The following is a 57,671-nucleotide window of genomic DNA, read 5'->3' as shown; positions in this document are numbered from 1 at the left end:
TCATTTGCAGCCTGGTTTGCTCCTTATGCATTTAAAGATCTTGAGGCGGCACACGCGGCAAGAGAATCAGAACCGGCCAAAAAAATCCTGGCAACTCTTGATGAACAGGGAATCACAGGGTTGGATTATTTGTTTGCAGGACAGCGTGTAATGCTATTTAAGGACAAACATGTAAAGAAGCCTGAAGATATGAAAGGCTTGAAACTTCGTGTAACACCAAGTCCGCCGATGCAGGATTTCTATAAATCTACAGGAGCATCAACAGAAGGTCTCCCGCTTCCTGAAGTTTATTCTGCTGTTCAGACAGGTGTAATCGATGGCATGGATATGGACTTAGATGCAGCAATTACAAACAAATATTATGAAGTGGCTAAATACGGAGCAGTAACGAACCACATGGTGTGGCCAGCGGTTGCCATGGTTAATAAAAGTACGTTTGAAGGCATGTCAGAAGCAGATCAAAAGATCGTCCGCGAATCCTTAAAAGCAGCAGCCGATTATGCAGTTGAAACACGTGCAGGACAAGAAGAAGAGTTCAGAAAAGAATTAGCTGACAACGGAATGGAAATCTATGATATTGATCCTGAACTTTTCAAACCATATATAGAAGAGTTTGATAAAAAATATGGACCTACTGATCCGCTGATTCAAGAATTTATAGATTCTGTAAGAAAGTAAGCTTTATAGATTGGGGTGTTTTTAATGAAGCTTAATTACGGCGGGAAAATGAACGAAAACATAAAACGCCCGATTACAGGAGAAACCGGCATCATCCAAAGTATAAGCAATGGGGTTTCAAGAATTGAGAAATTCCTTGCTGCTATCCTCATGCTCGCACTAGCAATAATCGTAGCCCTGTCAGTAGCATTTCGATACTTCCTAAATTCACCCTTATCTTGGTCAGGTGAAGTTGCTGTGTTTCTATTGATTTGGATCAGCTTTATAGGTGGGAGTCTGGGACTTAAAACTAAGTCTCAGGCTGCTGTTACACTGCTGCTTGATTATTGTCCACGCAGAGTAAAGATGTGGATCGCCGTTTTCAGTCAGGTGTTTATCATCGTGTTTCTCGTATTAATCTTGTTATACACGTATACATGGATATTGTCAGATGGGGTGGCTTTCCAAAAGTCGACCGCAATTTTGCTGCCCATGTGGATACCGTACAGTGCAGTACCGATCGGCTTAACGTTTGCATGCATACATGTACTTGCCCAATTAGTTCACATTATTAAAACAAAGGGGGCAGAACTATGACAGCTGCTCTCATCATTGGGATTTTTATTCTGTTTTTATTGATGGGAATACCCATTTCCCTTGTACTAGGGATGATTACAGTCGTTTATTTTTTCCTGAATGGGAACACTGCATTGTTAGATTCAACACCAATGAGACTTTATTCTGGATTAGATAATTTTGGTTTGCTGGCTATTCCTTTGTTCATGCTCGCAGGTGAGCTCATGAATGGCGGAGGAATTACTACGCGTCTTGTTAAATTTGCAAAAGTTTTTGTTGGTCATGTTCGCGGCGGACTGGCTTATGTGACGGTAGTTGCGAACATGTTCTTGGCGTCGATCTTAGGGTCAGCGAATGCACAGGCCGCAATGATGAGCAAAATTATGGTGCCAGAGATGGAAAGGGAAGGATATAACAAAGAATTTTCTTCTTCCTTAACACTTGCGTCATCCATCATCGCACCGATTATTCCACCAAGTATGATCTTTATCATCTATGGAACGCTTTCGGGAACCTCCATCGGTGGTTTGTTTATGGCAGGGATCGTTCCAGGACTGATCTACGGAGCAGCATTTGTAAGTGTCATCGCTTATATGGGCTACAAATACAATTTTCCGAAGAGCAAAAGAGCAACGGGAAAAGAAATGTGGGAAAGCACAGTAAAAGTAATGCCCGCTCTTCTTGTACCTTTTGTTATCATCTTTGGAATCTTAAGCGGTGCCTTTACAGCTACTGAATCAGCAGCTGTAGCATGTGTGATTGCTTTCTTGGTAGGATTGTTTTTTTACAAGGAATTAAAATGGACGTCCATACCTCAGATTATGATCAACACGGTTATTAGCACGGCGACCGTTACATTTTTAATTGCGATGGCAAATATCTTCGGCTGGCTGATTGCTTTCGAACAAATTCCGCAAGTATTTGCCGACAACATGTTATCGATCTCAGAAAATCCGTTTGTGTTTTTATTGCTCGTTAACATCATGCTTCTGATTGTCGGGATGCTGTTGGATGGGATTGCAGCGCTGATCATATTAGTTCCGGTATTTATGCCTTTAGTTACATCCTTTGATATTGATCCGATTCATTTTGGTGTCATTATCTGCATCAACTTAACAATCGGTCTTTTAACACCGCCAGTAGGAACAGGGTTGTTTATCGTTTCATCGATCGCTGAAGTGCGCTTTGAAAAACTAGTCAAATCTTCAGCGCCATTTTTAGTCGTAGCGATCGCTATTTTATTTTTAATCACATATTTAGAAGATGCGGTTCTTTGGATTCCAAGAATGATCGGTCTTTAAAAATGAAAAGAGCCATTCTGTTTAAGGGCTCTTTTCTTATAATGTTTTACGTTTTAAATGAATGTTGCTTTTTCCTCATTGGTAAATTGATTGGAGCGGAAGGTGCGAGACTCCTGCGGGACGAGTGGGACAGGTGAGACTCCTAAAGGCGCAAAGCGGCAGGAGGCTCACCGCCCGCCCCGCGGAAAGCGAGCACCTGGAGCGCAAATCAACTCTTTCAAAAGCACCTTTGAATTCTCATAATATTAAATTAATTTTCTGATAATTTCATAATATGAAATTTCATTATTGAGAACTGAAAGCGCTTTCTTATATAGTGGTTACAAATTCAAACATCTATTATTCATAGAGGAGGCAGATGGTATGGGAATTAGAACTGGTGCTCAATATATTCAAGCTTTAAAATCTCGTTCACCAGAAATTTGGTTAGAGGGCAGGAGAGTTACAGATGTTGTGAACGAACCGGTTTTTAAACAGCCGATTCAAGAGATTGCTAAACTGTACGACATGCAGCATGATCCGCAATATCAAGATTCCATTACACATATTTGCAAAGAAACGGGTGAAAGGGTAAACAACGCGTTCTTGCACCCGACGAGCTATGAAGAAATGATGGCAAGAAGCCAGCTGTTTGAAATCTATGCAAAATCTACGTTTGGACTCATGGGACGCACGCCTGACTTCTTAAATGTTGTTGTAACAGGCATGGCGCATAATGGATGGTTCTTAGATCAGTACAATCCGGAATGGTCTGTAAATATCAAAAACTACTATAACTACATAAGAGACAACGATCTGTTCTTAACTCACGCGATCATCAATCCGCAGAACGACCGCAGCAAGAACTCTCATGGGCAAAAGGATATGTTCACACATCTTGGAGCTGTTGAAGAAACGCCGGATGGACTCGTTGTCCGCGGAGCAAAAATGCTTGCGACACTTGCACCAATAACGGACGAGGTAATCATCTATTCGTTCCCTGGGTTCGCACCTGGAGACGAACGCTATGCTCTTGCATTTGCGGTGCCTGTGGACACTCCAGGACTTAAACTCATTTGCCGTGAGCCGATGCAGGACGGCAAGCGCTCGCAGTTTGATCATCCACTCGCATCACGCTTTGAAGAGATGGACGCACTGCTTGTCTTTAATGACGTACTTGTTCCTTGGGATCGTGTATTCCTCTATAACAATGTGGAAGCTGCTAATCTTCTATATCCGAAAACAGGGATCGCCCAGCAGCCTGCTCACCAGTCTGGTGTTAGAGGCTATGTGAAGCTGGCGTTTGCAACAGAAGTAGCTTGTAAACTAGCAGACTCTATCGGTGTAGATGGATACCTGAACGTGCAGAATGACTTGGGTGAACTCGTACAAAACGTAGAAGTAATCCGCTCATTATTGCGTGTAGCAGAGTATGAGTATGAAACGACTGCTTCTGGTGAAGTAATGCCGAATGCCGCAGCTCTTGAGACGATTCGCGGTATGCTCCCTAAAATGTATCCAAGAGCGATTGAAGTCATCCAGATCATCGGTGCTGGCGGCTTGCTCATGTCACCGACAGGAAATGATTTTAACGCACCAGAAATCCGAAGTGAGATTGATAAATATTACTTAGGCCGCGAAGGTGTAGATTCACTTGAACGTGTGAAACTGTTCAAGCTTGCATGGGATCTATGCGGAGAAGCTTTCGGGCAGCGTCTTGTTCAATATGAGCGCTATTACACAGGGGACCCGATCCGTAAGAGAGCGATCTTCTATAACGGTTATAAAAGAAAAGCTAAGTTTTCGATGGTTGATGAAGCGCTTGCTGTAACACATGATTTTGTAGCAGACCAGCCTAAGCTGGCTAAATAAAAGGAGGCAATAAAGATGAGTACAACAGCAACTTTAAAATCTTTTAACCTATTAAAATGGATCGAAGAGAACAAGGATCTTCTTAAGCCGCCGGTAAATAACAAGGTGATCTGGCAGGACTCCGAATTCATCGCGATGATTTTAGGAGGACCCAACAAAAGACGTGATTTCCATGTGGATCCATCAGATGAGTTCTTTTATCAGATCAAAGGCAGCTGTTATGTAGAGGTCATCAATAAACAAGGAAAGCGTGAAGTAGTGGAAGTAAAAGAAGGAGACGTGTTCATGCTGCCGGCAATGGTTCCCCATTCTCCGCACCGAGTGGCAGATTCATATGGATTGGTTATCGAAAGAAAACGTGCACAAGGTGAGCTTGAAGATTTCGTCTGGTTCTGTGACCGCTGTGACTCTGAGATGCACCGTGTGACCGTACAGTTAAGTGATATTGAAAAGCAAGTAAAAGAAGCGATTCACAGCTTCAATTCCAATGAACGTGTCCGTTTGTGCAAGGACTGCGGCTATCAGATGCCTGAGAACGTGGAGGAATGGAAGTGCTAAGAATCGACTTTCACACACATATCATTCCAGAGTCGTTTCCTGACTTTGCTGAAAAGTATGGTGGGGAAAGGTGGCCAGTTCTAAACAGAACGTGTGCATGTGGAGCTGCCATTATGGTAGGCGGCAAAAACTTCAGGGACGTAACCGATCAAGTTTGGGATCCGAAAAAAAGAATCGATGACATGGATCGTGAAGGGGTAGACATTCAAGTTCTATCCCCGATCCCTGTAACGTTCTCTTACTGGGCGCCGCCAGAACAAGCGGAAGCGATGGCACGAATCCAGAACGATTTTATCGCAGAAACCGTGAATGAATATCCGGACCGCTTTGCTGGACTTGGTACTGTGCCGATGCAGGACGCTGAGACTGCTATCCGTGAGATGGACCGCTGCATGAACGAACTTGGTCTTCATGGAATTGAGATCGGAACGAACGTGAACGGTCAGAACCTGGATCATCCTTCATTTATTGAGTTCTTTAGAAAAGCGGAGGAATGGGAAGTTCCTTTGTTCATACATCCATGGGAGACGCTGGGGAAAGAACGTATGCCTAACCATAATTTTATGTACACGATCGGTATGCCGAGTGAAACGGCACTAGCAGCAGCATCATTGATCTGGAGCGGTATGATGGAGAAGTTCCCAAAGCTGAAGATCTGTTTTGCTCATGGCGGAGGATCTTTTCCATACTTGATTCCGCGCCTTGATCAAGGCTGGCATGTGTGGCCGCACCTGAGGCTTACCACTCATCCTCCGAGCCATTATGCGAAGCAATTTTATTTTGACTCACTGAATTATGATCCGATGAACATCCGATATATGATGGAGCGTTTCGGGTCTGACAAGATCTTTATGGGATCTGATTATCCGTTTTTATTGCGTGAAGTCAATCCAGGAAAAGTGCTGGATGAAACAGTGGACCTTACAAATGAACAACGCAAGGCGATGCTTGGCGGTAACGCAGCAGCCTTTTTAAATCTTGAAAAACGAAAGCGGGGTGCAGCCGTTGCAAGTCATTCAAACACCGGAGGATAAGCTTGAGAGTTTAGGGCTTGTTTTACCAGAAGTGCGCCCGTCTGTCGGTAATTATGTGAGCTGTGTACGAGTCGGAAATCTCCTTTTTACAGCAGGGCAGGGGGTTGATCAGTATCACGGAAAGCTTGGGGAAAACCTGACGCTCGAAGATGGATACGCCGCCTCTAGGCAGTCGATGCTGAACCTGCTGGCTGTTGTTGGGCACGAGCTTGGAAGTTTAAACAAGGTTAAGCGAATCGTAAAGCTTCTTGGGTTTGTGAACTGTACAGAAGATTTTACAGACCAGCCGAAAGTCATCAACGGTGCGTCTGACCTTTTGGTTAATATTTTTGGTGAAAAAGGAAAACACGCCAGATCCGCAGTTGGCATGGCACAGCTTCCAGGTGGAACGGCAATAGAAATTGAGATGATTGTTGAGATCGAAGAAGAGAAGGGGGACTAGAAAGTGAAATCAGAAACCCTTGCACAGAAGGTAAACGTTAAAAATGCGAAACTGTTTATTGATGGAGAATATGTTGACGCACTTTCTGGTGAAACTTTTGAATCGATTAACCCAGCAACGAATGAAAAACTAGCGCTTGTAGCAAACGGCAGTGAGCAAGATGCAAAGCGTGCGATCCAATCTGCTAAAACAGCTTATGACAGCGGAGTCTGGAGTAAGATGCCTGTCGAAGAGCGGTCAGATATTCTATGCAAGATGGCGGATCTCATCATGGAGAACGTGAACGAGCTTGCGATGGTTGAGACGCTTGATGTCGGTAAGCCGATTAAAGAAAGCCGAGGATTCGATATTCCCCGTGCGGCCTCTAATTTCCGGTTTTTTGCCGAGATGTCAAAATACATGGTAAGCGAGCATTATGACATGCACAACATCATGTCCTATGCCAAGTATAGTCCTGCAGGAGTTACGAGTCTGATCATCCCGTGGAATCTTCCTTTTATGCAGATGACATGGAAAGCTTCAGCGGCCCTTGCCGCTGGGAATACGGTCGTTGTAAAACCAGCTTCGTACACACCGCTCTCTGCCGTTATGTTTGGAGACATAGCGAATGAAGCGGGACTCCCTCCAGGTGTGCTGAACATCATTACAGGCCCTGGCAGCACAATGGGAGCAGCGATGACCACTGATCCAAACGTCCGCCGCATCTCATTTGTGGGAGAGTCGAACACAGGAAAAACGATCATGAAAAACGCTGCTGAAAACCTGATCCCGGTTTCCTTGGAGTTAGGCGGAAAATCAGCGAACATCGTTTTTGAAGATGCCGATTTAGATGAAGCCGTTAAAGGATCCATTGATGCCATCTACCGGAATCAAGGAGAAATATGTTTGGCAGGGTCCAGATTGCTTCTGCAAGAAAGCATCTATGACGAGTTTTTGGACAAGTTTGTTGCAGCTGTTAAGAAGATCAAGGTTGGAGATCCAACCCAGGAAGATACCGATATGGGAGCACTTGTATCGAAGAGTCATCTTGAAACGGTTGAAACCTATGTAGATATTGGGTTAAAAGAAGGTGCAAAACTGGCTTGCGGAGGTAAGCGGGTTAAAGGACTCGAAGCAGGAAACTTCTATGAGCCTACTGTTCTGTATGATGTGAACAATAAGTGGCGTGTGGCACAGGAGGAAATCTTCGGACCGGTTCTTGTCGTCATTCCTTTTAAAACAGAGGAAGATGCGATTCAGATCGCAAACGATTCACAATATGGGCTAGCAGGAGTTGTCTGGACAAACGATATCCGTAGAGCACAGCGGGTTTCAGCCGCCGTTGATTCTGGATTGCTCTGGGTGAACTGCTGGTACATACGAGATCTTCGTACACCGTTTGGCGGTTCAAAAGCAAGCGGAATCGGACGAGAAGGCGGCAGACACAGCTTCGAGTTTTATTCAGAAGCGAAGACGATAACGATGAAATTATAGGGGGAGAATCGTTGTTGTAGCCAAATGTGAGTGGTTGATCTCCGCTCCAGGTTGCTCGCTTTCCGCGGGGCGTGCGGTGAGCCCACTCGTCGCTTTGCGACATTGAATGGTCTCACCTGTCCCGCTAATCCCGCAGGAGTCTCGCACCTTGCGCTCCAATCAACTGCATAGATGGTTTTCAAGACCATTGAAGAACAATTCGTACCATCTGTTAATTTCGATTATATATTTTTTTAAAACGTGATTGGATTCCAGTCGCGTTTTGCTCTTTGAATAGAGAAGGGAGGATTTACTAAGATGCAACAGCAAATCATTTCTAAGTTAACAGCAGAACTAATAGAGGCAGAAGAGAAACTCGTTCCTGTTACGCCTTTATCTGAACGCTATCCCGAACTGTCTGTTAAAGACTCTTATGGCATACAGCTCGAATGGGTTCAAAAGAAACTGGATGAAGGACGAGTCGTAATCGGGAAAAAGGTAGGACTGACGAGCAAGGCCATGCAGAACATGCTTGGTGTCAACGAACCAGATTATGGTCACCTTCTGGATCACATGAAAGTTACGAATGGCAGTGTGCTTTCCAGAAAAGATTTTATCAAACCAAAAGTGGAAGCAGAGATCGGTTTTATTTTGAAAGAAGATTTGTGCGGTCCGAATGTTACGTATGTAGATGTGCTGATGGCTACTGAAGCGTTCGTTCCTGCATTAGAGATCATAGACAGCAGAATAGAAGATTGGAAGATTCAGCTTGTCGATACGGTTGCTGATAATGGTTCATCAGCAAGAGCCGTAATCGGTGAACCCTTTTATGAAATTGAGCAACTCGATCTGCGTACATTAAGTATGGCACTCTTGAAAAATGGAGAAGTGACCGCGACAGGTGCAGGTGCTGCTGCTCTTGGACACCCGGCACATGCGATCGCATGGCTCGCTAACAAACTAGCAGACTACAATATTTCGTTAAAGGCAGGAGAGCTCATTCTTCCAGGTGCCCTGTCAGCAGCGATCGATGCAGATGCTGGTGATGAAATAACCGCAGCTTTCGGAAAGCTCGGTACGGTATCTATCTCGTTTCGTGACTAAACTTTGTGCAGAAAGGACTAAAATCAGTGAAAAAGATTAAAGCCGCTATACTTGGTTCAGGCAACATTGGCACTGATCTGATGTATAAGCTTCAAAAAAGTGATTGTCTTGAACTTACAGCAATGATCGGGATCGATCCGGAATCTGATGGTCTGCGACGTGCGAACTCTGCAGGTTACCGTGTTTTTACGAACGGTATCGATGATTTTATAGAAAGACCGGACCTCGCTGACATCGTATTTGATGCGACTTCTGCTAAAGCGCATATGAGACATGCTGAGATCTTAAAAGACATGGGAAAGACAGTGATCGACCTAACGCCTGCAGCAATAGGTCCGTTCGTTTGTCCGCCAGTAAACTTAGGAGATCATATGGAATCATGCAATATCAATATGATCACGTGCGGGGGACAAGCTACGATTCCAGTGATGCATGCGATAAATGAAGTCGCTGATGTCACATACGGTGAAATTGTGGCGACGATCTCATCATTAAGTGCTGGCCCTGGAACACGTGCAAACATCGATGAATTCACGATTACAACACGAAGGGGGATTGAAGAGGTCGGAGGAGCAGATCAAGGAAAAGCGATCATTATCCTAAATCCTGCAGACCCTCCAATTTTGATGAGAGCGACCATCTATTGTGAAGTGAAGAACCTGGACGAAGAGAAGGTCAGACAGTCGATTGCTGAAATGGAGAAAAAAGTTAGGAGCTATGTACCGGGTTACCGCCTAAAACAAGAACCTTTATTTGATGGCAGCCGTGTCACGGTTTTTGTTGAGGTAGAAGGAGCTGGAGATTATTTTCCGAAATACGCAGGCAACCTCGATATCATGACAGCTGCGGCAAAACAAGCTGGAGAAACGGTAGCAAAACACCTGCTCGGCCAAGAAAAACATTCGAACAAGGCGGTGACATTTCATGAAACGAAATAGTTCTTTGCCGCTGAAATTTACAGAAGTATGTCTTCGGGACGGGAGTCATGTGATGGCGCATCAGTTCACGGAAAAACAAGTGTTTGATGCAGCTAAAGCACTTGATGAAGCAGGCATGCATTATATCGAAGTGAGCCACGGTGACGGGTTGGGCGGATCTACGCTTCAATACGGCAGGTCGCTTACCAATGAGATGAAGCTGATTGAAACCGCAGTTGGCGCATGCAAACAGGCGAAAATTGCCGTTCTTTTGCTGCCAGGTATCGGGACTGTTTCAGAGTTGAAACAAGCACATAAGTTAGGTGCAAGTCTCGTCAGAGTTGCCACTCATGTTACGGAAGCTGATGTGTCCGCTCAGCACATCCATATGGCACGTGAACTTGGAATGGAAGTAATGGGCTTTTTGATGATGGCACACTCTGCTCCGGTAGAAAAGCTGGTGGAACAAGCGAAACTCATGGAGTCTTATGGCGCACAAGGCGTGTATGTAACAGACTCTGCCGGAGCTCTTCTGCCTAATGAAGTGAAGGAGCGGATCTCTGCATTAAGAAACTCGCTTGATATTGAAGTCGGGTTTCACGCACATAACAATCTATCTGTTGCTGTGGCTAACACATTAGTGGCGATTGAAGAAGGTGCGACACATATCGATGGAAGTGTTCGCTGTCTTGGAGCAGGTGCAGGGAATACACAAACGGAAGTTCTCCTTGCCGTGCTGGACCGGATGGGAATTGAAACAGGAATCGATCTTTATAAGATGATGGATTTAGCTGAAGACGTGATCGGTCCGATGCTTCCTGGATCGCAGGAAATTCGTAAAGGAAGTCTCGCGATGGGCTACGCTGGGGTTTACTCCAGCTTTCTCCTTCATGCGGAACGCGCGGGTAAACGGTTTGGTTTAGACCCAAGAGATATTTTAATAGAATTAGGAAAACGAAAAGCAGTCGGCGGACAAGAAGATCTCATTATTGAAGTAGCTGCTGAACTGGCACAGAAAACGAAACTGGAGGTGTAAAGCATGGCAGTAACGAACAGGTCTGATATTGAAGTCATCGATTATCTTTTGCGTGCGGAAAGTGATGTAAAGGAAGTAGTGAAAATAACCGATCAGTACCCTGATCTGTCAATTGATGAAGCGTATGATCTGCAAAAAAAGCTGATTGAAAGACGAATGGAGAAAACGAAAACAAAACGCCTAGGAATCAAACTTGGTCTGACGAGTAAGGCGAAGCAGGAAATGATGGGCGTTCATGAAGCGATCTATGGATATCTTTTGAGTGACATGCTTGCTTTCGAGTGGGAGCCGCTTCAGCAGCACAGATTGATTCATCCAAAGGCAGAACCAGAGATTGCTTTTATTATGGGAGAAGACTTGATGGGCGAAAAGGTTACAGCTGACGATGTCATGAAAGCTGCAAAATATGTTGTAGCAGCCATCGAAGTGATCGACAGCCGCTACAAGGATTTCCGATTTACCCTTCCAGACGTTGTTGCAGATAACTGTTCTTCAGCAAAATTAATATTGGGAAGCAAGATGATGAAGCCAGACGAGCTGGATTTAGCAGGCATAGGGATGGTTATGAGTAAAAATGGAGAGATGGTCGCAACAGGTGCAGGTTCAGCTGTTCTTGGCCACCCGGCAGAAGCAGTTGCATGGGCTGTTCAAAAGCTGGCAAGACGTGGCGAAGGATTGAAAAAAGGGGATATCGTACTTAGCGGAGCCTTATCAGAAGCCATTGCATTCGATATGGATGACACGATCATCGCTCAGTTTGACGGATTAGGTTCTGTCACGCTTTCGTCCAGATATGTGAAATAGGAGAAGTTTGCACATGCCGATTATTCAGGTTCAAGTGATTGAAGGCAGAACAGATGAACAGCTGAGTAAGCTGATGGAAAGCTTAACAAATGCAGCTGCTGAAAGTTTAGATGTAAAAAAAGAACAAGTACGTGTACTGATCCAGGAGGTTCCGAACAAACACTGGGGAGTAGGCGGGAAACCGAAGCAAGGTTGAGACTGTTTGATGACAGAAGACGCTGAAATCTTTATTTCGGCGACTTTCAATGATAACCTTTTAAATTTGGATGTCCCTCCTGATCATAATCAGGAGGGATTTTTCAATTTTTAGCGGGAATTGAGGTTACAATAGCAAAAAACTACGCAGTTCTTTGTTGAACCATCTTCAAACGATCAATTCAGGTGCAGTTTCGGGTGCCGAAACTGTTTCCGAGTGATACCTAAAGGGGTATTCAGCCATGTTTGAAAGTCGGAATCCAGAAAAAAGAGGCATCAATCCAAAAATTTGGATAGTTTATCCACGAGTTTTAGCGCTCAATCCAAAAATTTAAAGTGTTTATCCGCGAGTTTACAATCCTCGACAATTTTCGCATACGCGAATACCCCGTCACCAACAAATACAGGAATAGTACAATCGCCGAATCTCATACCTTTAAACGATCTGCAATCGTGAGGAGGGAGCTTGATGATCAAGCGTTTTAACCGACTGGCCATCGAACTGCCGACGCCGACGAACCCAGATGCGAATGCAGCAGCTGCTGTTCAGGAGCTTTTAGGCGGACGGTTCGGTGAGATGTCAACGCTCAATAACTATATGTATCAATCCTTTAATTTTAGAAAAAGAGGAAAGCTTAAGCCGTTCTTTGATCTCGTTTCTAGCATTACTGCAGAAGAGTTTGGTCATGTGGAACTCGTTTCCCATACGATCAATCTGATGATTTACGGGACTACGCAGCCGGGTGATGTGAATTCAGCACCGATGGCGGCAGCTACCGACAAAAGAAACACTCAGCATTTTATTGCAACCGCACAAACTTCTTTTCCTTTTGATTCGATGGGGAAAGCATGGAATGGAGATTATGTGTTCAGCAGCGGGAACTTACTGCTCGATCTGCTTCATAACTTTTTCTTGGAATGCGGGGCGAGAACTCACAAAATGAGAGTATACGAAATGACCAGTAACCCAGTAGCGCGTGAGATGATAGGTTATCTGCTCGTTCGAGGCGGCGTTCACGTTCTTGCCTATGCCAAAGCGATTGAAATGGTAACAGGTGTAGATATTAAGAAAATGCTCCCGGTGCCTGATCTCGAAAACGCAGCATTTGAAACCACAAGAAAGTTTGAGGCGGAAGGAGTCCACCGTAAGCTTTATACGTTTAGTGATACAGATTATCGGGATATTGCTTTAATATGGGCAGGTGAGCATCCACTAGGCGGAAAGCTTGAAACTGTAATCGGTGCCCCAGAAGGTGCTCCGATGCCTGAATTAAGATCGATATCAGAGGAGTTTGCACCAGGCATCTCGCAAGAAGACTTTTATCAAATTTATGAACGATTAAAGAAGAATGCAGGAATTACCTGAACCGGCGCCATATGCGTCCGGTTTTTTTTATAGTTTATAGAAAATGACCTCCATTTGTTCACACAATAGTTAGGGTTGGGAAGTCTATCTTTATATGATTTATGATAAAACTATAGATAGAATTGCAATATTGGAGGTAATTATTTTATGAACCCAATTAAAATGCTGAAAACAATTGGATTTTTAGAAGGCTGGTCATTCCTGATCCTTCTATTTATCGCAATGCCTTTAAAGTATTTTATGGATCAGCCGATGGCGGTAACGATTGTAGGCGGACTGCACGGTTTGCTGTTCGTCCTTTATGCCTTAGCTATTCTTTATGTGTGGAACGTTAAAAAGTGGCCGTTTATGAGAGCTTTTCTAGCAGGGCTGTCATCAGTCGTGCCGTTTGGTCCATTTATTTTTGACCGGAAGTTTTTAAGAGATTGAGTTAGGAAGGGATATCTGCTAGGTGCGGATATCCTTTTTTTCTTTTTTGTTCGGTCAGTCCCAATTTTTGTCCGGTGAAGTTTGTTTTTTGTTCGGTGCAGCCTGTTTTTTGTCCGGTCAGTCCGCATTTTTGTACAGTTGCACACCTCTCAATTGACCACACTTTTTTAAATCACCTGCACGCCTTCTCTTGCAGCATCTCAATTGTTAAGAATTCATGTGGTTTGTTTGAATTTACCTTTTTTCGGCTATTTATACTTTAATATGGTTGTATTACAACTGAGTGGAATGCGAAATCAACAACATCAATATATATATCAAGATGCAATGTCCTGAAATGATAATTAAGGGAGGATATTTATGGCGATTGAGCATGCTGCAGCTGAAAAGTTAAGCGAACAATATCAACAGGTAAGGTCCTTATCAGAAAAACTAGCATCAAAACTTCAGAATGAAGATACGATCATTCAGGCTATGCCTGATGTCAGTCCTCCAAAGTGGCACCTCGCTCATACAACCTGGTTTTTTGAACGGTTTATTTTAAAAGAAAACGATTCTTCTTATGTTCCTTATAACCCGCAGTTTGATTATCTATTTAACTCCTATTATGAAACAATTGGTTCGTATCACCCCCGTCATTCAAGAGGTGTGCTTTCGAGACCTTCAATGGATGAAGTCTATGAATACCGCAAACATGTTGATGAAGCCATCATTCAGCTCGTGGATCACTACGAAAATAACATCCCTCAGGAGATACACGACCTGATTGAGATCGGTCTTCAGCATGAACAGCAGCATCAAGAACTTCTTTTAACCGATGTGAAATATAATTTTTCATGCAATCCCTTATTGCCGCAATTTGCGGAATCTAAGTCGATCCAGCTTCCTCAATCAAGCACGGAAAACACCTATATTAATATTGAAGGCGGTCTTGTCGAGATCGGATACTCCGGCACAAACTTTTCTTTTGATAATGAACGGCCGCGTCATAAAGTATGGCTTGAGCCTTACCGGCTGGCTTCTCATCCCGTAACGAATGGGGAATACATCTCATTTATAGAAGCGGGAGGATATGAACAGCCTGAGCATTGGCTGTCTGATGGCTGGGCAACTGTAAAAAAGGAAAAGTGGAAGCATCCACTTTATTGGAGAAAAGCAGATGACGGCTGGTACACCTTTACGTTAACAGGTGAGAAGAAGCTTAACTTGGATGAGCCGGTATGCCATGTTAGTTTTTATGAAGCAGATGCGTTTGCAAGATGGAGCGGAAAAAGACTCCCGACTGAAGCTGAATGGGAACATGCGATGGCGTCGATCCCGATCGAGGGAAACTTTGCGGAAAGTGAGTACTATCATCCTGTTGTGGATGGTTCAGAAACTCTTGCTCCATTTAAACAAGCTTATGGAGATGTATGGGAATGGACGAGCAGCCCGTACACCTCATATCCAAGAAGCAAACCGCTCGAGGGAGCACTCGGCGAGTACAACGCAAAGTTCATGTGCAACCAGATGGTTTTAAGAGGCGGCTCTTGTGCAACCTCCCAATCCCATATCCGTCCAACATACCGTAACTTTTTCCAAGCGGATAAAAGGTGGCAGTTCAGCGGATTGCGTTTAGCGGAGGACCAATCATGAAAACCGTCAAACAGAACGTGCATTATCATATCGGAAATGAAAACGAAACAGATATGTACAGTGAAATTTTGAATGGTCTAAAGTCAATGCCAAAATCGATCTCTCCGAAATATTTCTATGATAAAAAAGGTTCGGAGCTATTCGAAGCAATCACGATGCTGCGGGAATATTATCCGACCCGCACAGAGTTGTTTATCTTAAATACGTATAAATACGAAATGGCAGATGCCGTTGGAACAGACAGCGCACTCATTGAGTTCGGAAGCGGCAGCAGCGAAAAGGTAAGGACTCTTTTAGAGGCGATGCCAGATTTGAAAGAATATGTACCGATCGATATCTCGAAAGATTTTCTCTATCAATCTGCAAGAGCATTATCCATAGAATATCCAGACCTAAACGTACATGCTGTTTCTGCAGATTATACAGCAGAATTTGAGATGCCAAAACTGGACTCGAAACGAAAAGTTGTATTCTTTCCTGGTTCAACGATCGGAAACTTTGAGCCGCATGAAATGGGGAAATTCCTAAAACAAACGGCAGAACTTTTAAGACCAGGCGGAGGTCTGTTGATTGGTGTGGATCTGAAAAAAGATCATGCTGTTTTAAATGCGGCCTACAATGATAAAAAAGGGATTACACGTGATTTTAATAAGAATTTGCTCAATCGATTGAACCGTGAATTGCTCGCAAACTTTAAGCTCGAAGAATTCAGCCATCATGCCTTTTATCACGCGGAAAAAGGCAGGGTTGAGATGCATCTTGTAAGCTTGAAGGATCAAGTGATCACGATTGGTAATGAAGAGATCGCCTTCCAGGAAGGTGAGACCATTCATACAGAAAACTCCTATAAATTTACGATTGAAGAGTTCCATGAGATCGCCAGCTTTTGCGGATTTACACCAAAAAAAGTATGGTGTGATGAAAAACGATGGTTCAGCATGCATTTTCTTGAAGTAAGGTAAGAGACCGAATTTTGTTTTCGGTCTTTTTTCTTTTACAATGAAAGAAGATTGTTTTAACAGGAGGTTTTAAGGTGTTTGCTGCCATTTTTTTATTCATAATTGCTGGAATTGCCGAGATTGGCGGAGGTTATCTCGTATGGCTCTGGCTGCGTGAATCTAAGCCTCTTACATATGGAATAGCCGGAAGCCTAATCTTAATCGCATACGGTGTAATTCCGACCTTGCAGAATTTCTCGACGTTCGGAAGGGTCTATGCCGCATATGGCGGTGTCTTTGTCATATTAGCGGTACTATGGGGCTGGCTTGTAGACAAGAAAACACCGGATATGTATGACTGGCTTGGAGCAGGAATCTGTCTCATCGGTGTATCTGTCATGCTTTGGGCACCGAGGAGTTAAATCGTTTTATTGGGCATTTTTCACAAAAAAGCAGATAATATAAAAAAAGTATGAAGGAAGGTTTTGTAGATGGAACTTAAAGGAATTCATCACGTTTCTGCTCTTACCGCAAAAGCTCCTGAGAATTTTACGTTTTATACAGAAGTGATGGGGCTCAGATTGATCAAGAAAACCGTGAACCAGGATGACACGAGCGTGTACCATTTGTTTTATGGAGATGAAAAAGGAAATCCGGGAACAGAGCTCACGTTTTTTGAGATCCCGATGGCTGGCCGCAACCATGACGGAAATAATTCAATTTCTGCGATCTCTCTTCGTGTAAAAGATGATGCCGCATTAAATTACTGGGAAGACCGATTAAAAGACCATGGAATAGAAACTGAAGGAATTAAGGACCGTGCAGGACGGCAGACTCTCGCGTTCCGTGATTTCGAAGGACAGCGTATGATCTTAGTTTCGGATGAAAAGAACAAAGGAGTAGCAGGCGGAAAACCTTGGAGTAAAAGTACGACTCCAGAAGAAACGGCGATCATCGGACTTGGCCCTGTCCGATTAACAGTCCCAGCAGCTGAGCCAACTATACAAGTGCTAACGGAGCTTTTAGGGTTCCGAAAAAGCGGCACATACCCAGCAGAAGTTACAGGGCAGCCTGATATTATCGTTTTGGAAACAGGAGAAGGCGGCTCAGGCGCTGAGATTCATATTGAAGAACGTACAGACCTGCCACAGGAACGCCTTGGCCGCGGTGGGGTCCATCATGTTGCATTCCGGGTAGATAATGAGGAAGAACTGCGTGAATGGATTGAAAAAGTTAAAACATCCAGATTTCCAAACTCCGGGTTCGTAGATCGTTTTTATTTTAAATCACTTTATTTCCGTGAGCCTAACCGCATTCTGTTCGAGCTTGCGACCGATGGGCCAGGTTTTGATACTGACGAGGAATTGGAGCATCTTGGAGAATCATTGGCACTGCCTCCTTTCCTAGAACCGCAGCGAGAAGAAATTGAAGCACGGCTGAAGCCGCTGAATACAAAAGCATAACGATTATGACGTGTGGATCAAAGTGGATTCACGCGTTTTTTATTGAGATTCTGTAATAAAAACAGCAAATTAGGAAAAAGTAAAAAACGCTAGGTATGACTATGTAATTTATGGAGGGGTACAAAATGTTCCTAAAATGGTTAACTGGATTGTTATTAATCGCACAGCCCGTCAATCTTCCTGATAGCTTTACTGTGAACCAGCAAGGGAAAACGATCGCGGAGATAAATCGGACTCAACTTGCTTCCCAGATCCCAGGCATACCTATGGTCGATGATGAAAAATACGACCTATTTGTTAATCAGCTTGAAAAACAAACCTACAAAGCCCCCGTCAACGCCAAGATCAATGATCATGGTGGAATCATTCCTGGTGAAGTAGGTTACAAATTAAACCGTCAGATGTTTAAAGAAAGTTTCTATTCGTATTTCTTTGGAAAAGGTCCCGTTAAATTGGATGTACCTGAAGTTAATCTGTATCCACGGGTGGATACAGAACTTCTTGCACATATAAAAACGCAGCAGATCGGACAATACATAACGTATTTTAATTCTAATAACAAAAGCCGTTCCAATAATATTGATCTAGCTTCAAAAGCATTAGACAGCCACGTCATTTTCCCTGGTGAAACCTTTAGTTTTAATCAAGTCGTAGGAAATCGAACAATAGCCAAGGGATATATGCGGGCTCCCATCATCGTAAGAGGTGAATTATCTGAAGGGGTAGGCGGAGGTATTTGCCAAGTGTCCTCTACTCTTTTTAATGCTGTTGACCGGGCAGGATTAAAGATCGTGCAGCGTTATTCTCACAGCAAGCGGGTTCCATACGTTCCCCCTGGTCGAGATGCAACGGTCAGCTGGTACGGTCCGGATTTTCAATTTAAAAATCAATACAATCAGCCTATTTTGATCAGGGCAAAAAAATATGGAGGAAGTATGATGGTAAAGCTCTATTCCTCTGATGTGATCAATATGAAAACAAGAAAAGTACCAAATGCACCGACTTCCTTGCCAAAAGAAATCCATATCGAGCAGAATGTGCATCTTTCTAACCCTGACAGATAATTAAAATGTACAATGTAGAAAAGTACAGATTGTTTCTTGGGGAGATGAAGTATGCAGACACTGGAGAAATTAAGTGAAAGATTTTGGTATCAAACACCTGTCTCTGAAACAGACAGACCGATTTTAGGGGCAGTAGTCGGCGACGATATGACACTCATGATCGATGCTGGCAACTCAGAGAATCATGCAAAATTCTTTTTAGAAGAATTAAGTAAAAAAGGCATACAGAAGCCTGGTCTTGCTGTAATTACGCATTGGCACTGGGATCATATCTTTGGTATGTCCGCTTTAGATTTTCCGGCAATCGCCTCTAGTAGGACTAAAGAAAAAATGAAAGAAATCATGCCTTTTTCATGGACCGATGCAGCATTGGATGAAAGAGTGAAGCAAGGGATTGAAATTGAGTTTTGTGCAACCGCTATCAAAAAAGAATTTCAAGAACACCGGGATATCAAGGTAAAACTTCCCACGATCACGTTTGATGAAAAAGCGGAGATCGATCTCGGAGGTGTGACATGTATCCTCGAGCATGTTGGCGGGGATCATACCACAGATTCAATCATCGTCTACATAAAAGAAGAAAAGATCTTGTTTTTAGCAGATTGCATATACGCGAACATGTACGCACCGCGAAATAATTACACGGTTACAAACACAATTAATCTTTTAGATGTCATTGATACGTTTGATGCAGAAACGTATATTCTATCTCATTGGAAGCCCGTTTCAAAAGCAGAGTACGGCCAAGAGGCGAAGACATTAAGAAGTGTCGCAAAACTTACAGAAAAATTTAAAGGGAATAATGAAGCCATTACAGAAGCCTATAGAGAATCGATCGACCGGGATTTGTCCGAGGATGAAATCGAGACGATCCAGTTTTTTGTAAATGGCTACGAGTTATATCAATAATTTTTTTAAAAACTTCATTGATAAGTTGGTTGGAGTGCAAGGATGCGTGCCTGCCACATGAGAAGCTTCTCGCTAGGCATGCGACGAGGAAGCTCACCGCACGCCCTGCGGAAAGCGAGCATCCTGGAACGGAAATCAACCTCTTCCAAAGCATCAATGATTGCGAAATAAGAAAATCAAGATTAGGAGAATACGATGATACAAGAACATAAGATTAAGGTCGAACAGTTCGGCGGTATGGAAAGACAGATCCGCGTATGCCTTCCTGAGGGGTATGAGGAATCGAATGAAACCTATCCCGTTTTGTACATGCATGACGGTCAAAACCTTTTTCGTGATGAAGATGCTAGTTATGGCGAGTCTTGGGGGTTAGCAGACTATCTGAAAGAAAGCAAAACACCTCTAATTATCGTCGGAATCGACTGCAATCATGAAGGGTTTGAGCGTTTGAATGAATATGGTCCTTGGGAAAACCCGACCGTCGGACCAGAGCTGCTCCAGCTCGAAGGTGTATTTGGAGGAAAAGGGGAAGCGTATCTTGAGTTTCTGCTCTATACGTTAAAGCCAGCTATTGATGAAAAGTACCGAACGAAGCCTGATGATACTTTAATGGCAGGAAGTTCAATGGGCGGGCTGATCTCCACTTATGCCGCATGCCGCTATCCGCACATTTACAGCAGAATAGCGAGCTTATCAACTGCGTTTTGGTTCAACCAGCAGGAAATTGAGAGCTTCATAGAAGAAAGTGATTTAAGTGCTGTAGAAAAATTTTATATGGACATCGGAACCGATGAAGATACATCAAAAGTAGATGCAGGACATTACATCCGTTCTTCAGAAAAAGTATATGAAAAACTCAAGGAAAAGGGCATAGAAGTTCGCTTTGAAGTAGCAGAAGGCGGAAAGCATCATGAATCGGCTTGGCGTGAACGAATGCCTGAAATCATTGAGTATCTGATGAAATAAGGAGAGTTGAAGTATATTGATCACTTTTGAAAAGATGAGCAATAAAGAGTTCAAGAGTTACATAGAGTTTATGCTTCCTGATTACGCCAGAGATACGGCTCTGCATTACCTGATGTCGATGGATGAGGCAAACGAGAAAGCAGAAAAGCAGATCGAAAGCTTGCTGCCAGATCAAGAGAATACAGAGGGGCAATATCTTTATCATATTAATAGTGATGAAAGTTTAGCGGGTTATCTATGGTTTCATGTCAACAAAGAGGAGAAAAAAGCCTTCCTCTACCATATATACATCCTAGAAGCGTTTAGAAAACAGGGCATTGCAGGTGAAGCTCTCCGGTTCTTTGAAGGAGAAGCTAAGGAACATGGTGCGGCATCACTCGGACTTCATGTTTTCGGAAGCAATGATAATGCAATAAAGCTTTATAAAAAGCAAGGATTTAAGCAGGCATCGGTGTCGATGAACAAAATCTTATAACCGAATGAATAAGGAGAGGGTAAACATGCGTAAGATCGGATTGCAGCTATACTCCATACAGTCAGAGGCTGAAAAAGATCTGCTTGGTACGTTGGAAAAAGTTCGTGACATGGGGTATGACAGTGTTCAGTTCGCGGGTCTTTTCGGAATATCGGCGAAAGAAGTGAAGAAAGTGCTCGACTCAACTGGGCTGACTGTTGCGGGGGCGCATATCCCATTAGACCGTTTTTCAGGTGACGCACTTAAACGGCATATTGATGAACAGATGGTGCTTGGGAACGATCTAATGATCATGCCGTATTTAACTGAAGAACAGAGACAGTCGATCGATGATTATAAACGAGTAGCTGAAACACTGAACGAGGCAGCGTTCAGAAGCAAAGAATACGGAGTTCGAGTAGCTTATCATAATCATGATTTCGAGTTTTATAAGTTAGAAGGAAAACTTCCGTTTGATGTGATCTATCAAGAAACCGATCCTGAACTTGTAAAAATGGAGCTGGATACATACTGGGCGAAATATGCAGAGTTCGAACCTGAAGAACTATTAAAGACATATAAAGGTCGATGTGTTTCCCTTCATTTAAAAGATATGACAACAACGGACGATAAGAAGGTAAGCACGATCGCGGGATCAGGTAGTTTGGACATGAGAGGATTTCTAAAGCTTGCTGATGAAGAACAGGTGGATTATTGCGTCATCGAGCAGGAGTATTTTGAAGGAAATCCGCTTTCGGAAGTTGAAAAAGGAGTTCAGAACATTAAAGCACTCTTATAAGGAGATAGACTAGTGGAAGAGCTAATGATTGTTCCCTTTTCTGAAAAATACTTTTCTCAAATTCAGGAACTGAACAAACAGGAAGGCTGGAATCAGCTTGTCGAGCGATATGAAGAAACGTTTAATGCATGGAAAAACTCCAATGCAGCGTATGTTGTGATCGGCTCCAACGAGAAAATTGCAGGATATATTCGGTGTCTGACCGATATGAATGTAACCATTTATGTTTGTGAGATGCTCATTTCAGAAGAGTTTAGAGGCAAAGGATTAGGCGGCAAGCTGCTAAAGCATGTGCATAATCTGTATCCGCGGACAAGAATGGAAATGCTCGCATCCCATACATCGCATACTTTCTATGAATCTCAGAATTTCAGACCTTTTTATGGTTTTCGCAAAACGTATGAGGAATAACCAAAATAATGGAGGCGTTAGTTATGAGTGAAAAAGTAACGAGTATTGCTCCGATTCAAAGTCACATTAATAATGTTTTTGTTCACGTGTCTGATCTGAAAAAGTCTGTAGAATGGTATGCAGAGCTACTCGGAATCACGGTTGAAATGGATAAAGTCGAGTCGCCTGTACATAACATTCCTGTCACCGGCCAAACAGGTTTATCCCTTGATGACCATACGTTCGATCCGTCGTTTCATCGCGCACCGGGGTCAGGGCCGATGTTTAATTTGTTTGCGCCAGATATTGATGCAGCTTACGCCGACATCAAAGAAAAGAACATCAAGATCATCCGTGAGATCGAGTGGCATGGGGAAGTCGCTTGGTTCAATGTAGAAGATCCGGATGGAAATGTTGTCATGGTTTGTAACTGCTAACAAAAACGGGGGTTGTTTTATGAAAGAAACACTTACGATTCTGCACACCAATGATTTGCACGGACATTATGACTTAGCTTCCAGACAGTCTGCTTTTATTAAGAAAAGAAAACAGGAACTATTGAGTCAAAATCATAACGTCATCGTTGTAGATGGCGGTGATCATATGGACATGAGCATGAATGAGTGTCTGGCAACAAACGGGTACATCCATCTCGATATGGTGTCAGCTACGGGCTATGACGCCATGTCAGTAGGCAATAACGAGCTGCTTCGTCTGCCAAAGGAAAAGATCAGGCAGTTAAGCTTAGACTCAAAAGTACCATGGCTTTTGCTTAACCTGGCAGAAGCTGATGGCTCACAAATTGGCGGCACACTTAAGTCATTGATTCTGGACGCGGGTAAACTCTTAAAGATCGGTTTATTTGGTGCGACTGATCTTTTTGAAGATCTATATGAAGTAAAGCATGGATTTAAAAACCGGGACACTGTAAGAGAAATAAGGAATGAAGTAGCTCATTTAAAGAATGAAGGAGCACACTTGATTGTTTTTCTTTCTCATTTAGGACTCGAAGCGGATAGAAAGCTAGCTACCGAACTATCTGGATTAGTCGATGTAATTGTGGGAGCACACACGCATAATGTCTTACCAAAGCCAGATGTCGTTTCTGATGTCATCATCGTACAAGCAGGGTGTTACGGTCAGTATGTTGGAGAATTAACGATCACGGTGGATCTTGATACTAAAAAAGTTACCGGACATGATGGCAGATTAACAGAAGTGAGTTTGGAAGATGAACAGGATCCTGAATTGGAAGAAGTGCTGAAGAATGGAAGACTGCAAGCAGAACAGTTCTTATCGGAAGTTCTTACAGCATCAGCGGGTGACATTTCACATGAACAGCTTGTGAAGATGACAGCTGATAGTTTAAAAGAATATTGGAACACAGATATCGGAATTATGTATGGCGGTGGATTTACAGGTGGCTTAAGCCGTGGAAAGATTACGAAGAGAGATGTTTTGGACGTCTGTAAGAGCATGCATACACCAATCATCATGGAGCTAACTGGAAAACAGATTGCGGGTCTTATCAAGGAAACATATCTTGAGGACGTGACGAATAAACGCGTTTACGGAGGCGGTTTTCGTCCGCATGGGATACCAATCGGCAAGCTTCAGTTTTCAGGATTAAGCTGGACCGGTGAGGGTGAAGAAGTGTCGGACATCCGCCTGAACGGAGAAGAGATCGATCTTACAAAAACGTATAAAATTGGAACAGGAACGCCACTTCTATACGAAGAGGTCTGTGGTTATCCGAGTGTGGTTGGCAACAAGCTGATCGAACTCGGAGAAAATATCATGGTAAAAGACGTACTTATGAATTATATGAAAAAACAATACGCAACGGCAAAAACTACGGTGTAATTTTCTACACTAACGATTTAAAGCTAACTCATAAAGGCAGGAATGATGCTGAGGAGTTAGCTTTTCTTCTTATCTCATGATTACATATTTTACCTGCTATGTGATAAAGTGTTAGATAGAATGACTTGGGAGGGATTACGTTGAACGAGTTAAATGTTGAAAGTTTAAAAGCAGAGCTTGAGAACCTTTTAAACGTACAAATCGGTTCGATTGAAGATTTAAATACTTTTTTATCAGACCAAAAAAGACTCTACGAACAAGTTGAAGAAAAAATGATGAGGCACTACATCGCTTTTCAATGTCAGAGTGATGATGAGGATAACAAAAGGAAGTACGAATTCGACCAGCAGCACATCAAGCCGCTTTACAAAAAGTATCAATCCTTACTAGATGAGAAGCTGTTAGAATCGCCTTTCTTAAGCGATCTTCCAGACAGTGAATATGGTGAATTTAAAAAGAAGCTTCGTGTACAGTTCGCTCTTTTCCAGGAAGCAAACCTCGAGATTGAAAAGCAAGAAGATGCGCTTACCAATCAGTATTTCGAAATTACCGGAAGTTTGACTTCGAACTGGGAAGGTGAAGAAGTAACGTTAAGCGAACTTTATGCGCATGCGAGTGATCCTGATCGGGACACGAGGAAAAAAGCAATGGAAGCAATCTATACGCCCATTTTAAAAGAAGAAGAAAAGGTACAGAAGATTCTAGATGAACTGATCCAGCTTCGCGTAAAAAAGGCAGAGAACGCTGGACTTCCAAGTTTTATAGATTATATGTTTAAAAAGTACAACCGTTTTGATTACACACCTGAGGATTGTCATCAGCTCGCTGAATCTATCCGTGAGCATGTTGTGCCCCTTACTCTGCAATTGGAGAAGGAGCATAAGAAAGAACTAGATGTTGAGGTATACAGACCTTGGGATGTCATGGGTGTTGCAGCAAGCAAGAAACCTTTGAAACCCGTAGATTCGGCTGAAGAATTGATTAGTAAATCTGCCAAAGTCTTAGGTGAACTGCACCCATCTTTTGGTTCGCTCGTTCACGAGATGAATGAGAAGGGTCTTCTGGACTTAACCAGCAGAAAAGGCAAAACACAAGGCGGTTTTTGTGAGTCTTTGCCAGAAACAGGACTCTCTTTTATTTTTATGAACCTTTCAAACACAGACAGTGATCTGATCGTCTTCATGCATGAAATGGGTCATGGTATTCATGACATGCTAAAAAGAGATCAAGAAGTTTATGCAAACAAGCAAATACCGATGGAGTCAGCTGAGCTCGCCAGTATGAGTATGGAGCTGATGACAGCGAGCCGCTGGGATGAATTCTATAAAAGTGAAGAAGAATTTAAGCGTGCTAAAAAGGAGCATTTAAAATCAGCAGTCATGCTTCTTCCATACATCATGGTCGTTGATCAATTTCAGCATTGGCTATATAAGAATCCGAATCATTCGTGGGAAGAGCGTAACAAAAAGTTTGGCGAGATCAAGGAACGGTACGATGCTACCATTGTTCAATGGGATGGTTATGAGGATTGGAAAGATAAGAACTGGCTGAAAATCCTTCATATTTTTGAGGTTCCTTTTTACTTTATCGAATATGCAATCGCTCAGCTGGGAGCACTTCAATTATATAAACAGTACAAAGAGAACCCCGAAAAAACGATCGAGAAGTATATAGATGCACTGAAGCTGGGAAGCTCCAAATCCTTGCCTGAAGTGTATGAAGCGGCTGGAGTGAAATTTGACTTTTCATCAACAGCTATAGCAGAATTAATGGAATTTGTAGCTGAAGAATTGGATCTGCTGACAGTTTAATAAATGTACCTTTGTAAATAATTAAAGAATTTAAATGTTTTTAAAGGTATTTAATAGCCTTAGTAGAACTATTACCATAAGGCACCCAAATTTTACAGAATTCCTGTTTTTTCTTACTAAAAATATGAAGAGGTGTCCATAAATTCTTGTCATAACCGGTTGGTGAGAGAGTCTAATAAGCTTCACCACATACTGTTCCGATATTGAGCCGGAATAAACCCAGTGATCATCTAAGGTGTGTTCACTGGCTTCTCAATACCGAGAGAATATGCATCGTAAGACTTATATGTTGTTTAATGTGATTATTTTCTCTTTGTTAAGGGAAAATAGGGAAAAGATGATGTCTTGCATATTTTTTGAGCTGTTGAATCGGATATCGAGAGGTGAAGATTATGAGAAAACCGGATGACGAGAAGATCTGGAACACTGGAACATCTGATTTTGAAGAGGGCGATAAAATAACCTTTCACAATACCGAACAAGGTGTTGAGAAAACCTATATCGTCAAGAGTGTTAAAGAGAACGGTGACATTGAATTAGTATATTCAGCAAATAAACAACAGACTCCCATCCAATAAAAGGGTCTGGTATGAACAAACAGAAACGGCTCACGCGGGTGAGCTGTTTTTCTTTTGGAGTTTAAAGAAAGATCTTTAGAGATATGTAGTTCATTTTGATTATTTTAAGGGAATAATTTCACGCCAGCTATTGGAATGATAAATAATGGGTGTTTAGTAACCGGTCAAAAGGGATACATATGAGAAAGTACAACAAATTGAGAGGAAGTAGAACTATGAGTAATAAACCATTAATAGGACTTACAAGTACAGTTATGTCTATAAATACAATCGAAACGCAAAATGAAAATGTTGATACCATCGTTGTTTATAATAAATTCGCAGAAACAGTTAGAGATGCTGGAGGAATTCCTGTCGTAATTCCGATGGGAAAGCCTGAGGAAGCTGATTATTATGCTAAGATGTGTGACGGAATCATCTTTACAGGCGGTGAGGATATCAGTTCCATAACGTATGGCGAAGAGCCGCATCCTAAAGTAAAAAAAGTGAATAAGCATCGTGATGATTTTGAGATAGAGCTAGTAAAAAAAGCACGTGAGAATGAAAGAGCAATTTTGGCGATGTGCCGAGGGTATCACTTATTGAATGTTTCTTATGGCGGTACGATTGTTCAGGATGTCGTAAGTGAATTCGATGACGCCATCAACCACTTCCAATCATCTGCAACAAGAACTGAGCCATCTCACACCGTGACGATAGATGAGAATAGTAAACTTTATAAAATCGTTGGTGAGAAAGAAGTAGCGGTAAACAGCTTCCACCACCAGGCGATCGGGGAAGTAGGTAAAGGCTTGCGCGTGGCAGCGAGAGCAGCAGACGGAATCATAGAAGCGCTGGAGCTAGAGGACGATGAAGCTACATTCTTGCTCGGAACACAATGGCATCCAGAAGAATTAAGACATGAAAACAAAAACATGATGGCGATCATCACAAACTTTATAGAAGCAGCAAGTAAGACTAAAAAATAGATATTACAAAAACCTCCAAATACTGGAGGTTTTTTGTTACGATGAATAGAAAAAAAGGCAGTGGATATTTTGAGAGATTTAGTGGAATTAATAATAATTTTCACAGTGTTTTGGGTGATTGCCAGAGCAATTGTTTTTGTATGGAGAAGAGAGGTTGCTTTTAAGAAGGAGATTGTAGCTGCAGCTTTGCCATTTGCGCTGATGTTTGTTTATTTTACGACAGTATTTCCTTTTCCTTTTTTTAATCCTTATCACTTAGTTGGAACGGGAATAGAAATTTCCCATAATGTAATACCATTTAAGAGTATCGTTGATTCTCTTACTCATTTTTACTTCATGGTTCCAATTCGTAATATAGGCGGTAATATTCTTTTATTTGTGCCACTTGGTTTTGCTTTACTACTTAGGGTTTCTAATATGAAGATTTGGAAAGTCATTATGATCGGTTTTTTGGTCTCGCTCACTATGGAGCTTTGCCAATTAAAGATGGGGTATCGCTCTTTTGATGTAGATGACCTTATCTTAAACACGATAGGAACAATTATTGGAATGGCTGCTTTTAAAGGAACTGCTAAAATTTTGCAAAAAGAAACTTTTTCAGTTATGAGCCGTAAGATAGGATAGAAATTATTGAGGAGGTTGTCTCATGGGTATATCGAGACTTTTAAAATGGGTAACAGGTGGAATTGAAGCATTTCTTGGAATTCCGTTCTTAGGTGGCCTTATCATTTTAGGTTCTGGCTGGGCACCGCTTCAGTTTATGTTCGTTCTCCACTTAGTAACTTTGATTATTTGTGTAGTGCAAAAAGAAAGATTTCACGGAAGTGTCCTAGGACTAATCACATCTGTTGTTGGTTTTGTACCGATTCTCGGCATGATCATGCATATCGTCACAGCACTAGTATTGTTTGTTGATGCAGCAAGAGGAGGCCGTAAAAAAAGGAACGAACATATTATTGATGTAAAATAAAAATTGCTGTTTCTAGGAGAGGAGCGAGTGTCAGAATGATACTATTGTACACTCTTATTGCGTTTATTTTTGCGCTTTTCTTTTTGAATTGGCTGCTGGGGTATAAAAAAGGGAACATCACTCTAACGTTGGATGATCGTTATACTGATTTGAAGGAATATGCGGAAGCCATAGAGGTAGAACTAAGGAAAGAAGGAAAGCAGGCTGTATATAAAGGCGGCCGGAAATTCCTTGTGGATGGGAAGCTTTATGAGTTTAGTGACCGAACTGTACCGATTGGCGGGGTCCCCACACAGCAGACCATATTGGAGCCTAAATAGAATAGTGAAATAAAACCTTGAACATGGAACGTGTTTGAGGTTTTTGTATGTGAAGGGTATTCTTGACCAAAGTAATTTTTACGGTTTATAAAAGATATTCTTAGAAAAGGGGCATTTAAAAATGAACCATCATCTTGTATTTGTTTATGGAACTTTGCGAAAAGGTGAGAAATATTCCTATTATCTGAACAAAGCGGAGTGTTTGGACGAGAATTGTACGATTGAAGGACAGCTTTATGATACAGGATGGGGCTATCCGGCTTTAGTATGTGAAAGTAGTGAGATTCCTGTGAAAGGTGAGCTTTATCGAGTAACAGCAGAACAGTTAATAGAACTCGATAAGCTTGAAGATTATGAAGAGAATGGTACCAATAATTTATATGAACGAATTACGGCGAAAGTTGAAACGGAAAATGGACCACAAGAGGCGATTGTCTATGTCATGATTTCAATAAAAGACCATTTCAAAAGAATAGAAGGAAACGACTGGATGTTACGCGGGAATTAAAAAGACAAACAAAAAAGAGGCTGCCATGAATCATGGGCACCTCTTTTAAATATAAAAGGAGAATCAATTGCTTCTCTATTTGATAATCATTGAGCTGATCGATTGAACAGCAGATTCTACGTCTGAAAACTTCTCTAGGGAGTTCGTCTCAATTTGAACAACTTCAAAAGTCTTCTCGTTCTTGGAGTACTTCACAGAAAAAACGGCACTGTTGTTTTGACTAAAAGTATGTGTAATATCAGATTCGATATATTGTTTGTTCTGCAAGTTTAACAGAATGGCTTTCACATCTTGTTGGTTCATGATACATCGTCCCCTTTCTATTATGGGGGATCACCTAAGAACCCAAATAATAAAATATTTTCCTTAATTAACTTTTATGGTATCATAATAAATTTGGAAAGTACAGGCAACGCAAGGCCTATTCTCAGTATTCTAACGTGTTTTTATCGTCAAAATCGCTTCTACTTCGACATTACCTTTCAATGCTCTTGAAATCATACACGAATTTTCAGCCTTTATGGCGAGTTTATGCAGAAGTGTCGAAATGTTTTTTGGCTGCTCTTGTTTGATCGTGACGATTGGGCGATGGATGATCTTTTCGTAAGTGATGACACCATTCGTAACGTCAACCAATCCTTCAGATTCCATCGTTAAATCTATTTTTTCAATCTTGCTACGCTCTATCATCGCAGCAAAGGTAATGATATAGCATGTTGCAGCTGCTCCTAGAAGCATTTCGTCTGGGTTTGTTCCAATTCCAGGACCGTCCATTTCTGGCGGAATCGATACGATCGTTTTAAGATTCTTCGTTGCGATCGATCCCGTGTCATTACGGCCGCCGGGCCAATGTGCTTTTAAATGAAAAACATGTTGAGCCATCCAAAATCCCACCCTCTATAGCATATCTCTAGTGTAAAGCATATTTACTGCCACGTCACATTTACTGTTTATATAGAAATAATTGTCGTGAAATGTATGGATTGGAGGGCTATAAAATAAAACTGATGTCCAAATAGAGGTGAAATGGAGCAAACACCCTAAAGAAAAACTTAAAAACAGAGTGGGAAATAAATTGTTGGGGGTCAGTCCCTCATGTATACTTAAGTTTATTAAGGATAATTTAGGAGATGGCAAGATGGTACATAAGGAAAGCAATATAAAATTGGTTGTTGCTGGTTTATTGCTCGGTATTTTAATGGCTGCCATGGACAACACGATCGTTGCTACTGCGATGGGGACGATTGTTGCGGATCTTGGGGGCTTTGATAAATTTGTTTGGGTAACAGGGTCTTATATGGTCGCTGTTATGGCAGGTATGCCGATCTACGGAAAGCTTTCAGATATGTATGGAAGAAAGCGATTCTTTATATTCGGACTCGTTGTGTTCCTCTTAGGTTCGATGCTTTGCGGACTGGCTCAAAGTATGGAGCAGCTGATCGCGTTCCGTGCCATTCAGGGTATTGGCGGAGGGGCACTCATGCCGATCGCCTTCACTATTGTCTTTGACATCTTTCCACCTGAGAAAAGGGGGAAGATGACGGGGCTGCTGGGAGCAGTTTTTGGAACTTCAAGTGTTCTCGGTCCTTTGTTAGGAGCATTCATAACGGATGCTATCAGCTGGCATTGGGTATTTTATATTAATGTCCCGATTGGTGCAGCATCCTTCTATCTCATTTACCGTTATTATAGTGAAACCCTTGAACACCGCGAACAAAAAATTGACTGGTGGGGTGCCATCACTCTTGTCGTAGCGGTTGTTAGTTTAATGTTTGCCCTTGAACTGGGCGGGAAAGCATACGCATGGGACTCAACACCCATCGTCGCTTTGTTCACGATCTTCACCGTCTTTTTTATTGTTTTCTTTGCCGTAGAGCAAAAAGCTACCGAACCGATCATATCTTTTTGGATGTTTAAAAGACGCCTTTTTGCAACATCTCAAATTCTAGGCTTTTTATATGGCGGTACATTTATCATTTTGGCGGTATTTATTCCGATCTTTGTTCAGGCCGTTTATGGCGGTTCAGCAACGAGTGCTGGAATGATCCTAACGCCAATGATGCTGGGATCTGTAGCAGGAAGTATGGTAGGGGGTATATTCCAGACCAAAACAACCTTCCGAAATCTTATGATTGTTTCAGTCATCGCTTATTTCACAGGGATGTACTTGCTTAGTGGTATTACACCAGATACGACAAGGCTGATGCTTACTTTATTTATGATACTTGTAGGCTTTGGTATGGGCTTTTCGTTTTCCTTGCTGCCGACAGCAACGATCAATGGTATGGAGTTCCGTCACCGCGGGTCAGCCAACTCAACAAATGCATTTCTTCGTTCCTTGGGGATGACGATCGGGGTAACCATTTTTGGAGCGCTTCAGAACCGGGTTTTCTATGAAAAATTAAGTGAGAACATGCAAGGAAAAGGGGAAGCAGCAAAAGGAACATTCAGCAGCATAGATCCGCAAAAAGTATTCCAACCTGAAGAGAGAGCTAAAATACCAGATGAAATTCTTGAAAGCATAACAGCTTCAGTGTCTGGTTCAATCAGTACTGTTTTCACGTATGCACTTATTCCGATTGCCATCTCAGCCATTGTTATTTTGATGATGGGAAATGAGCGAGTGAAAACATCTTCCAAAGAAATGCCTAAATCTGAATAACCTAAAAGATGACGGAGCTCCAAAAGTAAGTTTATTTTACTTTTTTGGCAGCTCCGTCTTTTATTTTATTTTAACCATTTATGTATTTACATACCTAAGAGGATGACATACACGGTTACCATAACTGGAAACAGCACTTTACGCTGAACGTGTAAGTTGTTTTTCTTTTTTAGGAAAGATGGAATATGACATAGAAAAGACAAAATCGATCGCAAGAATGAGAGCCCAAATACGGGTAACGTTATTGGCTGTATCATTTTTATAGAACAAATCTGTTTCTTTCTGATCATACCAATCTTCAAACAGAGTATCGAGTTGAATAGAGGAAACAGCATCGGATAAACCAAACATAAAAAAGAACAACACTTGGACCGCCGAGAAGATGAATAAGTGTCCATAAAAATTTCTTCTTTCTTGTTTGGCATGCTCTGTCCCATAAAGCGGTTTAATGTTCGTTAATGTGGGTTCTGGCAGCCCGCGCCATTTTGCCACTTTTCGCTGTATAAAATGATCAAGTTTTTGAAAATCACTTTTTCCGTAAAGAAATGCATACGCGATCACGATTAAGATGATGATTTGATAAGCAGAAAATTCACCAGTCCTCATATAATCAAAATAACCCATCGTGGCAATCCATAGATCGTTTACGATAAATAATACAAAGAAGGCGATACTCAGTGTCTTCAGATTAAACCAGTATCTTACGATCAAGAACGAAAGGGTCGAGACCCAAAATATGACTTCCGCTACAATAAGAAAAGCCCATTTATTGTCCAAAATAAAATCCAATCGAGGTCAACATCCTTTCATTTTCGGTATTATTTTCCAATAATTAGAATACCACTTCTAAATGAATAAGTCTCCCAACAAAGGCACCATTTTTTAAAACTATTGTTAATTCAATATTCCTTTTTATGGTAAAGTTAAGAAAGGAAAAGAGGGGAAACGTATGTATTCTGACTTTAGTGATGAGCTGCGAAGGATTCGGATCACGTTAATCGTTATTGCGGTTATATTGGTGTTCGTTCCTAGCGGGAGCAATGTAACGGTTGATCATAACTACGACGATATGTCATACCAGGGGAGTCAATTTCATAAAAACCTTGTTCCGCTAGGAAATGGGTATTTTGGGTTGTTTACCGGTGATACGGAGCTGGTTGAAGACAATCAGATGAAAATCTATTTCTATGACGAAAAACAAAACAAAATGGTCCTAAAGAGAGAGGTCAATCTGGATACTGTAGAATTGGCCGAAGAATAACAAAAAGAGCTTGAGAACAATTTCTCAAGCTCTTTATTTTTAGAAATAAAATACGATAAACAATCCAGCTACAAGACAATATAAAGCAAAATACCCAAGGTTGCCGCGCTTCATTATCCCCATGAACCATTTCAATGAAAAGTAGGAGAAGATAAGAGATGCAATAAAAGCCCCTGCGTAAGGCAATGCCATCTCACTGAAGTTAGATGAACCTGCGATGTCACCAACAGACAATAAAAAGGTTCCTAAGCTTACAGGTATATATAAGAAGAACGAAAATCGAAGCGCTGTATCCTGTTTCATGCCGAGCGCCATACATGCTACGATCGTTGCTCCTGAACGGCTGATGCCTGGAATAAGCGCAACTGCTTGTGCGAATCCAACGACAACCGCATCTTTTACAGTCAGGCTTTTGTCACCTTTGTATCCTTTCAAGTTTCTAATTAAGTATAAAGCGACGGCTGTAGCAAGAAGAGCAAAGCCAACTTGCTGAATTCCTTTTAAGTGTTCTCCAATCATTTCCTCAAAAAGAATACCGAGGACCGCAACTGGAATAGTAGCTAGCACTAAATAAATAGAGAACATAAAGTCAGATTTATATTCTTCTTTACGAGTGGATAAATAAGCGAACGTATTTTTAATAAGCTCGTATAGATCTTGTTTATAAACAAGCAAAACAGCTAGAAGAGAAGCAAAGTTAACAAGTACTTCAAAGTTTAAATCCTTTACTTCAATACCCATAAAGTATTGCATGATTACGAGATGGCCGCTTGAAGATACCGGGATAGGTTCAGTGAATCCTTGAACCATACCGAAAAAGATGTAGATCAATAGTTCTTTTAAGTCCATTAGTAAGTTCACCTTTCAATCATAGAAATCAACGTAAATATAACATTTTAGAAAAAGAAAAGAAAATTTGACTACTACTAAAATAAAAGTTTTTTAGCTGTAAGATATGGAAAGTCGTTTTTTCAGTCAGTTCTTGTATTTTATGATATACTTTTCTAAATAAATAAAATTTATAAACCCTAGGAGGTGACAACTTATATTCCAGAGTCATTGGGGTATAAGGAGTCTTTTTGGACAGTTTGACCTTATTGAAATTATTTGCAGTAGCCGTATTAATTCTACTAACAGCTTTTTTCGTAGCAGCAGAGTTTGCGATCGTAAAGATTCGAAAATCACGGATTGACCAGCTAGCCGAAGAAGGAAACAAGCGTGCGATTGCCGCCCAAAAGGTCATTGAGAACCTAGATGGGTCACTATCAGCGTGTCAGCTAGGGATTACAATCACAGCTTTAGGACTTGGGTGGTTGGGAGAACCAACAGTAGAAGCTATTCTAGGTCCGGTTTTTGAAAGAATGGAATTAAGCACGGCAGTTGTTCATACTCTGTCATTTGCTATTGCCTTTTCATCTATTACTTTTCTGCATGTGGTTCTTGGTGAATTAGCACCAAAAACTGTAGCGATTCAAAAAGCTGAATCAATCAGCTTGATGCTATCACCTGCTTTGATTGGTTTTTACAGAGTGATGTATCCATTCATTTGGTTCTTGAACGGAAGTGCACAGCTTCTAGTGAGAATGTTTGGTTTGAAGCCAGCTTCAGAACATGACATGGCACATACAGAAGAAGAGCTCCGTTTAATTTTGAGTGAGAGTTACAAAAGTGGCGAGATCAACAAGTCTGAATTCAGCTATGTAGAAAAAGTATTTGAATTTGATGACAGAACTGCAAAAGAGATTATGGTCCCTCGTACAGAGATGGTTTGTATGTATCTGGATAATACCATGCAGGAAAACATCGATATCATTGCTGAAGAAAAATATACACGTTACCCAGTAGTGGGTGAAGATAAAGATAATGTGCTTGGTATGGTTAATGCGAAAGAAGTATTCTTTGATCTGATCAAAGGAAAGGAATATCCACTTGAACATTATATTAGACCAACCTTAAGCGTTTTTGAAAATACACCTATTAAAGAAACATTATTAAAGCTTCAGAAAAAAGGATTTCATATGGCTGTCCTTGTTGATGAATACGGAGGTACAGCAGGTATCGTAACCATCGAAGATATTTTGGAAGAACTAGTCGGTGAAATTCGCGATGAGTTTGACGAAGATGAATCTCCAATGATTCAATCGATTAGCCCGAACGTAAAGCATTTTGACGGTAAAGTGCTAATATCAGAAGTTAATGATATTTACGGACTCGAAATAGATGATAGTGAATTGGACACGATCGGCGGATGGGTGCTGTCTCAAAATTCCGAGATCCAAGAACAGCAAGTCATCATATATGAGAGTTATGATTTCAAAGTGATCGAACTCGATGGACACCAAGTTAAGAAGATTGAAATCTCTAAAAGAGAAGTGGATCAAGAAAGTGATGCCTCAGTTGAAGATGCTGAAAATACACTAATTGAAAAAGAAGCTTAACATTAAAAGACCAGTCAGCATCGACTGGTCTTTTTGTTTATAAAAATAGAAGACGGGTACGAATGTATAAAAGGAGGAGATACACAATGAAATCAATTACTGTGGAACTTGAATATGATGAAAGAGTATTGCATGAAGGGCGAGAAGTAGAATCGAAACTTAACGAGCAGCTTTATGGGACGGGCTTCCAAGTAATATCTGTGGCCCATCATTCCTCTAATAAAGAACGCGAGAACCCGCCTATTAAAGAAGATAAGGATTCATCTGGTGCTGGCGGACAGACATCACCTGACAATGAAAAACCGCCAAATAAAAATTAAAAGACGGGCTAAAGTCCGTCTTTTATTCTTTTATATCGAAATTATTACAAATAACACTACTAATTTCCCGGGAAATCGACTTAAATTGACAGAATATATTGACAAATTTCATATAACGACCTATTATTTAATTAATAAAACTTTTATATACAAGACATCTGCTTGGAAAATAATAAAGGGGTTGATGAGGATGAAAAGTTCCCCGCGTTACCGTTTTTTTCGAGTGATTTCTGGAGGTGATCTAGTAGATATTGATATCTTTCAATATCCCCACAAAACTACAGTGGTTATCAGTATGCTCTACTATAAACAAGAACACATCCTCATGGTCTCAAAAACGAGCAACGACAGAAGAACAGCAATAAAACTTGCTAACTTTTCCTTTCTTCAGAGTAAAACCCTATACGAAAAGAAACTTAAAACCCCGCCAGTACTAAGTTAAATCCTCCACTGCTTTCTGATTGTAAATTTTTTCAACATTAAGGATAATCATGTAAAAAATTCTTTATTTATAAATGAACATATGTTTATAATTTAGTTAATTAAATAAACGTCTCTTGGAAGAAGACGTTTTGCGATGGAGGGTGGATATGAAGATTCCAGATGGTCATCCAGCAGCAGACGTACTAGTTAGCCAAATCAATCGATATGCAAAGAAATTCGAGCATTCTGAGACTCCATTTCTAATCCAGGAAGACCGTAAGTGGATGTATGTTAACCCCGCAGCAAAAAAGATTTTAGAAGCAGAAGAAGACATCATCGGTAAACCAATCTGGGACAATCTCCCATCGGAAATACATGGTTTAGTCGAAGAAAGAATTCAGTCTTGTAAAAATGGCGTTGCACCGATGCCTTGTGAACAGACTTGGATTACTCAAAAAGGAAACCGTATTATCTTAGAAGTGATTGGATTCCCGCTCATGTTTTCATCAGATGCTACACAAATCATTCTCAGAGATATCACGAAGCAAAAGCTTGAGAAGAAAGAAACGTTAGATCACTTAAACCTGATTACAGAGAATATGATCGATATCATTGGTCTGGTCAACGACAGAGGTGTATTTACTTATCTGACTCCTTCTTATGAATGGGTTACAGGCTACTCACAAAAAGAAGCGATCGGAACTAGTCCATTTAATTTAGTGCACGCTGAAGATCGTTCATACGTGATCTCTGAGTTTATGAGAATGATTTCTGAGCAAACCCCTCTGACTGTAGAATACCGCTATCAGAAAAAAAACGGCTCATATATCTGGCTCGAATCACAGGGAACGCCAGTGAATGAAAAGAACTCCCCTCGATATGCTGTTGTGGCTTCAAGAGATATTACGAAGCGGAAAGAAGCAGAGTATGCTTTGCGAAAAAGTGAACATACCCACCGATTAATCCTTGAACATACCAACGATTTAATTTGTTTGATCGATATGGAAGGGAAGTATTTGTTTGCATCCCTCTCGTATCAAGACATACTGGGTATCAATCCTCAAACGTTACTTGGACAGGATGCCTTTAGGTTTATTCACAATGAGGATCACGCTTCTGTTCAGAAGTATATAGGGCTTCTTGCAGCTTCAGAGAACCCGCAGCCACTTGTATATCGAAAAATACATGTATCGGGGAAGGAAGTTATTCTAGAAGGTAAAGGGATGCCGATGCTCTCGGAAAACGGTAAAGTGGATGGACTTGTGTTTATTTCCAGAGATATTACTGAAAAGAAAAAAGCGGAAGAATTTATACACAACAGTGAAAAGCTGGCTGTATTAGGTGAGCTTGCAGCAGGTGTAGCTCACGAGATCCGTAATCCACTTACTTCAATAAAAGGCCTATTCAGTTTGTTAAAACAAAATGAGATCGATAAGGAAAAACAACATTTCTATCATGAAGTCATTTATGAGGAATTGAACCGAATTGAGCATATCGTTAATGAATTTATGGCTTTGGCCAAACCGGATGCACTGCAAATGGAGAAAGAAGTAAATCTTGTCCAGCTCCTTCAGGATACGGTCATGCTTCTCGCAACAGAAGCTAATCTGTATAATGTTGAAATCCGTCTTTTATTTAAAGAGAAGGCTATGTTTGTAGCGTGTGAGAAGAATCAAATTAAACAAGTATTTATTAACATTATTAAAAACGCGATCGAAGCGATGAGCAATGGCGGGGTTTTAACGATAGGTATTGAAGAAGAGAGGAATGGAGCCGTTAAACTGATCTTCGCTGATACTGGAGTCGGTATTGAAGAGGAACGCCTAAAAACAATTGGGGTGCCGTTCTTTACAAATAAAGAAAAGGGTATCGGTCTCGGTCTTACGGTCAGTAATAAAATTATTACAGATCACCAAGGCAGTTTAAAAGTGGATAGTATTCCTGGTCAAGGTACTACTGTTGCCGTTACGTTAAAGAAAAATGTAAATAATAATAAGCTGGTGTAACCATTGGGTGGTTAATCCAGCTTTATTTTTTCCCTAACAGATGGCGGTTTTCTTTTTTTGACCAAGCTTGCCTCGGGCTATCGCTTTTTCAATATATTCAGGCGCATATGGGACTTTGCAGGATGTATTGCCGACATCAACATGCACTTTGCCTATATGGTCTGCGACTCTTCTTGCTTCTTCACTTAAGGATTTTGTACAAATCCCTACAGCCATCACAAAGCTGTTCATCATATAGCGGACACGATTTTGTTGTGTATGAATGGTTTCTTGAACTTGCTGGAGGAACTTCTGGATCTCTTCTAGATCTAGTTCGTCGTCAGGGGTAATGGTCACATAATTTGCATAAGTGCTCCAACCGCATGTAGCAACCATTTCATCACTAGCATTCATCCATTCACGGGCAAGTTCCAATGCATATTTACTTTCAGAAGCAACACCTGCAACCGTATATTCAGCAAGCATGTACCAATTCGCTTTCTTTACCCATTTCTGCAATGTTTCTTTTTCTATCTTTTTAGGGTCTACTGTAAGTCCTGCCAAATACATCGCATCAAAATTACCAGTTTCATATAAGGAGAGGGCAAGTTCCTGATTCTTTTTCACATGTTTTACGAGTTTCTTCATATCCCCGATCTTCACACCGTATACCGATCCTTGTGCACCATGACGTATCCACGTGCTGCGGGTCTGCTCATTCCCCATATCTTCAAGTTCAATCATAACATCATCGAGTTTCATCCGATCACACCCCATTCAGTTCCATTTTATCATTTTAAAAGTCTTCCACAATATGTTACGATTTTCCTGTTTAGGGGAATCAATGAAACGGTATAATTTTTGTCAATAATAGGGGGTTCATATGAATAAAAAGATACATAGGATGGTCGTTCTCTTGTTTTTATCAATAGCCATGCTTGCCGGATGTTCTGAAAAAGAAGAAAGAACTGCTGAAAAAGAGATTAATAAGAATACAGAAAAAACACCGGAAAAGAAAGAGCCTGAAAAAATTCCCGAGGCACCAAAAGAACTGGAGGACATGATCAAACAAAAACCGGGTGTCTTAATGGAAAAATATATGGATCCTAAGCTGGAAGGATTATATGGCTGGGATGGCTATGACTATATCAATTATTATAAGGATGAGTTTCAGCCGATAGCAGAAAAAGAGATTAAAAGTTACTTTTCAAAAAATAAAGATCTATCGAGTCAGGAAATCTACAATTATCTAGTCTATCAGTTGGCATCTGGGCAGTATGAATCTTATTACGAGCAATTGTTGTCTTATGAACACGGCTACGTAATGCCCGAACTGCCATCTGGACCTGATGAAATTGAAGAAGAAAAGAAACCTAAGAAAACAAATGTGGTCGTTCTAGTCGATGCCAGCGGAAGTATGAAAGCGGAAGTTGATGGCGGGGTAAAGATGGACCTCGCAAAAGAAACGATCAAGAAGTTCACGGGTGATCTTCCTGATGAGACAAGTGTGTCACTATTTGCTTATGGACATATAGGTTCCGGAGAGGAATCTGACAAAGCTAAATCGTGTGAAGGCATTGAGGAAGTATATCCGTTAAAAGGTTATGATGGAGCAGCGTTTGATGAATCGTTGAATTCTTTTAAGGCAAGTGGTTGGACACCTCTAGCAGGAGCAATCAACAAAGCGAACGAGCTGTTAAGTCAGTATCCTGAGAGTGAGTACGAAAATATCGTGTATATCGTAAGTGATGGGGTTGAAACATGCGGAGGTAACCCAGTTGTTGCAGCCAAAAAGCTTACGGATAAGAACATTGAAGCGCAGTTGAACATTATCGGTTTTGATGTGGATGATAAAGGTCAGCAGCAATTAATGAAAGTAGCAGATGCAGGTAATGGAAAGTACGCTTCTGTTCGTGATAAAGCATCTCTCGAAGATCAGGTTCTGAAAAAATGGCGACCGACGATTGGGCAGCTTGTCTGGACACAGGGAGTGAGCGGACAGGATTATATTGATGCTCAAAAGCGAATGAATGATATCTATAATCCGTTATTTCATATCTCTACCAATGAAGGAAATCGTATTAGGAATGCTGTTTACTTCCTTCAGCAGAATAACCTCATCCCGCGAGAGAAAGGAAATGAAGTCATTGATCTTGCAGACGCCAGCGCAGATTTAAGAAATGAACACTTTAAAAAAATGAAGGAAGAAAAACAAGCTGAAGCAGAGCGTGTACAAAAAGAAATTAACGGTAAAGTTGAAGCGTGGAAACAGCAATGGCGTGATGAAATTAATGAATAAAAAGGAAGAACCGAATCTTATTGAGATTCGGTTCTTCTTATATGCCGTCAAACAATCTCCAGATTCCTCTTCCAAGCAATCGAATCATCCAAATCAACAACTCTGGAACAAAGAACAGTACATCACATAAGAAATCAAACCACGAGTAATGCTGGTATTGTTCCTTTCTTTTTTTCCTCCGCTTAAATGCCATCGTGGACCACCTGTTCCTATGAATGATTATGACTAATTATATCAATTTCATTTAGATAATATCTCTCTTTTTTATTTAAAAGAATTGTTAAAAAAAATAAGCCGAAAGTGTCGATACTTGTTAATCTCGTTCTTTTCTAAAAGATTGTTGCTTTTAGTCAATATCTTCATTTGCGAGTTGATTGAAGCGAGCAATCTGGAGATGAAATCAATTACATTCAAGAGCAACACTTTTAGAGAAACCAGCTTTGATTTTAATTCGTCTTATAAAAAAGTGATAAAAATGGCCTAGCTGTTTCCTTTTCACATTTTTGTACGGTTTACAAAGGAAATAGTTTCTTAACAAATCATCTATATAATGAGTGTTGTTTGAAAATTCATTTTGAAAGGGGAAACATCATGAAAGATGAAAGACCAATGGATGAATGGATTAAGAAGCTGACAGAAGACAGCTTGGAAAAGAAAAAACTGGATCGCCGAAAATTTTTAGCAGATGCAGGGAAAATTGCAGGTCTCTCATTAGGATTGACCATCGCACAATCAATCGGGGCGTTTGAAGTGAATGCGGCACCTAGGTTCAGAAACTATCCATTTACACTAGGAGTTGCCTCTGGTGATCCTTTATCTGACAGTGTTGTGCTCTGGACAAGACTTGCACCAGATCCGCAGAATGGCGGAGGAATGCCAGGACAGGCAGTTCCTGTGAAATGGGAGATAGCCAATGACGAAAATTTCACAAAGGTCATTCAACATGGGACAGAATTAGCGCAGCCGAATCTTGCTCATTCTGTTCATGTAGAAGTAGAAGGATTACAGCCGAATAAAGTTTATTATTATCGTTTCAGAAGCGGAAACGAAAATAGTCCGATCGGTAAGACAAAGACGCTTCCTCAAAAAGGGACCGAGGTTTCCAGCATGACATTTGCATTTGCATCGTGTCAGCAATATGAACATGGGTTTTACACGGCATACCAGCACATGGCTGAGGAAGAGCTAGATCTTGTCATTCACCTCGGTGATTATATTTACGAATATGGACCAAATGAATATGTGTCTCCAACAGGTAATGTTCGCGCACATAGCGGTCCGGAAATTATCACACTTGAAGACTACCGTAACCGTTATGCACAATACCGGTCAGATGCTAACCTTAAAGCTGCTCATGCTGCTTTTCCTTGGGTGGTGACGTGGGATGATCATGAAGTGGAAAACAACTATGCAAATATGATCCCTGAAAAAGGACAGTCTGCAGAAGCATTCGTGAAACGACGTGCAGCTGCTTATCAAGCCTATTACGAACATATGCCGCTAAGACGATCCTCATTGCCTCATGGGTCGGACATGTTATTGTATCGGGATTTCACATACGGTAATCTAGCAGCTTTTAATGTTATGGACACGCGACAATATCGTGATGATCAGGCTAACGGAGACGGAAGTAAACCGCCATCAGAGGAATCAATGGATCCAAACAGAACCCTGACCGGTCAAGAGCAGGAAGATTGGCTGCTTTCTAATCTAGGTAACTCAAAAGCACATTGGAACATTCTCGCACAGCAGGTCTTTTTTGCACAGCGTAACTATGGGACAAGTACTGCTCCACGATACAGCATGGATGCATGGGACGGCTATACTGGTTCTCGTCAGCGCCTCACAGATTTCGTTCAATCAAAAGATTTGAATAACATCATCGTATTAACGGGGGATGTACATGCGAGCTGGGCATGTGATTTGAAAACAGACTACAATGATCCTGCTTCAAAAGTGATCGGTGCAGAATTCGTCGGTACTTCCATCACTTCTGGTGGTAATGGAGCCGACAAGCGCGCAGATACAGAGAAAATTTTGGAATTAAATCCGCATATCAAGTTCTTTAATGATTATCGCGGATACGTTCGCTGTACGGTAACACCAGAAGAGTGGCGTACAGACTATCGGGTATTGCCGTTTGTTACCTCACCTGGGGCAGATATCTCAACTCGGGCATCCTTTGTGTATCAAAAGGATCAAGCAGGGTTGAAACAAGTGGGTTCGAATGTGGTGCGGGCAGGAGTGAAGATATCAGCAGAAATAGAAGAAGACCGCACTCGTGCACATGGAAAAGCGCATGAAAAGCAGATGAAGAAGAAAGGAATACTAGTTCATTAATGTTAAAAGTGATCAAGAGGAAGCTCTTCTTGGTCATTTTTTATGTCTATGATTGATGTTGAGCGAAAAACAAAGATTCTGAGCGAAACGGCACGTAGTTTGAGCGAAGATTAAAATTTTTGAGCGTACAAAGAGTTTTCTGAGCGAAGATCAATCTTTTTGAGCGAACATGTAATAAATATAAGAACACGTACCGTAAAATAGTCCTCCCCCGATAAAAAAGCCGGCTAAATGATTTTAGCCAGCCCTTTTGGTTATTTTTAGCTTTTTCTAAAGGGTAGTTGCTTTTGGCTTTTTTTCTCATCATTGCAAGTTGATTGGAGCGCAAGGTGTGAGACTCCTACGGGACGAGCGGTCAGGTGGAGACTCCTAATGGCGCAAAGCGGCAGGAGGCTCACCGCACGCCCCGTGGAAAGCGAGCAACCTGGAGCGGAAATCAACCACTTTCAAAAGCAACAATGTATGCGAAAACAGCCTTAATTTTTATCTTTCATCGCAGCTTTCAAAGCATCAGCTAAACTGTTGCCGAAACCTTCGTCTTCTTTTTTGTTGTTCGCACTGTATTTTTTCATGAGCTGCCGTTCTTCGCGTTTGGATACTTTCTTTTTCATTTCATCTGCTTTTTCAACGACATTACACGGCTTACACTGGAAGTAAGTGCCGGCTTTTCCGTTATGCAGCTCCATCTTTTTCTTGCACTGTGGGCAGCGTCTGTTTGATAGCTTCGGATCTTTACGACGGCGATATGAACATTCACGGTCAGAACAAACGAGCACTTTGCCGTCGCGCCCTTTAACTTCTTTAAGAAGTTTGCCGCATTCAGGACATTTTGAACCTGTTAAGTTATGAGCGCGGTATTCTTGTGAGCTCGTTTTGATTTCCATCACAAGCTGCTTCGTCTGCTTGCGGATATTCTCTAAAAACTCTTTCGGGTTGCCTTTACCCCGTGCGATTGATTCAAGTTCCTGTTCCCACTTAGCAGTCAGCTCAGGTGATTTTAACTCATCATTCACAAGTTCAATAAGCTGTTTTCCTTTCGGAGTAGGATGCAGCTTATTGTTTTTACGATCCAACACTTCGGAACCAAGCAGTCGTTCAATAATATCAGCGCGTGTTGCTGGAGTTCCGAGGCTGTATTTTTCCATTCGTGATAATAGGTCAGCTTCAGTAAAGCGAGCTGGCGGTTCAGTTAACTTCTTCTCCAGATTAACGTCTTTTACTGATAGTGTTTGACCTTCTTTTAAACTAGCTAGAGCTCTGGGAGATTCTTCCTCTTTTCCTGATAAAACTTTAAAGCCTGCATCAAGGACCAATGTTTCTCTCACGATAAATGATTCGCCTGCAACTTTTAATGTAGCCGTTAACGTTTCTGACTTATAAGCCGGGTAAAAGAGGGCGAGGAAACGGCGTGCGATCAGGTCATATAATTTTCTCTCTTCATTATCGAGGTCACCGAGGTGAAGCGGTTCATCTGTCGGAATAATGGCATGATGATCGGTAACTTTTGCATCATTAAAGACTTTCTTCGCCACTACATGTCCTTTTTGCTTTAAAAGACGCTGAACTTCTTCACGGTATCCGCCAGACATTCCTTGAAGACGGTCGTACATCGTGTTTTCCATATCCTTCGTTAAATAGCGCGAGTCTGTTCTTGGATACGTGACCAGCTTATATTGCTCGTAAAGTTTCTGCAGGACAGAAGACGTCTTCTTTGCTGAGAAGCCAAATCGGCGGTTCGCGTCTCGCTGCAGCTCTGTCAGGTCATAAGGCATAGGATGAGCTTCTGTTTTTTCTTTCTTTTGCAGAGAATCGACTTTTGCTGTTTGCCCCTTCACGTTATCCGCGATTTCTGCTGCTTTTTTCTCATCAAATAGGCGTTTTTCTCCGTTTCGTTCCCAAGAAGCTTTTAATAAACCAACTGTTGCATCGATTGTCCAAAAGTCTTTTGGCTGAAAGGAGTTGATTTCTTGTTCCCGCTCTAAGATCATCGCAAGAGTCGGTGTCTGAACACGTCCGGCAGACAATGGATCATCGTATTTGGTGGTGAGTGCACGTGTCACGTTAAGCCCGATCAGCCAATCGGCTTCAGAGCGGCAGACTGCTGATTGATACAGATTGTCATATTCTTTTGCCGGCTTTAACTGGTTAAACCCATCACGAATCGCTTTATCTGTCTGCGAAGATATCCAAAGACGCTTCACAGGCTTTTGCCATCTGATCTTTTCCATGATCCAGCGGGCGACAAGTTCACCTTCACGTCCCGCATCGGTTGCGATAACAAGCTCACTTAAGTCTTTTCTTTTGGCAAGCTGTTCAATCGCCCGGAACTGGTGGCTAACCTGGCGGATGATCTTCAATCCCATATGCTTCGGGATGATCGGCAGATCTTCTAATCGCCACTGTTTATACTGCTTGTCATAATCCTCGGGCATCTTTAATTCTACAAGGTGTCCGAGTGCCCACGTTACGATGTGTTTTGGTCCTTCAATATAGCTTTTATTTTGTTGCTTGCAGCCGAGCACACGGGCAAGATCACGCGCCACACTCGGCTTTTCAGCAAGAATCAGTTGTTTCATAACGTACCCCTTTCCACAATCTACTTTAGTCATTATAACAGAGTATAAAAAGAGGAAAGAAATGAGTAGAATTTTCGCGCCGATTTTTCAAAATACTGGTATACTAAAAACAATAATACTTAACCTTGTTGAGTACTTTTAAAGAGTATTGTATAACTGTTTCGGTGGGGCTGAGAGGGGAAAGAGAACATGTGGAGAAACCGGAATTTTTTAATCTTAATGTTTGGTCTGGCAGTATCAAGTACCGGATTGTGGGTAGGAATTATCGGCAATCTTGAATTTTTACAAAAGAATGTAGAGTCGTCGTTTTTACAAGCTCTCATTATTTTAGCGGGATTTCTTGTGGGAATCTTTCTTGCACCGATGGCGGGCAGGATTATCGACCGCAGCAATAAGAGGAAGGTCCTTATTTATGCTGGGTTTGCGAGATGCGCAGCTATCTTCTTCATGTATCTAGCGATCGCCTACAACAATGTTTGGTGGATGGTTGTCTATACGCTCGTTATCGGGATATCAGGCACTTTTTCACAGCCTGCTATGCAGACGATGCTTCCTTTAATCGTAAAAAAAGAGGAGCTATTGGATGCGAACGGTGTGAACATGAATATTTTCACCGCATCGCGGATCGTAGGAACAGCACTCGGCGGTGTTATGCTCGTTGGGATGTCGCTATTCGCTGTATACACGGTAACGTTAGTTTCTTATGTTATCCTTTTGATCTCAACGTTCTTTTTAAATGTTGAGGAAAAACCAAAAGAAACAGATAAGACCGGCCGTAAGGAAAACTTCTTCAGAACGCTTGGTGAGCTTTATCCAATCGTGAAGAAGCAGCCGAAAGTGGTTTATGGAATCTTTTTATTGATTCCAGCTTATTTATTTTTATCAGGATTTAATCTGATGGTTATTGAAATCAGTGACTTTCAGGACAATCCAGGGATAAAAGGGATTCTATATACGACAGAAGGAGTCTGTGTATTCATCGGGACGTTCTTGTCCAAGAAATTCTTCCGTGATAACCCGAAGCTTTCATACATGTTCGCGATCACATTTATCATCGCGACCGCACATACATCTTTGTACTTAGCAGATCATCCGGTGATGTCAGTTCTTTCTTTTGGATTGTTCGGTCTTGCAGCTGGAACACTTTTTCCGGTTGTGACAACAATCTTTCAAACGGATGTACCATCTGAGTATCATGGAAGGTTTTTCTCCATTAAAGGAATGGTTGATAATATTATCTTCCAGGTACTGATGCTTTTAACAGGATTGTTCCTAGACACGATCGGCTTCTTTAACATGGTGATCGGTTTTGGAATCACATCGTTCATTATCGCATCTGTCATTCTTCTTCAATATGTGGCTAAGGGGAACCGTAATAAACGAGGACCCGTAGCTGTAACTAAATAACAACTCAAGAAAGAGGGTGGCTTTGTACCACTCTCTTTTTATATTGAGCTGAATTAGACCATAACAGCAAGATTGAGGACGATTTTCCGTTTTGGTACTGATAAAATAAAGAAAAACAGCGGAGATGGAGGGATGAGTTTGGAGCATGTAAAGATGTCTTTTGATGAAATGTGGAATAAGATCATGGAATGTGATCGTTCTTATGATGGATTGTTCTATACTGCTGTGAAATCGACCAAGATTTTTTGCCGGCCATCCTGCAGGTCACGTAAACCAAAAAAGGTCAATGTAACGTTTTATGAGACGATATCGGAATGCGTAGAGGCGGGTTATAGAGCGTGCAAGAGATGCCAGCCGGAAATTGAACACTGTCCGCAGATTGATCTCGTAAGAAGAGCCGCCGGATATATGGTGAACCACCTTAATGAAAAGATTGTACTGCAGGATATTGCTGAACATATCGGTGTCAGTCCATTTTATTTGGAGCGGCTTTTTAAAGAAGAGATGAAAGAAACACCGCGTGAATATTTAGAGAAGATCCGCATCCACAAAGCAGCTTTCCTTTTAAAGGATTCACAAAAAACAAACTTGGAAATTTGTTTTGAGGTCGGATTTCGGAGTCCCTCTAATTTTTACAAAGCTTTTCGCAGAGTGGAAAATTGTTCGCCAAGCCACTACCGAAAATCTTTAAGAATAAAGGAGTCTTAGAATGCAGTGGAGTGATCATGGCGGATATTTAAAATTACAGCTTCCAGAAGAGTTCAGCTTTAACGAATGCCTTGTTTTTCTAGGAAGGTCAGAACTCGAACTGCTGCATCATATCGAGGACAAGCATCTTATGAAGCTGGTTCGAATAAATGACGAAGAGGTCCTTCTGAAGATTAGCAGTGAGGATGGTAGTCTTATTGTGGAGTTTTGTCTTGGAGCACCAGCTTATGCGATCAAGGAGCAAGCTGTTAAGTATATTTCTGAATGGTTTGACATTGAGCGAAATCTTTCCGGTTTTTATGAGATGGCTTATCAGGACAAAATCTTGCGACCGCTCGCTATTAAGTATTATGGCTTGCGCATGATAGGCATTCCGGACTTGTTTGAAGCGATTACGTGGGCAATTATGGGTCAACAGATCAATCTGAAGTTTGCTTATACGCTAAAAAAACGCTTAATCGAACACTTTGGAGAAAAACGGGATTATGAGAACACATCTTATTGGCTTTATCCCACACCTGAAAAAATCGCTGTTCTTCATATAGATGAATTAAGAAAACTTCAATTTACAAGCCGCAAAGCTGAGTATGTGATCGGTGCAGCTAAAGAGATGGCATCAGGAAGGTTAACGAAAGAGATGCTGATGGTTATCCCGGATCTCAAGAAACAGCATGAAACCCTTTTATCTTTAAAAGGGGTTGGAGCATGGACAGCAGACTACGTCATGATGAAATGTTTGCTGGAGACAACAGCTTTCCCTGTCGCTGATGTCGGTCTTCATAATTCGTTAAAAGAACAGTTGAATCTGGCTAGCAAACCGAAACAAGATGAAATCATAGAACTGGCGCAAAACTGGAGCGGCTGGGAAGCTTATGCCACGTTTTATCTTTGGAGGTCGTTGTATGAATAAAGAATTCAAACTAGACTATCAATCTCCAATCGGAGTCATTGAGATCATAGGCAGTGAAGAATGTATACAATCTATTATGTTCGTTGACAGAGATATCTCGATGGAACATCAGCCTTATGTTCCAAAGGTTTTACGAGATTGCTATAACCAGCTCGATGAATATTTTAAAGGGGAGCGTCAGATATTTACATTTCCTTATGAACAAAAGGGAACTTTATTTCAACAAACCGTCTGGGCTGAGCTTACTAAAATTCCGTTTGCAGAGACAGCATCCTACCGTAACATCGCATGCTCTCTTCAAAATGAAAAAGCGATCAGAGCGGTAGGAAACGCAAACGGTAAAAATAAATTAAGCATCATCATACCTTGTCATAGAATTATAGGTTCTAATGGAAGTTTAACGGGTTATGCAGGAGGGCTTTGGAGAAAAGAATGGCTTTTAAATCATGAAAGGAAGATGAGGTAAGCGAATAAATAATTATAGTAATAAAACTTTTAAGTGCGATTCAAGACTATTTAAAATAATCGGATAATTCAATCATATTAAGGCTTAAGGATTAATTTATATTTTTTTATAAAAAATGAAAACTTTTTAATTTACAATATTAAGAAAAAGTATTAAAATGAGAAAGTTCCAAAAAATAGAAATATAGATATAGGGGGCATTCTCAATGAAAAAATTCTTAGCAGTAACAGCAGCTGCAGTGCTTGCGCTTAGCGTAGGTTGCAGCAAGGAAGAAGAAAAGCCGAAAGAAGAAGCAAAACCAGCGGCAGCTACAGAGAAAAAGGAAAATGATAATACAGAAAAAATCACTCTTCTAAACTTTGAAGGTGAACTGATGCAGCAGCTTAGAGAGTATCATGCAGCATTTAACGCATATGCGGCAGGTGCAGCAAAAGAAGGCGAAGAAGCACTTCCGAAAGAAGAGCTTGATCAGCTTAAAGCTGATGCGAAAGCAGCTGGAGAAAAAGCTGTAGCAGAAATTCCATCCGTGGAAGTTCCTACTGAATTATCAGAAGAAAACCAAGCAACGGTTAAAGGTGCTTTAGAAGAGCTGAAGAAGTCATATGAAGCAAAAGTTGCCGGTTTAGAAGACGAAGCGAAAGCGGCAGAAGCTGACGAGTTGTTCACAGCTTTTGAAGAGAAGTTAAACACGATCCACGAAGACTTAAAATTAATCCCTGGAAAATTCATCAACGAACTACAATAATAGAACCAACTGAACTGCTGTCTCACTTGAGGGAGCAGTTCTTTTTGTATAAAGGAGGTTACATTTTTTTTGATACAGATCAGAGCAGAAAGAAACGGAGATCAGGAAGCCATTCGTCAAATAAACGATGCGGCTTTTAAAGGTGACAATGAATCGAGATTAGTGGATGCGATTAGGAAATCAGAGCTGTTCGTGCCAGAACTTTCCTTAGTTGCCGAAACTGATGGCGAGCTGATCGGACATATCCTTTTCAGTATCGTTCACATACAATCAGGCGACGTGGAAATCCCGACTGTGGCACTTGCTCCTATGGCAGTCGTTCCTGAACACCAGAACAAAGGTGTCGGGTCTTTGTTAGTAGAAGAGGGGCTGAAGAGAGCAGAAGATCAAGGATTCAAACATGTTGTTGTGTTAGGACATCCAGATTTTTATCCGAAGTTCGGCTTTGTACGAGCCTCAACGAAAGGAATCGAAGCGCCATTTCCAGTTCCTGATGAAGTGTTTATGGCCAAAGAGATCAAAGTGGGGTCTTTACATCAAATCATTGGAAAAATTGTATATCCACCTGCTTTTGATACGGTCTCATAGGATTTTTAAGAAAAGAGTAGAAATAGAATAAGAGATTCTATCTGTAAAAGGAGCTGTATAGTATGAGTCTTGCAAAAACGGATGTTTCTTCTGAGTATATGCGTTCTGTAAAGGCGCGTTTTCTGGATGCGAAAAACTATGCGGAAAAGACGTTTGATCAGCTTTCAGAAGAACAATTATTTTGGTACCCGAATGAAGATTCCAACAGTGTTGCCGTAATTGTTAAACACATGAGCGGAAATATGATCTCAAGATGGACAGACATTTTTGACACGGATGGAGAAAAACCAGACCGGAACCGTGATGGCGAATTCGAGAACACGATATCTAACCGTGAAGAAATGAAAGTGGTGTGGAACAAAGGGTGGGAAGTATTCTTTGAAACACTAGACAGTTTTAAAGAAGAAGATCTGCTTCGAAAAATTTATATTCGAAATGAGCCACACTCTGTAATAGATGCGATCGAGCGCCAGATGTATCACTATTCGTATCACATTGGCCAAATTGTTTATATTGCAAAAATGCTTAAAGGAGATAAATGGCAAACATTAACGATACCTAGAAAAAAATAATTTGAATTTTATAAAACATGGTTTATACTGGAAATATCAAATGAAAGGGGTGATGACAAAATGATTAAGAAATTCAATAAGAACAGTCATATCTTGTCCTCGCCCAACGGTTATAAAAAATAAACATTTAATCGATGTGCTCTGGTTCAGTGTGACTTCCAGGGGCTTTTCTGATTAAAAAACGTTAAAGCCAAACGGGCATTCTGCTCATTTGGCTTTTTCTTTTGTAGATTGCTCTGGCTTATTGAAAGGTTTAAAAAAATCTAATATAAGAGGTGCAATAAGCTAATGATGAAACTTAGTACAATGTTGAAAGTGGCAAGCACGGTAAACAGTGAATGGCGCAGTTCTATAGCAGAGAAGATTCTTGAGGACTGGGATTATGATGAAGGAAGTGTATATGCTTTTCGTTACAGTGCGAACTTTCTTTTCGTTTTTAAGAATGATGGAGAGACATATTTTCTACGATTCAATGAGGTGTCTGAAAGAGAACTCTCTTTACTTGATGCTGAAATGGAAATCTTAGATTATTTAGCTGGAACATCTTTGCGTACGGTGAGGCCAGCTTTATCGCTGAATGGAAAAAAGGTAGAGCGTGTGGAAGTGGAAAACGGAATTTATTACGCTTCTGTATTTAAAGCTCTGCCGGGTAAGCAGTATGAGATCAATGAACTTGAACAGGATCAGTTTTTTATATGGGGGAAGACACTAGGGAAACTTCACGCTGAAATGAAAAAATGCGGTGAAGCTGCTCCTTTCAACCGGTTAACCTGGAGGGATCATTTAAACTCTGCAGAAAGCTTTCTTCCGATGCAAGAGATTGCAGCAAAAAAAGAGCTTGCCTGTCTTTTAAACTGGGCAGAGACATTGCCGGTTACTCAAGAAAATTTCGGTTTGATTCATTATGATTTTGAATTAGACAATCAATGCTGGGAAGATGATGTCGCAGGGATTCTGGATTTCGATGATTGTGCCTACTATTGGTATGCAGCGGATATTGCTTATGCATTAAGAGATCTTGAAGACCAAAAGATGACGAACCCTTTGTTTGCTGAATTCGTTACTGGATATGAAAGCGAAACGATGTTGGATGCTGATCTAGTAGAGCAGTTACCGATGTTTAATAGATTCCATGATCTTATGATGTTTGTCAAACTGCTTCGTTCAGTTGATATTCCAGATTCAGCAGATCATCCGGAGTGGATATCGAATTTAAGAAAGAAACTGGTTGAAAAGATAGAGAAATATCGTTCTTCCTTTGAACGATTGCATGCTAATAATAAGGAGTTGTTAAAATGAAAAACGCACTATTAGTTATCGATGCTCAACAGGAACTGATCGATGGGAATAAAGAAGAACAAGCCGTTTTTAACAAAGATCAGCTAATAAAGAATATTAACCTAGTTATTGAAAAAGGGATAGATGCGGGAGCGGAGATCATTTTTGTAAGGGATCTAGACGTTGCAGAGGGCGAGGGGAAAGGTTTCGAAGTTCATTCAGAAATCCATGTACCCGAAGGCGCAGCATTTTTTAATAAAAAAGCCACAAATGCATTTTACGGAACTTCTCTATTAGACGATTTAAAAGAAAAAGAAATTAGTCATGTTGTGATGATGGGATGCAAAACAGAGCATTGCATCGATACTGCCGTAAGAATGGCGACAGTAAACGGACTCGATGTAACATTAGTCGGTGATGCTCATGCAACGACAGATTCTGCAGTGTTAAAAGCTGAGCAGATCATCGAACATCATAATAAAATCCTTCATGGCCATTATAACGTTGATCACTTCTCGGTAGTCAGGAAGACAAGTGAAGATCTCTTCAGCCCGATTCATAATCAATATCGATGATCTTTTTTTATTAGTCAACTGATTCTTCAGCTTGTATAATTAAAAGTGAATGTGCTTTTAACTTTAAGGGAGGCGTAAAGATGAGTGAATTAACGATTAAGAACTTTGAATTGTCACGAAGCTTTTTCCTGAAACATCTTGGCGAACTAGACGCAGAAACGGCTGAAGTTCAGCCTGAAGGATTCAACAACAATATTCTTTGGCATGTCGGCCATGTTTTAACAACGGCTGAATATTTTATGTTTGGATATCCAGAAAAATCAAATCATCTTCCTTTGAATTACATCGATCTATTCAACAGAGGAACAAGTCCTGCTGACTGGAAAGGTGAAGTGCCATCCCTCTCTGAACTAACTGCACAACTGAAGGACCAGATGGCTCGTATAAAAGAGATTCCAGTAGATCGTTTACAAGAAAAGTTGGAGAAACAATTTTTCGATTTTAAAAATTTCGGCGAATTGGTAAATTTCACTGTGTTTCATGAAACATATCACCTTGGCCAGATGCATGCGATGAAGAAAGTGATTGAAAAATCAAAAGTGCAACAAGGGTAAAGAAAAAAAGCTGTTTTCGTATCTATTGTTGCTCTTCTTCTGCCGCTTTGCGCCATTAGGAGTCTCCACCTGACCGCTTCATGGAAGTATCCTTGCTCCTACGTCTACAAGCAAACGCTACTGATGTGAGCTTCCTCGTCGCATGCCAGCGAGAAGCTTCTCATGTTGTAGGCACGCACCTTACACTTCAATCAACTTGCATAGGAAGAAAAAAGAACATCCAAAAAGCAACAATCTTTTTAGAAGGTCATATAAAAAGAGTGGGTTCCTTAAATGGAAACCACTCTTTTTCTGTAATAAACTATGTACTTTTTGCACATGATTATGCTATTATATAAAAGACGCGCGCTATTTTAAAGTATGTATATAGTAAGCCTTAATTATATTATATATCAAAATGGAAGAGCGTGTCAACAGAAAAATTTATGATAGGGAGAGATCGGATGACGACATGGAATCGGGAGCAGCAGAATGAACAAGAACGAGTAAATGAAGTAATCAAGGAACTTTCTCAAGCTACTTCTAAACTTCAAGAGCATCTAGGCGGAAAACGATCAGATGTGGTCCAAATCCGAAAAAACTTTTGGTCGGACGTTACCGTGAACCTGGACGATCCTGATGATGCCATCGAAACAGCAGCAAGTATCAAACAGCAATCTGAACTGTTATCTGAGATCGAGAGAAGTCATATTTCAGCGGAAGGCCGATTAAAAACATACGAAAAACTGAAGAACACACCTTACTTTGGAAGAATTGATTTTAATGAAAATGGTGAGAGTGATACGGAAAAAGTCTATCTTGGTATTGCTTCTTATTATGACGAAGCGACAAGTGAATTTTTAGTACATGACTGGAGAGCACCGATCTCAAGTTTGTATTATGATCACTCGCTCGGAAAGGCGAGTTATAGAGCGCCGAGTGGAACGATAAAAGGCGATTTAGAATTAAAGCGGCAATTCATTATAAAAAATGGCCAGATTCAGGGAATGTTTGACACCGGGGAAGCGATTGGCGATGAACTTCTTCAGCAAGTCCTTGGCAATCAGGCGAATACACAAATGAAAAGTATAGTAGCGACCATTCAAAAAGAACAGAACGCCATTATTCGAAACACGGAAAGTGATTTGCTTATCGTACAAGGAGCAGCGGGTTGCGGGAAGACATCCGCCGCATTGCAGCGTGTTGCCTATCTCTTGTACCGAGACAGGGAAACGCTACAATCCCATCATATTGTTTTGTTTTCTCCAAACAACATGTTCAATAGTTATGTCGCAAACGTTCTTCCTGAACTTGGAGAAGAAAATATGGAGCAGACCACTTTCCAAGCTTATATTGATCATCATTTAGCAAAAGAATTTTCTGTTGAAACGCCATTTGAACAAATGGAGGCTATCCTTTCTGGTGATGGTGAATCTTCACGTGTAGAAGGGATCAAATTTAAAGCGTCCGTTGATTTTCTAAACGCTATCCATCAATACGTTGAAAAGCTAAGTGAATCTGGTATGCAATTTTCAGATTTGAAGTTTCGGGATAAAACAGTGATCAGAGCGAAACAGATCAGTGAGTACTTTTATTCTTTAGACTCACGTGAAACGATTCCATATCGCATGAAACAAACATCTCAGTGGATTTTAAATGAACTGAAACTAGCTGAAAGAAAAGAACGTAAAAAACCATGGGTCGAAAAGGAGATTCAATTTCTAGATAAGTCAGTTTATACGAAGCTTTATGAACAGCTGCAAAAACGAAACAAATATGATGCTGATTCTTTTAACGATTTGGCGAGTGAACAGAAGGTCCTATCAGCTTATGTAACAAGGCTGGCGTTTAAGTCACTTCGAAAATCTGTTGAAGAATGTACCTTTTTAGATATGAAGAGTTTATATGCTAAGCTGTTTCAGAAAAATAATAAATTATTGCCAGAGTACAATGTGTGGAGTGAAATCTGCAATCAAACGTTATTTAATCTAAAACAAAACCATCTAGCGAATGAAGATGCAACACCATTTCTATACGTAAAAGAATTGTTGATCGGTTTTCAATCGAATGCAGCAGTCAGGCATGTGTTCATTGATGAAGCTCAGGACTTTTCGCCATTTCAATTTGCGTTCATCCAGCGCATTTTTCCGAGAGCCAGCTTGACTGTACTCGGTGATCTAAATCAATCCATCTATGCGCATGCTTCAGATCAATCTTTTTCCATGCTGGAGAACTTATTAGGTAAAAAGCATACTGAAACGATTACGCTTACGAGAAGCTATCGTTCTACAAAAGAGATCGTAGAGTTCACGAAAAGTCTTTTAAAAGATGATAGCGGAATTATCCCATTTAATAGACCCGGAGAAAAGCCAACTGTTGTGAAGGTGGATGCAGAAGAGCAGATTCACGAGGAATTAGATAGCCTTATTCATTCCTGGTTGAAACAAGGCCATGAAACAATTGCTGTCATCTGCAGGACTGCCAAAGAAAGTTTACATGTATATGAAAAACTAAAGTCAAAGTTAGATTTAAGACTAATGATTAACGAGGATGCAGCATTTCAAAAAGGGATAATTATCATCCCTTCTTATTTGGCCAAGGGGATAGAGTTTGATGCCGCAGCGATTTACGACGCTTCAGGCTATCAAAAGGAACGGGAACGAAAACTTTTTTATACGGTCTGTACACGCGCTATGCATGAGTTGACCGTGTTTTTCAAAGGTTCACCTTGTCCATTCATAAAAGAAGCTCCGAAGACACTATATAAAATCAACTAACCATTTCAAAATTCGCTGTTCTGCCGGACAGCGGATTTTTTATTTGACTCTTTTCTAAAGGCACTTTTAAAAGGTTGTTGCTTTAGGCTTTTTCTATTCTCATCATTTGCAGGTTGGTTGGAGCGCAAGGTGTGAGATCCTCGAAAATGGAAAGTCACATTTTCTTCGTGCGATGTAAAGCTGCCGAAGCCTTCCTTGTCCTACGGGACGAGCGGTCAGGTGGACTCCTAATGGCGCAAAGCGGGAGGAGGCTCACCGCACTTCCCGTGGAAAGCGAGCAGCCTGGAGCGGAAATCAACTACCTTCAAAAGCTACAAAGTCTACAAAAACCGCATTTTATTTTGAATTTCTTGAAATGGGGTAAGGATAAGAAAGAAGGAGGGAGATCAGTGTCATTTAATTATGATCTTGATTTTGAACATATCGATTTTAGAAAGAACCCTGAAAAATATAGAGTAGGACGCGGAGAACAAGGCGTGCTTCTTGTCGAGCCCTATAAAAGTGAGATTCTTCCTCATTGGCGTTTTAAAACACCAGAGGAAGCTAAGAAGTCTTCAGAGAAAATCTATGAACAATTTTTGGAGTATAAAAAGAATAAAGATTTCGTTGGCGCCGATATGGCAAGGAAGTTTCTGCAGATGGGTTATACCCGGGCAAGGCGATACACCAATTACAAGGGTGGCAGAAAATATGATGAAAACGGCGAGGTCAATGAGAGACAGATTGATCCCGTTAAAGCAAAATCAGCTTCGATCTTTGAAGAGAAGTGGAAGCTCGCCAGAACAGATGAAGAGTATTTAAAAATGAAAAAGGCACATCAAAAAGAGTTCGGATAAACACCTCTATTCTTCCTAGAGGTGTTTGTTATTGTTCTCCGCCTCCGCCAATTCCGCCGCCCCCGCTTGTGAACCGGTCACCCATCTGGTAGCTTGAATGTTCACCTGGCTTTGCTGAAGAATGATGAGAATGGTTGTTGTTCTTTTTGCGACGCCAATCTACTAAGAAAGCGAACAATAGAATGAACCCGATAAACAGAAAGAACCAAATCATGACAGACCTCCTTAAATACTCATATACTAATAAGCTATGGTCATCAGGGTGAAGTATTCGATTTTATTAAAACAAAAAACAGCAAAGACTTTTCACTTGTGATGTCTTTACTGTCGGCTTTTTCCCTCTAATTCGGTTTCAACTTTTAATATACGTTTATTTAACACTTGAGCTGTATCATCAAAGTGATGAATGATCATATCCGTGTAATCTCCCATACTCGTAATGACATTTGCATTGAGCTTACCTATCTTGTTTTCAATTCGCTTTTGCCCAGCAATCAAAATGAATTGTTGTTTCTTAAACTCTTCTTGATTAGAAGTTAAAGTGTCTTGATTAGAAGCAAGAGTATCTAGGCGATTGCTGAACTCTTCTTGTTTAGAAGCAAAAGAGTCTTGTT

At 41.1% G+C, this 57,671-nt stretch carries 63 protein-coding genes (1 of these 63 cut by a window edge); 54 read left to right on the top strand and 9 right to left on the bottom strand.

Annotated elements, in window-relative coordinates; all coding sequences use genetic code 11:
• The 34 genes from EV282_RS14790 to EV282_RS14625 form a co-directional block, all read left to right on the top strand.
• Window positions 1–678, top strand: partial view of a TRAP transporter substrate-binding protein gene (locus EV282_RS14790; RefSeq protein WP_130296530.1) — the 3' portion only. 342 nt of this gene lie to the left of the window's left edge; 678 of the gene's 1,020 nt are visible here — the last part of the coding sequence; its start codon lies off the left edge, out of view; the stop codon is at window positions 676–678.
• 24 nt (window positions 679–702) lie between these two features.
• Complete coding sequence (locus tag EV282_RS14785; protein ID WP_242611887.1) at window positions 703–1,254, top strand: TRAP transporter small permease; 552 nt, start codon at window positions 703–705, stop codon at window positions 1,252–1,254.
• Window positions 1,251–2,534 (top strand): TRAP transporter large permease, encoded by a 1,284-nt coding sequence (locus tag EV282_RS14780; RefSeq protein ID WP_130296529.1) that lies wholly within the window; start codon window positions 1,251–1,253, stop codon window positions 2,532–2,534. The genes EV282_RS14785 and EV282_RS14780 overlap by 4 nt, the downstream gene beginning before the upstream one ends.
• A gap of 363 nt (window positions 2,535–2,897) precedes the next feature.
• Window positions 2,898–4,385, top strand: a complete 1,488-nt coding sequence (locus tag EV282_RS14775) for a 4-hydroxyphenylacetate 3-hydroxylase family protein (protein WP_130296528.1) — start codon at window positions 2,898–2,900, stop codon at window positions 4,383–4,385.
• A gap of 15 nt (window positions 4,386–4,400) precedes the next feature.
• Window positions 4,401–4,943: a 3-hydroxyanthranilate 3,4-dioxygenase gene (gene nbaC / locus EV282_RS14770; protein WP_130296527.1), complete on the top strand. Its 543-nt coding sequence runs from the start codon at window positions 4,401–4,403 to the stop codon at window positions 4,941–4,943.
• Window positions 4,931–5,977, top strand: a complete 1,047-nt coding sequence (locus EV282_RS14765) for an amidohydrolase family protein (RefSeq protein ID WP_130296526.1) — start codon at window positions 4,931–4,933, stop codon at window positions 5,975–5,977. The genes nbaC and EV282_RS14765 overlap by 13 nt, the downstream gene beginning before the upstream one ends.
• Complete coding sequence (locus EV282_RS14760) at window positions 5,949–6,419, top strand: RidA family protein (protein WP_130296525.1); 471 nt, start codon at window positions 5,949–5,951, stop codon at window positions 6,417–6,419. Before EV282_RS14765 ends, EV282_RS14760 begins: the two co-directional genes overlap by 29 nt.
• A 3-nt stretch (window positions 6,420–6,422) precedes the next feature.
• A complete protein-coding gene (locus tag EV282_RS14755) occupies window positions 6,423–7,892 on the top strand; it encodes an aldehyde dehydrogenase (protein WP_130296524.1) in 1,470 nt (489 codons plus the stop codon).
• 297 nt (window positions 7,893–8,189) lie between these two features.
• On the top strand, window positions 8,190–8,975 hold the full coding sequence (locus tag EV282_RS14750; protein WP_130296523.1) for a 2-keto-4-pentenoate hydratase: 786 nt from the start codon (window positions 8,190–8,192) through the stop codon (window positions 8,973–8,975).
• 26 nt (window positions 8,976–9,001) lie between these two features.
• The gene (locus EV282_RS14745; RefSeq protein ID WP_130296522.1) at window positions 9,002–9,913 is read left to right on the top strand and encodes an acetaldehyde dehydrogenase (acetylating); all 912 of its coding nucleotides are present in this window, start codon (window positions 9,002–9,004) and stop codon (window positions 9,911–9,913) included.
• Complete coding sequence (dmpG, locus tag EV282_RS14740; RefSeq protein ID WP_130296521.1) at window positions 9,900–10,928, top strand: 4-hydroxy-2-oxovalerate aldolase; 1,029 nt, start codon at window positions 9,900–9,902, stop codon at window positions 10,926–10,928. The genes EV282_RS14745 and dmpG overlap by 14 nt, the downstream gene beginning before the upstream one ends.
• Before the next feature lie 3 nt (window positions 10,929–10,931).
• Complete coding sequence (locus tag EV282_RS14735) at window positions 10,932–11,732, top strand: 2-keto-4-pentenoate hydratase (RefSeq protein WP_130296520.1); 801 nt, start codon at window positions 10,932–10,934, stop codon at window positions 11,730–11,732.
• 7 nt (window positions 11,733–11,739) lie between these two features.
• Entirely contained in the window at window positions 11,740–11,928 is a 189-nt protein-coding gene (locus EV282_RS14730) for a 4-oxalocrotonate tautomerase (RefSeq protein WP_278043777.1), read from the top strand.
• A gap of 468 nt (window positions 11,929–12,396) precedes the next feature.
• Window positions 12,397–13,293: a manganese catalase family protein gene (locus EV282_RS14725; RefSeq protein ID WP_130296518.1), complete on the top strand. Its 897-nt coding sequence runs from the start codon at window positions 12,397–12,399 to the stop codon at window positions 13,291–13,293.
• A 147-nt stretch (window positions 13,294–13,440) separates the two neighbouring features.
• The gene (locus EV282_RS14720) at window positions 13,441–13,722 is read left to right on the top strand and encodes a DUF3817 domain-containing protein (protein WP_130296517.1); all 282 of its coding nucleotides are present in this window, start codon (window positions 13,441–13,443) and stop codon (window positions 13,720–13,722) included.
• A 360-nt stretch (window positions 13,723–14,082) separates the two neighbouring features.
• Window positions 14,083–15,357, top strand: coding sequence for an ergothioneine biosynthesis protein EgtB (gene egtB, locus EV282_RS14715; RefSeq protein ID WP_130296516.1), 1,275 nt, complete (start codon window positions 14,083–14,085; stop codon window positions 15,355–15,357).
• Window positions 15,354–16,319 (top strand): L-histidine N(alpha)-methyltransferase, encoded by a 966-nt coding sequence (gene egtD, locus EV282_RS14710; RefSeq protein ID WP_130296515.1) that lies wholly within the window; start codon window positions 15,354–15,356, stop codon window positions 16,317–16,319. The genes egtB and egtD overlap by 4 nt, the downstream gene beginning before the upstream one ends.
• A 71-nt stretch (window positions 16,320–16,390) precedes the next feature.
• A complete protein-coding gene (locus EV282_RS14705) occupies window positions 16,391–16,717 on the top strand; it encodes a YnfA family protein (protein ID WP_130296514.1) in 327 nt (108 codons plus the stop codon).
• A gap of 69 nt (window positions 16,718–16,786) precedes the next feature.
• A complete protein-coding gene (locus tag EV282_RS14700; RefSeq protein ID WP_130296513.1) occupies window positions 16,787–17,758 on the top strand; it encodes a ring-cleaving dioxygenase in 972 nt (323 codons plus the stop codon).
• Between the two features lie 125 nt (window positions 17,759–17,883).
• Complete coding sequence (locus EV282_RS14695) at window positions 17,884–18,822, top strand: VanW family protein (protein WP_130296512.1); 939 nt, start codon at window positions 17,884–17,886, stop codon at window positions 18,820–18,822.
• Between the two features lie 51 nt (window positions 18,823–18,873).
• Window positions 18,874–19,731, top strand: coding sequence for an MBL fold metallo-hydrolase (locus tag EV282_RS14690; RefSeq protein WP_130296511.1), 858 nt, complete (start codon window positions 18,874–18,876; stop codon window positions 19,729–19,731).
• A 195-nt stretch (window positions 19,732–19,926) separates the two neighbouring features.
• Window positions 19,927–20,697: an alpha/beta hydrolase gene (locus EV282_RS14685; RefSeq protein ID WP_130296510.1), complete on the top strand. Its 771-nt coding sequence runs from the start codon at window positions 19,927–19,929 to the stop codon at window positions 20,695–20,697.
• Window positions 20,698–20,713: 16 nt separating this feature from the next.
• On the top strand, window positions 20,714–21,172 hold the full coding sequence (locus tag EV282_RS14680) for a GNAT family N-acetyltransferase (RefSeq protein WP_130296509.1): 459 nt from the start codon (window positions 20,714–20,716) through the stop codon (window positions 21,170–21,172).
• Between the two features lie 25 nt (window positions 21,173–21,197).
• Window positions 21,198–21,950, top strand: coding sequence for a sugar phosphate isomerase/epimerase family protein (locus EV282_RS14675; protein ID WP_165389481.1), 753 nt, complete (start codon window positions 21,198–21,200; stop codon window positions 21,948–21,950).
• A 12-nt stretch (window positions 21,951–21,962) separates the two neighbouring features.
• Window positions 21,963–22,361: a GNAT family N-acetyltransferase gene (locus EV282_RS14670; protein ID WP_242611886.1), complete on the top strand. Its 399-nt coding sequence runs from the start codon at window positions 21,963–21,965 to the stop codon at window positions 22,359–22,361.
• A gap of 8 nt (window positions 22,362–22,369) precedes the next feature.
• Window positions 22,370–22,777, top strand: coding sequence for a VOC family protein (locus EV282_RS14665; protein ID WP_242611885.1), 408 nt, complete (start codon window positions 22,370–22,372; stop codon window positions 22,775–22,777).
• 19 nt (window positions 22,778–22,796) lie between these two features.
• Entirely contained in the window at window positions 22,797–24,203 is a 1,407-nt protein-coding gene (locus tag EV282_RS14660) for a bifunctional metallophosphatase/5'-nucleotidase (protein WP_165389480.1), read from the top strand.
• A gap of 134 nt (window positions 24,204–24,337) precedes the next feature.
• Window positions 24,338–26,014, top strand: coding sequence for a M3 family oligoendopeptidase (locus EV282_RS14655; RefSeq protein WP_242611932.1), 1,677 nt, complete (start codon window positions 24,338–24,340; stop codon window positions 26,012–26,014).
• 392 nt (window positions 26,015–26,406) lie between these two features.
• Window positions 26,407–26,592, top strand: a complete 186-nt coding sequence (locus EV282_RS14650) for a hypothetical protein (protein WP_130296505.1) — start codon at window positions 26,407–26,409, stop codon at window positions 26,590–26,592.
• Window positions 26,593–26,807: 215 nt separating this feature from the next.
• Window positions 26,808–27,560: a gamma-glutamyl-gamma-aminobutyrate hydrolase family protein gene (locus EV282_RS14645; RefSeq protein WP_165389479.1), complete on the top strand. Its 753-nt coding sequence runs from the start codon at window positions 26,808–26,810 to the stop codon at window positions 27,558–27,560.
• 69 nt (window positions 27,561–27,629) lie between these two features.
• Window positions 27,630–28,184, top strand: a complete 555-nt coding sequence (locus tag EV282_RS14640; protein ID WP_130296503.1) for a VanZ family protein — start codon at window positions 27,630–27,632, stop codon at window positions 28,182–28,184.
• A 22-nt stretch (window positions 28,185–28,206) separates the two neighbouring features.
• Complete coding sequence (locus tag EV282_RS14635; protein ID WP_130296502.1) at window positions 28,207–28,530, top strand: hypothetical protein; 324 nt, start codon at window positions 28,207–28,209, stop codon at window positions 28,528–28,530.
• 35 nt (window positions 28,531–28,565) lie between these two features.
• Window positions 28,566–28,850 carry a hypothetical protein gene (locus EV282_RS14630; RefSeq protein ID WP_130296501.1) on the top strand — a complete coding sequence of 95 codons (285 nt, stop codon included), beginning with the start codon at window positions 28,566–28,568 and terminating at the stop codon, window positions 28,848–28,850.
• Window positions 28,851–28,971: 121 nt separating this feature from the next.
• Window positions 28,972–29,358, top strand: a complete 387-nt coding sequence (locus EV282_RS14625; protein ID WP_130296500.1) for a gamma-glutamylcyclotransferase family protein — start codon at window positions 28,972–28,974, stop codon at window positions 29,356–29,358.
• A 75-nt stretch (window positions 29,359–29,433) separates the two neighbouring features.
• Here the strand turns inward: EV282_RS14625 and EV282_RS14620 are convergent, their stop codons facing one another.
• Both EV282_RS14620 and EV282_RS14615 read right to left on the bottom strand, forming a co-directional pair.
• The gene (locus EV282_RS14620; RefSeq protein WP_130296499.1) at window positions 29,434–29,661 is read right to left on the bottom strand and encodes a hypothetical protein; all 228 of its coding nucleotides are present in this window, start codon (window positions 29,659–29,661) and stop codon (window positions 29,434–29,436) included.
• A 132-nt stretch (window positions 29,662–29,793) separates the two neighbouring features.
• Window positions 29,794–30,240: an OsmC family protein gene (locus tag EV282_RS14615; RefSeq protein ID WP_130296498.1), complete on the bottom strand. Its 447-nt coding sequence runs from the start codon at window positions 30,238–30,240 to the stop codon at window positions 29,794–29,796.
• 256 nt (window positions 30,241–30,496) lie between these two features.
• Between EV282_RS14615 and EV282_RS14610 the strand changes: the two genes are divergently transcribed.
• Entirely contained in the window at window positions 30,497–32,020 is a 1,524-nt protein-coding gene (locus EV282_RS14610; RefSeq protein ID WP_130296497.1) for an MDR family MFS transporter, read from the top strand.
• 138 nt (window positions 32,021–32,158) lie between these two features.
• Here EV282_RS14610 and EV282_RS14605 read toward each other — a convergent pair whose 3' ends face one another.
• The gene (locus EV282_RS14605; protein WP_130296496.1) at window positions 32,159–32,809 is read right to left on the bottom strand and encodes a hypothetical protein; all 651 of its coding nucleotides are present in this window, start codon (window positions 32,807–32,809) and stop codon (window positions 32,159–32,161) included.
• A gap of 160 nt (window positions 32,810–32,969) precedes the next feature.
• Here EV282_RS14605 and EV282_RS14600 point away from each other — a divergent pair, with 160 nt between their 5' ends.
• Window positions 32,970–33,281, top strand: a complete 312-nt coding sequence (locus EV282_RS14600) for a hypothetical protein (RefSeq protein WP_130296495.1) — start codon at window positions 32,970–32,972, stop codon at window positions 33,279–33,281.
• 39 nt (window positions 33,282–33,320) lie between these two features.
• Here the strand turns inward: EV282_RS14600 and EV282_RS14595 are convergent, their stop codons facing one another.
• Window positions 33,321–34,130 carry an undecaprenyl-diphosphate phosphatase gene (locus EV282_RS14595; protein ID WP_130296494.1) on the bottom strand — a complete coding sequence of 270 codons (810 nt, stop codon included), beginning with the start codon at window positions 34,128–34,130 and terminating at the stop codon, window positions 33,321–33,323.
• A 239-nt stretch (window positions 34,131–34,369) separates the two neighbouring features.
• On the opposite strand from EV282_RS14595, the gene EV282_RS14590 reads away from it, so the two are divergent.
• From EV282_RS14590 to EV282_RS14575, 4 genes are all read left to right on the top strand, one after another.
• Window positions 34,370–35,719, top strand: a complete 1,350-nt coding sequence (locus EV282_RS14590) for a hemolysin family protein (RefSeq protein WP_130297011.1) — start codon at window positions 34,370–34,372, stop codon at window positions 35,717–35,719.
• Window positions 35,720–35,805: 86 nt separating this feature from the next.
• Window positions 35,806–36,039, top strand: coding sequence for a hypothetical protein (locus EV282_RS14585; protein ID WP_130296493.1), 234 nt, complete (start codon window positions 35,806–35,808; stop codon window positions 36,037–36,039).
• 190 nt (window positions 36,040–36,229) lie between these two features.
• Window positions 36,230–36,481: a hypothetical protein gene (locus tag EV282_RS14580; protein ID WP_130296492.1), complete on the top strand. Its 252-nt coding sequence runs from the start codon at window positions 36,230–36,232 to the stop codon at window positions 36,479–36,481.
• Between the two features lie 148 nt (window positions 36,482–36,629).
• Window positions 36,630–38,468 carry a PAS domain S-box protein gene (locus EV282_RS14575; protein WP_130296491.1) on the top strand — a complete coding sequence of 613 codons (1,839 nt, stop codon included), beginning with the start codon at window positions 36,630–36,632 and terminating at the stop codon, window positions 38,466–38,468.
• A gap of 33 nt (window positions 38,469–38,501) precedes the next feature.
• On the opposite strand, the gene EV282_RS14570 is transcribed toward EV282_RS14575, so the two are convergent.
• On the bottom strand, window positions 38,502–39,209 hold the full coding sequence (locus EV282_RS14570) for a DNA alkylation repair protein (protein WP_130296490.1): 708 nt from the start codon (window positions 39,207–39,209) through the stop codon (window positions 38,502–38,504).
• Between the two features lie 121 nt (window positions 39,210–39,330).
• Here EV282_RS14570 and EV282_RS14565 point away from each other — a divergent pair, with 121 nt between their 5' ends.
• Window positions 39,331–40,746, top strand: coding sequence for a VWA domain-containing protein (locus tag EV282_RS14565; RefSeq protein ID WP_130296489.1), 1,416 nt, complete (start codon window positions 39,331–39,333; stop codon window positions 40,744–40,746).
• A gap of 37 nt (window positions 40,747–40,783) precedes the next feature.
• Here the strand turns inward: EV282_RS14565 and EV282_RS20340 are convergent, their stop codons facing one another.
• On the bottom strand, window positions 40,784–40,939 hold the full coding sequence (locus EV282_RS20340) for a hypothetical protein (protein WP_165389478.1): 156 nt from the start codon (window positions 40,937–40,939) through the stop codon (window positions 40,784–40,786).
• Window positions 40,940–41,337: 398 nt separating this feature from the next.
• Here EV282_RS20340 and EV282_RS14560 point away from each other — a divergent pair, with 398 nt between their 5' ends.
• On the top strand, window positions 41,338–43,086 hold the full coding sequence (locus EV282_RS14560; RefSeq protein ID WP_130296488.1) for an alkaline phosphatase D family protein: 1,749 nt from the start codon (window positions 41,338–41,340) through the stop codon (window positions 43,084–43,086).
• A 476-nt stretch (window positions 43,087–43,562) separates the two neighbouring features.
• On the opposite strand, the gene EV282_RS14555 is transcribed toward EV282_RS14560, so the two are convergent.
• Window positions 43,563–45,662: a DNA topoisomerase III gene (locus EV282_RS14555; RefSeq protein WP_130296487.1), complete on the bottom strand. Its 2,100-nt coding sequence runs from the start codon at window positions 45,660–45,662 to the stop codon at window positions 43,563–43,565.
• Window positions 45,663–45,851: 189 nt separating this feature from the next.
• On the opposite strand from EV282_RS14555, the gene EV282_RS14550 reads away from it, so the two are divergent.
• The 12 genes from EV282_RS14550 to EV282_RS14495 all read left to right on the top strand — a co-directional run bounded on the left by EV282_RS14550 (window position 45,852) and on the right by EV282_RS14495 (window position 57,057).
• A complete protein-coding gene (locus EV282_RS14550; protein ID WP_130296486.1) occupies window positions 45,852–47,069 on the top strand; it encodes an MFS transporter in 1,218 nt (405 codons plus the stop codon).
• A gap of 132 nt (window positions 47,070–47,201) precedes the next feature.
• The gene (locus tag EV282_RS14545) at window positions 47,202–47,777 is read left to right on the top strand and encodes a bifunctional transcriptional activator/DNA repair enzyme AdaA (protein ID WP_425590196.1); all 576 of its coding nucleotides are present in this window, start codon (window positions 47,202–47,204) and stop codon (window positions 47,775–47,777) included.
• A 1-nt stretch (window position 47,778) separates the two neighbouring features.
• On the top strand, window positions 47,779–48,687 hold the full coding sequence (locus EV282_RS14540; protein ID WP_130296485.1) for a DNA-3-methyladenine glycosylase family protein: 909 nt from the start codon (window positions 47,779–47,781) through the stop codon (window positions 48,685–48,687).
• Window positions 48,680–49,153 (top strand): methylated-DNA--[protein]-cysteine S-methyltransferase, encoded by a 474-nt coding sequence (locus EV282_RS14535; RefSeq protein ID WP_130296484.1) that lies wholly within the window; start codon window positions 48,680–48,682, stop codon window positions 49,151–49,153. The genes EV282_RS14540 and EV282_RS14535 overlap by 8 nt, the downstream gene beginning before the upstream one ends.
• Before the next feature lie 205 nt (window positions 49,154–49,358).
• Window positions 49,359–49,898, top strand: coding sequence for a hypothetical protein (locus EV282_RS14530; protein WP_130296483.1), 540 nt, complete (start codon window positions 49,359–49,361; stop codon window positions 49,896–49,898).
• A 69-nt stretch (window positions 49,899–49,967) separates the two neighbouring features.
• Entirely contained in the window at window positions 49,968–50,486 is a 519-nt protein-coding gene (locus tag EV282_RS14525; RefSeq protein ID WP_130296482.1) for a GNAT family N-acetyltransferase, read from the top strand.
• A gap of 62 nt (window positions 50,487–50,548) precedes the next feature.
• On the top strand, window positions 50,549–51,058 hold the full coding sequence (locus EV282_RS14520) for a DUF1572 family protein (protein ID WP_130296481.1): 510 nt from the start codon (window positions 50,549–50,551) through the stop codon (window positions 51,056–51,058).
• A 288-nt stretch (window positions 51,059–51,346) separates the two neighbouring features.
• Window positions 51,347–52,357 (top strand): phosphotransferase enzyme family protein, encoded by a 1,011-nt coding sequence (locus EV282_RS14515; protein WP_130296480.1) that lies wholly within the window; start codon window positions 51,347–51,349, stop codon window positions 52,355–52,357.
• A complete protein-coding gene (locus EV282_RS14510; RefSeq protein WP_130296479.1) occupies window positions 52,354–52,911 on the top strand; it encodes a cysteine hydrolase family protein in 558 nt (185 codons plus the stop codon). The genes EV282_RS14515 and EV282_RS14510 overlap by 4 nt, the downstream gene beginning before the upstream one ends.
• Before the next feature lie 80 nt (window positions 52,912–52,991).
• Window positions 52,992–53,465 (top strand): DinB family protein, encoded by a 474-nt coding sequence (locus tag EV282_RS14505; RefSeq protein ID WP_130296478.1) that lies wholly within the window; start codon window positions 52,992–52,994, stop codon window positions 53,463–53,465.
• Window positions 53,466–53,908: 443 nt separating this feature from the next.
• Window positions 53,909–56,221: an RNA polymerase recycling motor HelD gene (helD, locus tag EV282_RS14500; protein ID WP_130296477.1), complete on the top strand. Its 2,313-nt coding sequence runs from the start codon at window positions 53,909–53,911 to the stop codon at window positions 56,219–56,221.
• 389 nt (window positions 56,222–56,610) lie between these two features.
• The gene (locus EV282_RS14495; protein ID WP_130296476.1) at window positions 56,611–57,057 is read left to right on the top strand and encodes a DUF4385 domain-containing protein; all 447 of its coding nucleotides are present in this window, start codon (window positions 56,611–56,613) and stop codon (window positions 57,055–57,057) included.
• A 28-nt stretch (window positions 57,058–57,085) separates the two neighbouring features.
• On the opposite strand, the gene EV282_RS14490 is transcribed toward EV282_RS14495, so the two are convergent.
• Both EV282_RS14490 and EV282_RS20335 read right to left on the bottom strand, forming a co-directional pair.
• Complete coding sequence (locus EV282_RS14490) at window positions 57,086–57,271, bottom strand: hypothetical protein (RefSeq protein ID WP_130296475.1); 186 nt, start codon at window positions 57,269–57,271, stop codon at window positions 57,086–57,088.
• 107 nt (window positions 57,272–57,378) lie between these two features.
• On the bottom strand, window positions 57,379–57,671 hold a 293-nt coding region (locus EV282_RS20335), incomplete at its 5' end, for a hypothetical protein (RefSeq protein ID WP_165389477.1).

This window comes from Fictibacillus sp. BK138, from assembly GCF_004216955.1.
Taxonomy (GTDB): Bacteria; Bacillota; Bacilli; order Bacillales; family Fictibacillaceae; genus Fictibacillus.
Note: the sequence above shows the minus strand (reverse complement) of the source record. Positions and strands in the feature narration are given on the sequence as shown.

What these genes read in the sequence shown, in the direction of transcription:
- EV282_RS14600 (WP_130296495.1), top strand. Translation starts at nt 32,970, where the DNA reads ATGTATTCTGACTTTAGTGATGAGCTGCGAAGGATTCGGATCACGTTA.
- nbaC (WP_130296527.1), top strand. Translation starts at nt 4,401, where the DNA reads ATGAGTACAACAGCAACTTTAAAATCTTTTAACCTATTAAAATGGATC.
- EV282_RS14700 (WP_130296513.1), top strand. Translation starts at nt 16,787, where the DNA reads ATGGAACTTAAAGGAATTCATCACGTTTCTGCTCTTACCGCAAAAGCT.
- EV282_RS14515 (WP_130296480.1), top strand. Translation starts at nt 51,347, where the DNA reads ATGATGAAACTTAGTACAATGTTGAAAGTGGCAAGCACGGTAAACAGT.
- EV282_RS14765 (WP_130296526.1), top strand. Translation starts at nt 4,931, where the DNA reads ATGGAAGTGCTAAGAATCGACTTTCACACACATATCATTCCAGAGTCG.
- EV282_RS14665 (WP_242611885.1), top strand. Translation starts at nt 22,370, where the DNA reads ATGGAGGCGTTAGTTATGAGTGAAAAAGTAACGAGTATTGCTCCGATT.
- EV282_RS14775 (WP_130296528.1), top strand. Translation starts at nt 2,898, where the DNA reads ATGGGAATTAGAACTGGTGCTCAATATATTCAAGCTTTAAAATCTCGT.
- EV282_RS20340 (WP_165389478.1), bottom strand. Translation starts at nt 40,939, where the DNA reads ATGGCATTTAAGCGGAGGAAAAAAAGAAAGGAACAATACCAGCATTAC.
- EV282_RS14620 (WP_130296499.1), bottom strand. Translation starts at nt 29,661, where the DNA reads ATGAACCAACAAGATGTGAAAGCCATTCTGTTAAACTTGCAGAACAAA.
- EV282_RS14510 (WP_130296479.1), top strand. Translation starts at nt 52,354, where the DNA reads ATGAAAAACGCACTATTAGTTATCGATGCTCAACAGGAACTGATCGAT.
- EV282_RS14505 (WP_130296478.1), top strand. Translation starts at nt 52,992, where the DNA reads ATGAGTGAATTAACGATTAAGAACTTTGAATTGTCACGAAGCTTTTTC.
- EV282_RS14695 (WP_130296512.1), top strand. Translation starts at nt 17,884, where the DNA reads ATGTTCCTAAAATGGTTAACTGGATTGTTATTAATCGCACAGCCCGTC.
- EV282_RS14690 (WP_130296511.1), top strand. Translation starts at nt 18,874, where the DNA reads ATGCAGACACTGGAGAAATTAAGTGAAAGATTTTGGTATCAAACACCT.
- EV282_RS14780 (WP_130296529.1), top strand. Translation starts at nt 1,251, where the DNA reads ATGACAGCTGCTCTCATCATTGGGATTTTTATTCTGTTTTTATTGATG.
- EV282_RS14650 (WP_130296505.1), top strand. Translation starts at nt 26,407, where the DNA reads ATGAGAAAACCGGATGACGAGAAGATCTGGAACACTGGAACATCTGAT.
- helD (WP_130296477.1), top strand. Translation starts at nt 53,909, where the DNA reads ATGACGACATGGAATCGGGAGCAGCAGAATGAACAAGAACGAGTAAAT.
- EV282_RS14565 (WP_130296489.1), top strand. Translation starts at nt 39,331, where the DNA reads ATGAATAAAAAGATACATAGGATGGTCGTTCTCTTGTTTTTATCAATA.
- EV282_RS14520 (WP_130296481.1), top strand. Translation starts at nt 50,549, where the DNA reads ATGAGTCTTGCAAAAACGGATGTTTCTTCTGAGTATATGCGTTCTGTA.
- EV282_RS14625 (WP_130296500.1), top strand. Translation starts at nt 28,972, where the DNA reads ATGAACCATCATCTTGTATTTGTTTATGGAACTTTGCGAAAAGGTGAG.
- EV282_RS14675 (WP_165389481.1), top strand. Translation starts at nt 21,198, where the DNA reads ATGCGTAAGATCGGATTGCAGCTATACTCCATACAGTCAGAGGCTGAA.
- egtB (WP_130296516.1), top strand. Translation starts at nt 14,083, where the DNA reads ATGGCGATTGAGCATGCTGCAGCTGAAAAGTTAAGCGAACAATATCAA.
- EV282_RS14630 (WP_130296501.1), top strand. Translation starts at nt 28,566, where the DNA reads ATGATACTATTGTACACTCTTATTGCGTTTATTTTTGCGCTTTTCTTT.
- EV282_RS14660 (WP_165389480.1), top strand. Translation starts at nt 22,797, where the DNA reads ATGAAAGAAACACTTACGATTCTGCACACCAATGATTTGCACGGACAT.
- EV282_RS14545 (WP_425590196.1), top strand. Translation starts at nt 47,202, where the DNA reads ATGAGTTTGGAGCATGTAAAGATGTCTTTTGATGAAATGTGGAATAAG.
- EV282_RS14645 (WP_165389479.1), top strand. Translation starts at nt 26,808, where the DNA reads ATGAGTAATAAACCATTAATAGGACTTACAAGTACAGTTATGTCTATA.
- EV282_RS14490 (WP_130296475.1), bottom strand. Translation starts at nt 57,271, where the DNA reads ATGATTTGGTTCTTTCTGTTTATCGGGTTCATTCTATTGTTCGCTTTC.
- EV282_RS14720 (WP_130296517.1), top strand. Translation starts at nt 13,441, where the DNA reads ATGAACCCAATTAAAATGCTGAAAACAATTGGATTTTTAGAAGGCTGG.
- EV282_RS14610 (WP_130296497.1), top strand. Translation starts at nt 30,497, where the DNA reads ATGGTACATAAGGAAAGCAATATAAAATTGGTTGTTGCTGGTTTATTG.
- EV282_RS14635 (WP_130296502.1), top strand. Translation starts at nt 28,207, where the DNA reads ATGGGTATATCGAGACTTTTAAAATGGGTAACAGGTGGAATTGAAGCA.
- EV282_RS14575 (WP_130296491.1), top strand. Translation starts at nt 36,630, where the DNA reads ATGAAGATTCCAGATGGTCATCCAGCAGCAGACGTACTAGTTAGCCAA.
- EV282_RS14615 (WP_130296498.1), bottom strand. Translation starts at nt 30,240, where the DNA reads ATGGCTCAACATGTTTTTCATTTAAAAGCACATTGGCCCGGCGGCCGT.
- EV282_RS14685 (WP_130296510.1), top strand. Translation starts at nt 19,927, where the DNA reads ATGATACAAGAACATAAGATTAAGGTCGAACAGTTCGGCGGTATGGAA.
- EV282_RS14535 (WP_130296484.1), top strand. Translation starts at nt 48,680, where the DNA reads ATGAATAAAGAATTCAAACTAGACTATCAATCTCCAATCGGAGTCATT.
- dmpG (WP_130296521.1), top strand. Translation starts at nt 9,900, where the DNA reads ATGAAACGAAATAGTTCTTTGCCGCTGAAATTTACAGAAGTATGTCTT.
- EV282_RS14750 (WP_130296523.1), top strand. Translation starts at nt 8,190, where the DNA reads ATGCAACAGCAAATCATTTCTAAGTTAACAGCAGAACTAATAGAGGCA.
- EV282_RS14540 (WP_130296485.1), top strand. Translation starts at nt 47,779, where the DNA reads ATGCAGTGGAGTGATCATGGCGGATATTTAAAATTACAGCTTCCAGAA.
- EV282_RS14595 (WP_130296494.1), bottom strand. Translation starts at nt 34,130, where the DNA reads ATGGACTTAAAAGAACTATTGATCTACATCTTTTTCGGTATGGTTCAA.
- EV282_RS14550 (WP_130296486.1), top strand. Translation starts at nt 45,852, where the DNA reads ATGTGGAGAAACCGGAATTTTTTAATCTTAATGTTTGGTCTGGCAGTA.
- EV282_RS14725 (WP_130296518.1), top strand. Translation starts at nt 12,397, where the DNA reads ATGATCAAGCGTTTTAACCGACTGGCCATCGAACTGCCGACGCCGACG.
- EV282_RS14530 (WP_130296483.1), top strand. Translation starts at nt 49,359, where the DNA reads ATGAAAAAATTCTTAGCAGTAACAGCAGCTGCAGTGCTTGCGCTTAGC.
- EV282_RS14555 (WP_130296487.1), bottom strand. Translation starts at nt 45,662, where the DNA reads ATGAAACAACTGATTCTTGCTGAAAAGCCGAGTGTGGCGCGTGATCTT.
- EV282_RS14580 (WP_130296492.1), top strand. Translation starts at nt 36,230, where the DNA reads ATGAAAAGTTCCCCGCGTTACCGTTTTTTTCGAGTGATTTCTGGAGGT.
- EV282_RS14785 (WP_242611887.1), top strand. Translation starts at nt 703, where the DNA reads ATGAAGCTTAATTACGGCGGGAAAATGAACGAAAACATAAAACGCCCG.
- EV282_RS14570 (WP_130296490.1), bottom strand. Translation starts at nt 39,209, where the DNA reads ATGAAACTCGATGATGTTATGATTGAACTTGAAGATATGGGGAATGAG.
- EV282_RS14560 (WP_130296488.1), top strand. Translation starts at nt 41,338, where the DNA reads ATGAAAGATGAAAGACCAATGGATGAATGGATTAAGAAGCTGACAGAA.
- EV282_RS14735 (WP_130296520.1), top strand. Translation starts at nt 10,932, where the DNA reads ATGGCAGTAACGAACAGGTCTGATATTGAAGTCATCGATTATCTTTTG.
- egtD (WP_130296515.1), top strand. Translation starts at nt 15,354, where the DNA reads ATGAAAACCGTCAAACAGAACGTGCATTATCATATCGGAAATGAAAAC.
- EV282_RS14585 (WP_130296493.1), top strand. Translation starts at nt 35,806, where the DNA reads ATGAAATCAATTACTGTGGAACTTGAATATGATGAAAGAGTATTGCAT.